The 57,671-nt window shown below is 63.5% G+C and carries 50 protein-coding genes and 2 tRNA genes (2 of these 52 running past the window's edge); 40 read left to right on the plus strand and 12 right to left on the minus strand.

Annotated elements, in window-relative coordinates; all coding sequences use genetic code 11:
• The 8 genes from G452_RS0103895 to fliW form a co-directional block, all read left to right on the plus strand.
• Positions 1–130, plus strand: partial view of a flagellar basal body L-ring protein FlgH gene (locus G452_RS0103895; RefSeq protein ID WP_022660949.1) — the 3' end only. Its footprint begins 584 nt before the window's first position; 130 of the gene's 714 nt are visible here — the last part of the coding sequence; the start codon falls outside the window, past its left edge; it ends in the stop codon at positions 128–130.
• Positions 131–158: 28 nt separating this feature from the next.
• Entirely contained in the window at positions 159–1,304 is a 1,146-nt protein-coding gene (locus G452_RS0103900) for a flagellar basal body P-ring protein FlgI (RefSeq protein WP_022660950.1), read from the plus strand.
• A 1-nt stretch (position 1,305) separates the two neighbouring features.
• Positions 1,306–2,004, plus strand: coding sequence for a rod-binding protein (locus G452_RS20380; RefSeq protein WP_022660951.1), 699 nt, complete (start codon positions 1,306–1,308; stop codon positions 2,002–2,004).
• Positions 2,005–2,080: 76 nt separating this feature from the next.
• Positions 2,081–2,563, plus strand: coding sequence for a flagellar export chaperone FlgN (gene flgN / locus G452_RS0103910; protein WP_022660952.1), 483 nt, complete (start codon positions 2,081–2,083; stop codon positions 2,561–2,563).
• Complete coding sequence (gene flgK / locus G452_RS0103915) at positions 2,563–4,689, plus strand: flagellar hook-associated protein FlgK (protein WP_022660953.1); 2,127 nt, start codon at positions 2,563–2,565, stop codon at positions 4,687–4,689. Before flgN ends, flgK begins: the two co-directional genes overlap by 1 nt.
• Positions 4,690–4,702: 13 nt before the next feature.
• The gene (gene flgL / locus G452_RS0103920; protein WP_022660954.1) at positions 4,703–6,373 is read left to right on the plus strand and encodes a flagellar hook-associated protein FlgL; all 1,671 of its coding nucleotides are present in this window, start codon (positions 4,703–4,705) and stop codon (positions 6,371–6,373) included.
• A gap of 108 nt (positions 6,374–6,481) precedes the next feature.
• Positions 6,482–6,721, plus strand: a complete 240-nt coding sequence (gene csrA / locus G452_RS0103925) for a carbon storage regulator CsrA (RefSeq protein ID WP_022660955.1) — start codon at positions 6,482–6,484, stop codon at positions 6,719–6,721.
• On the plus strand, positions 6,697–7,143 hold the full coding sequence (fliW, locus tag G452_RS0103930; RefSeq protein ID WP_027188996.1) for a flagellar assembly protein FliW: 447 nt from the start codon (positions 6,697–6,699) through the stop codon (positions 7,141–7,143). Before csrA ends, fliW begins: the two co-directional genes overlap by 25 nt.
• Before the next feature lie 231 nt (positions 7,144–7,374).
• Here fliW and flgM read toward each other — a convergent pair whose 3' ends face one another.
• Both flgM and G452_RS0103940 read right to left on the minus strand, forming a co-directional pair.
• On the minus strand, positions 7,375–7,677 hold the full coding sequence (gene flgM / locus G452_RS0103935) for a flagellar biosynthesis anti-sigma factor FlgM (RefSeq protein ID WP_022660957.1): 303 nt from the start codon (positions 7,675–7,677) through the stop codon (positions 7,375–7,377).
• A 20-nt stretch (positions 7,678–7,697) separates the two neighbouring features.
• Complete coding sequence (locus tag G452_RS0103940; RefSeq protein ID WP_022660958.1) at positions 7,698–8,114, minus strand: DVU0524 family FlgM-associated protein; 417 nt, start codon at positions 8,112–8,114, stop codon at positions 7,698–7,700.
• Between the two features lie 173 nt (positions 8,115–8,287).
• Here G452_RS0103940 and G452_RS0103945 point away from each other — a divergent pair, with 173 nt between their 5' ends.
• From G452_RS0103945 to G452_RS21345, 13 genes are all read left to right on the plus strand, one after another.
• Positions 8,288–9,148, plus strand: a complete 861-nt coding sequence (locus tag G452_RS0103945) for an NAD(+)/NADH kinase (protein WP_022660959.1) — start codon at positions 8,288–8,290, stop codon at positions 9,146–9,148.
• A gap of 1 nt (position 9,149) precedes the next feature.
• A complete protein-coding gene (locus G452_RS0103950) occupies positions 9,150–10,919 on the plus strand; it encodes an ARMT1-like domain-containing protein (RefSeq protein WP_022660960.1) in 1,770 nt (589 codons plus the stop codon).
• Complete coding sequence (locus G452_RS0103955) at positions 10,916–12,193, plus strand: MltA domain-containing protein (RefSeq protein WP_081650463.1); 1,278 nt, start codon at positions 10,916–10,918, stop codon at positions 12,191–12,193. Before G452_RS0103950 ends, G452_RS0103955 begins: the two co-directional genes overlap by 4 nt.
• A gap of 59 nt (positions 12,194–12,252) precedes the next feature.
• Positions 12,253–13,686, plus strand: a complete 1,434-nt coding sequence (gene gatB, locus G452_RS0103960) for an Asp-tRNA(Asn)/Glu-tRNA(Gln) amidotransferase subunit GatB (RefSeq protein WP_022660962.1) — start codon at positions 12,253–12,255, stop codon at positions 13,684–13,686.
• A 467-nt stretch (positions 13,687–14,153) separates the two neighbouring features.
• Entirely contained in the window at positions 14,154–15,194 is a 1,041-nt protein-coding gene (gene mtnA, locus G452_RS0103970) for an S-methyl-5-thioribose-1-phosphate isomerase (protein WP_022660964.1), read from the plus strand.
• Positions 15,195–15,410: 216 nt separating this feature from the next.
• The gene (gene der / locus G452_RS17905) at positions 15,411–16,946 is read left to right on the plus strand and encodes a ribosome biogenesis GTPase Der (RefSeq protein ID WP_022660965.1); all 1,536 of its coding nucleotides are present in this window, start codon (positions 15,411–15,413) and stop codon (positions 16,944–16,946) included.
• Positions 16,947–17,032: 86 nt separating this feature from the next.
• A tRNA-Ser gene (locus G452_RS0103980) sits at positions 17,033–17,127 on the plus strand.
• Between the two features lie 165 nt (positions 17,128–17,292).
• On the plus strand, positions 17,293–20,475 hold the full coding sequence (locus tag G452_RS20385) for a PAS domain S-box protein (RefSeq protein ID WP_022660966.1): 3,183 nt from the start codon (positions 17,293–17,295) through the stop codon (positions 20,473–20,475).
• Between the two features lie 25 nt (positions 20,476–20,500).
• A complete protein-coding gene (locus G452_RS0103990; RefSeq protein ID WP_022660967.1) occupies positions 20,501–20,866 on the plus strand; it encodes a response regulator in 366 nt (121 codons plus the stop codon).
• On the plus strand, positions 20,863–22,353 hold the full coding sequence (locus G452_RS0103995) for a sensor histidine kinase (protein WP_022660968.1): 1,491 nt from the start codon (positions 20,863–20,865) through the stop codon (positions 22,351–22,353). Before G452_RS0103990 ends, G452_RS0103995 begins: the two co-directional genes overlap by 4 nt.
• A complete protein-coding gene (locus G452_RS17915) occupies positions 22,350–23,462 on the plus strand; it encodes an HD domain-containing phosphohydrolase (protein ID WP_022660969.1) in 1,113 nt (370 codons plus the stop codon). Before G452_RS0103995 ends, G452_RS17915 begins: the two co-directional genes overlap by 4 nt.
• Positions 23,463–23,683: 221 nt before the next feature.
• Complete coding sequence (locus G452_RS0104005) at positions 23,684–25,192, plus strand: sodium-dependent transporter (protein ID WP_022660970.1); 1,509 nt, start codon at positions 23,684–23,686, stop codon at positions 25,190–25,192.
• A gap of 3 nt (positions 25,193–25,195) precedes the next feature.
• Positions 25,196–25,297, plus strand: coding sequence for a MetS family NSS transporter small subunit (locus G452_RS21345; RefSeq protein WP_022660971.1), 102 nt, complete (start codon positions 25,196–25,198; stop codon positions 25,295–25,297).
• Between the two features lie 92 nt (positions 25,298–25,389).
• Here G452_RS21345 and G452_RS0104015 read toward each other — a convergent pair whose 3' ends face one another.
• A complete protein-coding gene (locus G452_RS0104015) occupies positions 25,390–26,154 on the minus strand; it encodes a DUF4197 domain-containing protein (RefSeq protein WP_022660972.1) in 765 nt (254 codons plus the stop codon).
• 172 nt (positions 26,155–26,326) lie between these two features.
• Here G452_RS0104015 and G452_RS20390 point away from each other — a divergent pair, with 172 nt between their 5' ends.
• A complete protein-coding gene (locus tag G452_RS20390) occupies positions 26,327–27,364 on the plus strand; it encodes a sensor domain-containing diguanylate cyclase (RefSeq protein ID WP_022660973.1) in 1,038 nt (345 codons plus the stop codon).
• A 72-nt stretch (positions 27,365–27,436) separates the two neighbouring features.
• On the opposite strand, the gene G452_RS0104025 is transcribed toward G452_RS20390, so the two are convergent.
• The gene (locus G452_RS0104025; protein ID WP_022660974.1) at positions 27,437–28,990 is read right to left on the minus strand and encodes a TolB family protein; all 1,554 of its coding nucleotides are present in this window, start codon (positions 28,988–28,990) and stop codon (positions 27,437–27,439) included.
• Between the two features lie 157 nt (positions 28,991–29,147).
• Between G452_RS0104025 and G452_RS20395 the strand changes: the two genes are divergently transcribed.
• Genes G452_RS20395 through G452_RS0104045 form a run of 4 tightly spaced genes read left to right on the plus strand, consistent with a single transcriptional unit; the run spans position 29,148 to position 36,495 of the window.
• Positions 29,148–31,040 (plus strand): cache domain-containing protein, encoded by a 1,893-nt coding sequence (locus tag G452_RS20395; RefSeq protein WP_155887519.1) that lies wholly within the window; start codon positions 29,148–29,150, stop codon positions 31,038–31,040.
• Positions 31,033–34,119: a PAS domain S-box protein gene (locus tag G452_RS20400; RefSeq protein WP_022660976.1), complete on the plus strand. Its 3,087-nt coding sequence runs from the start codon at positions 31,033–31,035 to the stop codon at positions 34,117–34,119. Before G452_RS20395 ends, G452_RS20400 begins: the two co-directional genes overlap by 8 nt.
• Positions 34,120–34,121: 2 nt before the next feature.
• Positions 34,122–35,342: a response regulator gene (locus tag G452_RS0104040; RefSeq protein WP_051141974.1), complete on the plus strand. Its 1,221-nt coding sequence runs from the start codon at positions 34,122–34,124 to the stop codon at positions 35,340–35,342.
• A complete protein-coding gene (locus G452_RS0104045) occupies positions 35,317–36,495 on the plus strand; it encodes an HD domain-containing phosphohydrolase (RefSeq protein WP_022660978.1) in 1,179 nt (392 codons plus the stop codon). The genes G452_RS0104040 and G452_RS0104045 overlap by 26 nt, the downstream gene beginning before the upstream one ends.
• Here G452_RS0104045 and G452_RS21350 read toward each other — a convergent pair.
• The 3 genes from G452_RS21350 to G452_RS0104060 are packed head-to-tail and all read right to left on the minus strand — an operon-like array spanning position 36,486 to position 40,877.
• Positions 36,486–37,670 carry a hypothetical protein gene (locus G452_RS21350; protein ID WP_022660979.1) on the minus strand — a complete coding sequence of 395 codons (1,185 nt, stop codon included), beginning with the start codon at positions 37,668–37,670 and terminating at the stop codon, positions 36,486–36,488. The genes G452_RS0104045 and G452_RS21350 overlap by 10 nt on opposite strands.
• 1 nt (position 37,671) lies before the next feature.
• The gene (locus G452_RS0104055) at positions 37,672–39,621 is read right to left on the minus strand and encodes a molybdopterin biosynthesis protein (protein WP_022660980.1); all 1,950 of its coding nucleotides are present in this window, start codon (positions 39,619–39,621) and stop codon (positions 37,672–37,674) included.
• A 26-nt stretch (positions 39,622–39,647) separates the two neighbouring features.
• Positions 39,648–40,877, minus strand: coding sequence for a molybdopterin molybdotransferase MoeA (locus G452_RS0104060; RefSeq protein ID WP_022660981.1), 1,230 nt, complete (start codon positions 40,875–40,877; stop codon positions 39,648–39,650).
• A 120-nt stretch (positions 40,878–40,997) separates the two neighbouring features.
• On the opposite strand from G452_RS0104060, the gene moaC reads away from it, so the two are divergent.
• From moaC to G452_RS0104080, 4 genes are all read left to right on the plus strand, one after another.
• Positions 40,998–41,510 carry a cyclic pyranopterin monophosphate synthase MoaC gene (gene moaC, locus G452_RS0104065; protein WP_022660982.1) on the plus strand — a complete coding sequence of 171 codons (513 nt, stop codon included), beginning with the start codon at positions 40,998–41,000 and terminating at the stop codon, positions 41,508–41,510.
• Between the two features lie 98 nt (positions 41,511–41,608).
• Positions 41,609–42,583, plus strand: a complete 975-nt coding sequence (gene wtpA / locus G452_RS0104070) for a tungstate ABC transporter substrate-binding protein WtpA (RefSeq protein WP_027188998.1) — start codon at positions 41,609–41,611, stop codon at positions 42,581–42,583.
• Between the two features lie 7 nt (positions 42,584–42,590).
• Positions 42,591–43,436 carry an ABC transporter permease gene (locus G452_RS0104075; RefSeq protein ID WP_022660984.1) on the plus strand — a complete coding sequence of 282 codons (846 nt, stop codon included), beginning with the start codon at positions 42,591–42,593 and terminating at the stop codon, positions 43,434–43,436.
• On the plus strand, positions 43,423–44,451 hold the full coding sequence (locus G452_RS0104080) for an ABC transporter ATP-binding protein (RefSeq protein ID WP_022660985.1): 1,029 nt from the start codon (positions 43,423–43,425) through the stop codon (positions 44,449–44,451). Before G452_RS0104075 ends, G452_RS0104080 begins: the two co-directional genes overlap by 14 nt.
• A 24-nt stretch (positions 44,452–44,475) precedes the next feature.
• Here G452_RS0104080 and G452_RS0104085 read toward each other — a convergent pair whose 3' ends face one another.
• The 3 genes from G452_RS0104085 to G452_RS0104095 all read right to left on the minus strand — a co-directional run bounded on the left by G452_RS0104085 (position 44,476) and on the right by G452_RS0104095 (position 47,382).
• Positions 44,476–45,303, minus strand: a complete 828-nt coding sequence (locus tag G452_RS0104085) for a HesA/MoeB/ThiF family protein (RefSeq protein WP_022660986.1) — start codon at positions 45,301–45,303, stop codon at positions 44,476–44,478.
• Positions 45,303–45,530 carry a MoaD/ThiS family protein gene (locus tag G452_RS0104090; RefSeq protein ID WP_022660987.1) on the minus strand — a complete coding sequence of 76 codons (228 nt, stop codon included), beginning with the start codon at positions 45,528–45,530 and terminating at the stop codon, positions 45,303–45,305. The genes G452_RS0104085 and G452_RS0104090 overlap by 1 nt, the downstream gene beginning before the upstream one ends.
• Positions 45,531–45,663: 133 nt before the next feature.
• The gene (locus G452_RS0104095; protein WP_022660988.1) at positions 45,664–47,382 is read right to left on the minus strand and encodes an aldehyde ferredoxin oxidoreductase family protein; all 1,719 of its coding nucleotides are present in this window, start codon (positions 47,380–47,382) and stop codon (positions 45,664–45,666) included.
• 180 nt (positions 47,383–47,562) lie between these two features.
• Between G452_RS0104095 and G452_RS17940 the strand changes: the two genes are divergently transcribed.
• On the plus strand, positions 47,563–48,147 hold the full coding sequence (locus G452_RS17940; RefSeq protein WP_022660989.1) for a hypothetical protein: 585 nt from the start codon (positions 47,563–47,565) through the stop codon (positions 48,145–48,147).
• 149 nt (positions 48,148–48,296) lie between these two features.
• On the opposite strand, the gene G452_RS0104105 is transcribed toward G452_RS17940, so the two are convergent.
• The gene (locus G452_RS0104105; protein ID WP_022660990.1) at positions 48,297–48,938 is read right to left on the minus strand and encodes a peroxiredoxin; all 642 of its coding nucleotides are present in this window, start codon (positions 48,936–48,938) and stop codon (positions 48,297–48,299) included.
• A 173-nt stretch (positions 48,939–49,111) separates the two neighbouring features.
• Between G452_RS0104105 and G452_RS17945 the strand changes: the two genes are divergently transcribed.
• The 7 genes from G452_RS17945 (at position 49,112) to G452_RS0104140 (ending at position 55,507) form a co-directional block, all read left to right on the plus strand.
• Positions 49,112–50,371, plus strand: a complete 1,260-nt coding sequence (locus G452_RS17945; RefSeq protein WP_022660991.1) for an EAL and HDOD domain-containing protein — start codon at positions 49,112–49,114, stop codon at positions 50,369–50,371.
• A gap of 19 nt (positions 50,372–50,390) precedes the next feature.
• On the plus strand, positions 50,391–50,726 hold the full coding sequence (locus G452_RS0104115; protein WP_022660992.1) for an MTH1187 family thiamine-binding protein: 336 nt from the start codon (positions 50,391–50,393) through the stop codon (positions 50,724–50,726).
• A gap of 2 nt (positions 50,727–50,728) precedes the next feature.
• The gene (gene thiM, locus G452_RS0104120) at positions 50,729–51,532 is read left to right on the plus strand and encodes a hydroxyethylthiazole kinase (protein ID WP_022660993.1); all 804 of its coding nucleotides are present in this window, start codon (positions 50,729–50,731) and stop codon (positions 51,530–51,532) included.
• Complete coding sequence (thiE, locus tag G452_RS0104125; protein WP_022660994.1) at positions 51,532–52,170, plus strand: thiamine phosphate synthase; 639 nt, start codon at positions 51,532–51,534, stop codon at positions 52,168–52,170. Before thiM ends, thiE begins: the two co-directional genes overlap by 1 nt.
• A 415-nt stretch (positions 52,171–52,585) precedes the next feature.
• On the plus strand, positions 52,586–53,239 hold the full coding sequence (locus G452_RS0104130; RefSeq protein ID WP_022660995.1) for a response regulator: 654 nt from the start codon (positions 52,586–52,588) through the stop codon (positions 53,237–53,239).
• Between the two features lie 117 nt (positions 53,240–53,356).
• Complete coding sequence (locus tag G452_RS0104135) at positions 53,357–54,316, plus strand: DUF368 domain-containing protein (protein ID WP_022660996.1); 960 nt, start codon at positions 53,357–53,359, stop codon at positions 54,314–54,316.
• Positions 54,317–54,472: 156 nt separating this feature from the next.
• On the plus strand, positions 54,473–55,507 hold the full coding sequence (locus G452_RS0104140) for a PilZ domain-containing protein (protein WP_022660997.1): 1,035 nt from the start codon (positions 54,473–54,475) through the stop codon (positions 55,505–55,507).
• Positions 55,508–55,561: 54 nt separating this feature from the next.
• Here the strand turns inward: G452_RS0104140 and G452_RS0104145 are convergent, their stop codons facing one another.
• On the minus strand, positions 55,562–55,999 hold the full coding sequence (locus G452_RS0104145) for a Fur family transcriptional regulator (RefSeq protein WP_022660998.1): 438 nt from the start codon (positions 55,997–55,999) through the stop codon (positions 55,562–55,564).
• Positions 56,000–56,144: 145 nt separating this feature from the next.
• On the opposite strand from G452_RS0104145, the gene G452_RS0104150 reads away from it, so the two are divergent.
• Positions 56,145–56,234 (plus strand) — tRNA-Ser (locus tag G452_RS0104150).
• Positions 56,235–56,651: 417 nt separating this feature from the next.
• Positions 56,652–57,671, plus strand: partial view of a CheR family methyltransferase gene (locus G452_RS20405; protein ID WP_162141269.1) — the 5' end (the start) only. Its footprint extends 4,176 nt past the window's final position; only the first 1,020 of its 5,196 coding nucleotides appear in the window; its start codon is at positions 56,652–56,654; its stop codon lies beyond the right edge, outside the window.

A 57,671-nucleotide genomic window follows, 5' to 3' on the forward strand; every position in this document is an offset into this window, starting at 1 on the left:
GTCGGACAACTCGGTGCCGTCGAGTTCCCTGGCCGAAGCCCAGATCGAGCTCTACGGCGAGGGCGTGCTGGCGGACAAGCAGCGTCCCGGCTGGCTGACCCGTATTCTCGACAACGTGTGGCCTTTCTAGGTTTTTTCGCGCAAGGAGGCGCAATCTCATGATCAGCGAACGCTACCACCGCAAGCCGCCTTTCCAGGCCTGGGACAAGGTCGTCTCCGCCGCCATCGCGGCCCTGATTCTGCTGGTGGTGCTGGCAGAAGCCGCCTCGGCGGTGAGGCTCAAGGACATTTCCTCCATCAGCGGCATGCGCGACAACGAACTGGTGGGCTACGGCCTCGTGGTCGGCCTTTCCGGCACGGGCGACGGAACCAACTCCAATTTCACCATCACCTCCATGCGCAACATGCTCGACAAGATGGGGGTCGAGGTCAACGCGGACAACCTGCGGCCCAAGAACGTGGCCGCGGTCATGGTCACGGCCAAGATGCCCGTCACGGCCCGTCCCGGCTCCCCCCTGGACGTGACCGTCTCCTCCATCGGCGACTCCAAGAGCCTGCTCGGCGGCATGCTGCTGATCACCCCGCTCAAGGGACTGGACGGCAAGGTCTATGCCGTGGCCCAGGGATCGCTGACGCTCGGCGGATACACCGTTTCCGGCAACGCGGCCACGGCCCAGCAGAACATCGCCACAGTGGGCCGCATTCCCAGCGGGGCCATCGTGGAGCGCGAGGTTCCCTTCCGCTTCAACGAGCAGACCTCCCTGACCATCAATCTCTCGGTCCAGGATTTCGGCACGGCCATGCAGGTGGTCAACCGCATCAACGCGTCCCTGGGCGGACCTTTCGCCAGCGCACGCGACGCCTCCACCGTGCACCTGGAGGTTCCGCAGAAGTACCAGGGCAACATGGTCCCGCTGATGGCCTCCCTGGAAAATCTGGACATTTCCCCGGACAGCAAGGCCCGCGTCGTGGTGGACGAGAAGACCGGCACCATAGTGCTCGGCAACGACGTGCGCCTCTCCCGCGTGGCCGTGGCCCACGGCAACCTGCAAATCGTGATCTCGGAATCCCAGCAGGTCAGCCAGCCCGGCCCCTTTGCGGAAAACGCGCAGACCGTGGTCACCCCCCAGACAGACATCGGCATCACTTCGCAGAACAACCGCCTGATGCTCATGGAGGGCGCGACCCTTCAGGAGCTGGTGGACGGGCTGAACGCCATCGGCGCCTCCCCGCGCGACCTGATCTCCATCATCAGGACGCTCAAGGCCGCGGGCGCGCTCTACGCGGACCTGGAGGTCATCTAACATGACGGGCATCGGAGACATCGCGGCCATGGACGTGCAGATGGCCAACGCAAAGGCCAGCGACCAGGAACTCATCCGCTACAAGCAGCGCATGGACAGCCTCAAGCAGCGGCTTCAGGGCGCTCCGGACAAGGAACAGCAGCTCCAGAAGGCCTGCCGCGACTTCGAGGCCGTGTTCATCGGCAAGCTCTGGGAGCAGATGCGCAAGACCGTGCCCAAGGGAGAAATGCACTCGCAGCAGGAAGACATGTATCTCTCCATGTTCGACCGGGCCTTTTCGGAACAAATGGCGGATTCCGGCGGCATCGGCCTCTCCAAGATGCTTTACGACCAGCTCGCTGCCCGGCTCAAGACGACGAGCGGAGAGACGCTGCCCGGCAACGCCGAGATCAAGCCTCTGGCGCGCAACGGCAAGCCCGACATCAAGACCCTGGAAGAGGCCGCCCTCGACACGCGCCTCGACCGCGGGCCGGAACCGGCCACGCCTCCCGAAACATCGGCCCCCCTGGAAGCGGGGGAAATGTCCGTGGGCGGCGGCGAAGCCCCTGCGGACGCGGGCGTCAAGCAAGGCGAAACCTCCGCTGCCGGCCTGGGCTCCCTGAGCCAGGCCGAGGTCGATTCGCGGCTCGACCGCCTGGCGCGGGACATCGGCATGCGCCGGACTGCGAATCCTGGCCGGATACTTGCACATTACAAGTGAAGCTCCCTCCGGCCGCTTGTGCGGTTGGGTGAAATAAGCTTTTACGACAGTATGTTAAAAAGGTTCGGGGAAAATCATGTTGCATCGGCTTAAGGAAAATTTAGCCCGCCAGGGAAAGGCCATGCTCCTTCTGCACGTTCTGCTGGAGGAAGAATTTTCCCGTCTCCAGGACCGTGATTCGCGCGGCGTCTCCCCGCTGGAATTGTCCATCCAGGAACTCATGCGCCAGCTCATGCGCGAGCGTGAGGATCTTTCCCGCACGGTGGGAATCCTCTCGGAAGGCAAGGCCCGGAAGGTTCGTGAACTCCTGCCGCTGCTCGCGGCGGAAGATCGGGCCGGGATCGAGGCGCAGCTCAAGACCCTGGACGACGACGAGCAGCGCTGCGCCAGACAGGCCTCCCGCAACCAGCAGCTCGCCCTGGCCCTTTTCGAGCAGAGCAGCAAGCTGCTCAACTACATGCACTCCAAGCTCAAGCCTACGCGCGTCGAGGGTTACTCCGCGAGAGGGCGCTATGCCTCCAAGCCCGGTGAATCGCGACTGGTGCGGGGGACGCTGTAATGTTCGGAGCCAATTCCATTCTGGACATGGGCCGTTGGGCCTTGTTCGCCTCGCAGGCGCAGCTCCAGGTTTCCGGCGAGAACATCGCCAACGTGAACACCGTGGGCTACTCCCGCCGCAGCGTGCGTTTGGAAGAAGGCATCAGCATCGATTACAGGCCGGGGCAGATGGGCACGGGCGTCCGCGCCGCCGAGGTCGTGCGCCACTTCGACAAGTTCGTGGAGACGCAGTACCTGGAGCAGGCCACCATGCGCGACCGCTGGGGCACGCTCCATTCCTCCCTCCAGACCGTCGAGACGCTCTTCAACGAGGCCAACGGCGTGGGCATCAGCGACTCCATTTCCGGGTTCTTCAATTCCTGGAACGACCTTTCCCAGCGGGCCGACGACTACGGCACCAGAAGCGACCTTTTGGAGAAGTCCCTGACCCTGACCTCGACCCTGCATACCGCGAACAGCAACCTCGAGCAGATGCAGCAGCGGATCGAGGAACTCATCACCAACGATGTGACCAACGCGAACACGATCATCCAGAAGATCGCGGATACGAACAGGAACATCAACATCCACGAGAACCTCGGCCAGAACGCGCCCAACAGCCTCTACGACGAGCGCGCCCAGCTCGTGCGCGATCTCAGCGGCATCATCGACGTCTACACCCTGGACAAGGGCAGCGGGGATTTCGCCGTGCTGACCAAGGGCGGCCAGACCCTGGTGGACGGCTACGAACATTTCGCTCTCGAATTCGGCGCGCCCCAGACCGTCAAGCAGGTCCAGGAAGGCTCCAATTTCGACGGCACGGCCTATTTCACGGGCAACGACAATTACGAGTACACGCTCGAAGTGCTCTCGGACGGCGTGGTGGGCAGCGCGGCAACGCCCAACGTGGCCACGTTCCGCGTCTCCCTGGACGGCGGGGCCACCTGGCTCCAGGACGAGGACGGCTCGACCAAGATTTTCGAGGCCAGGCCATACGGCCAGGAAGTGGCGGCCAACGACCTGGGCATCTATTTCGGCGCCACGAGCAACGCGCGGACCATGCCCGTCAACCAGATGAAGACGGGCGACACCTTCACGATCATCCCGCAGCGGGGACTCTACTGGGTGCAGAACACCTCCCACAAGGAGAACATCACCCCGATCATCCGCTTTACGGGCATGGACGAGGAGCAGCGCACCACGGGCGGCAGCCTCGCGGCCTACTTCAACTTCCGCGACGCCTACGTGGGCAAGTATCGCGACAAGCTCGACGCGTTCGCCGAAGCCACGATCTGGGAGGTCAACCGCAGGCACAGCCAGGGAGCCGGGCTGGAAAAGTTCACCTACGTGGACGGCACCTACGCCGTGGACGATCCGAACCGCGCCCTGGGCAGCGACTCCTCCGGCCTCTACTTCGGCAGCAAGCTCGAATCCGGCAGCGTGATGGTCTACGTCTACAACAAGGACACCGGGCTTCTGGCTTCCAGCGCGGCCCTGGACTTCTCCGACGCTCCGGGCCAGCAGAATTTCGATCCCGACACGCACAGCCTCAACGACGTGGCCGACGCCTACAACCGCAGTTTCGGCGACCATCTCACGGCCAGCGTGGTCAACAACCGCCTGCGCATCGAGGCCAAGGACGGCAAGGAATTTCTCTTCGGCGCGGACACGGCCGGATTGAACGCGGCCCTGGGCGTGAACACCTTCTTTACCGGAACCGATGCCGGGAACATGGAGGTCAACGTCAGGGTCGCCGGGGACCAGGATTTCCTCTGCGCCGGGCACGTCAACGGAGCCGGCGAGATGAACGCCGGGGACAACTCCACGGCCATGGCCATGGTGGCCCTCCAAGACACGGACGTCAGCATCTATACGGTGCAGGAAGGCCGCACCAGCCAGTCCCTGCTCGACTACTACAACGGCATCGTGGGCGGCGTGGGCGCGGACGTGAACACTGCCAAGTTCAACAGCACTTATCATTCGACCATGGCCGGCGATCTCAACGACCGGCAGCAGGAAGTCTCCGGCGTGAACCTGGACGAGGAAATGGCGAACCTGATCCGTTATCAGCACTCGTACACGGCGGCGGCCAAGTTGATCACCACGGCGGACCAGATGCTGCAAACCGTCTTGTCCATGAAGCCGTAGGGGGAGGAGCGAGATGCGAGTTTCCCAGCAGATGCTCTACGCGCACTACGTCACGAACATGAACGCTTCGTTGACGAACCTGATGGACCTGAACGTCAAGGCCCAGAGCCAGAAGCGCATCATCCGTCCCTCGGACGACCCCGTGGGCATGGAGCGCGTGCTCGACCACCGCGACGCCATCCGCACGCTGGGCCAGTACAAGGAAAACATCAGCACGGCCAAGGGCTGGCTCGGTCGCTCGGATTCCACCCTGACCCAGGTTTCCGCGCTGATCACCCGCGCCAAGACCCTTGCGGAGCAGGGAGCCACGGGCACCTACGACGAGCAGAACCGCGAGCAGATCAGCTACGAGCTGCGCTCCATCTTCGATCAGCTCGTGGAGATGTCCAACATGGAGTTCGAGGACAAGAGCATCTATGCCGGGCACAAGACCGATTCCAACGCCTTCGAGAAGGTGCTCTGGATGACGACCAACGATCCGGACCTGAACGCGGACACGACCTTCAGCGTCGAGGGCAATTCGGACCGCACCGTGCTCGTGCAATATTTCGACACCACCGGGGCCACGGCGGTGGGCGACACGGTTTCCTTCGATTCCGGCAATGTGGGCGTTCGCTATTCCATCGACGGCGGCAAGACGTTCCTTACGGACGGAACCGTGAGCAACGTCGTGGGCGGCCAGGTCCGGGTGAACCTGCCCCAGAGCGGAGCCTCCGTCGTCTATTCCGGCGTGGACGCGGGCGAGGGGGTCAAGGCCAACCACCTCACCGACACCAGCGATGCCAGCGGAACCTGGGCCTGGCTGCGCCCCTCCGCGCTCTATCTCGGCGACGACATGGACGCCATCCGCGTGGACAGCATGGGCGAGGGCGTGCAGAACATCACGGCCACCGCGGCAGGCTCCTTCAACGCGAACAACACGGTCGTGCGCATCGACAACGACACGGCCGTGGGCATGGACGAGGTCATCGAGTATTCCTACAGCCTGGACGGCGGCGCGAGCTGGGTCACGGGCAACACCACCTCGGCGGATCTGACCTCGAACCAGGCCTTGATCACCATTCCTCCGGGAGGCATGCTGACCCTGGCTTCCAACGGCGGCAACCAACTCCAGCCCGGCGCGCAGTTCGTGATCACCCCGCGCGCCGCCTCGGTGAACGTGAACATCTCCGTGAGCGAGACCGTGCGGCTCAACGACGTGGGCAAGGACATCTTCGGCGGACTTTATCAGGATCCCGACCTTGTCAGGGCCAACGGCGGCAGCAAGCTTTCCGTGAACAGCGCGAACACGAGCGTGGTCTTCGACAACGGCTCGGGCGCAAGCACGCTGAACACCTCCAACGCCGGGTACACCAAGAACCTTTTCGAGACGGTCGGCAACCTCGTGGCTTTCCTGGAGACCAACAACCAGAGCGGCGTGCAGCGCTGCCTGGAGAGCCTGGACCGCTCGCAGCAGCAGATCCTCACTGCCGCGGCCAGCGTGGGCGGGCGGGAAAACAGGCTCACCGTGGCCGAAGGCCTCGTGGACAACCTCAAGCTGAACGAGCAGGCGCGCATGTCCAGCATCGAGGATGCGGACGTGGCCGAGCTGATGACCCAGATATCCCAGGGACAGATCGTGTACGAATCCGTTCTGCGGTCCACCTCGCTGATCATGAACATGAACCTCATGAAGTTCATCTGACGCTTCCGACCGGGCGTCATGCCTGGACTTTCTGCGGGGGCTGGGGTAGACGGTTCCATCCGGGCCTGAGCCCGGCGGAATCCTTGCAACAAGGAAACGGAAGAAACGATGCTGATTCTGACCCGGCGGCCCGGAGAAAGTCTCTACCTGGGCGACAACATCAAGCTCAAGGTTCTCAGCGTTCAAGGCAAGCAGATCAAGCTCGGCCTGGAACTGCCTGAGGAAATGACCGTGTACCGGGAAGAAGTCTATTTGCGGATCAAGGAACAAAACCGGCAGGCCCTGGAATGCACAGACCAGGACCTCCTTCAGGCGGCGACGTTATGGCAGCGCAAGGAAAGCGAGTGATCCGGACGCGCCTCGGCGAACGGGAAATCGCCGAGGATTCCATCGTCCGCTTCCCGCACGGTTTGATCGGCTTCGAGGACAAGCGGGAGTTCGTACTCCTCCAGGTCAACGACAGCTCGCCGTTCCTGCTGCTCCAGTCCCTCGAGGATCCGGGGCTGGGCTTGCTCGTGGCCGATCCGATGGCCTTCATCGAGGACTTCGGCGTGCGGCTGGACGGAGCGGAGAAGAAAATCCTCGGCATCACCGGCGACGAGGAGCTGGCCGTGCTGACCACGGTGAGCATTCCCCGCAACGAGCCGGAAAAGACCACCCTGAACCTTTCCGGGCCAATCGTGATCAATACGGCGGCCCGTGTGGGAATCCAGTCTCCCCAGACCGATTCCAGCTATCCTCCCCATGTGTATCTGGCCGGGGGCCGCTGACGAGGCCCGCTTCGCGGCGGAGTTCGCATGCAACACGAAGGGCGCTTCTCCTTGGAGAAGCGCCCTTCGTGTTGCATGCCGGGGATGAAAACCATCCAGCCCCTCCGAACCGCAGGGGCAGGAGGGGCTGGATGGTTCCAGAAACAGTTGGAACATGCCGTATATAAAGAGCTTTTTATTCTACTATGGACGCAGTGCCAGACCCGGTCGTCAGGCTGTCTTTCCGGTTGTTCAGAGCAGCAGGCTCAGGTCGTCCCGGATGAGGTTCGCCGCAGCCTTCTTGATGTCGGGCTGGTAGGTTCCGTTGCGGACCTGCTCCTTGAGTTCCCGTACCCGGTCCGCGCGCACGTCGGAGGCGCGACCGGCTTCGGAAAGCGCCGTCCCGCGCAGGCGGGCCTCGGAAGAAAGCTGCACGGAGTCGCCAGTCTCGGAGGACTTGGAGTCCGAGGAGCTCGCGTTCTTGGCGCGCTTGGCTTCCTGTACCTTTTGCTTCGTGTAGGGATTCAGTTCCCCGACGATGTTGTTGATATCCATATTGGCCTCCCTGAGCCTGGTCAAAGCATGGTGTCGTCCACCTTGGCCAGGGTGATCTCCCACAACCGCTTCAGGATGCGGTTCTTTTCGTCTCCAGTCAACTCACGCGGACCGGCCTTGGTTTCCAATAGCAGCCGAACGTCCCCTCCGTCGAGGGGGTAGTCGAGCATGACCCGACTTCCGGCTTCCGTCTCCAGCTGATCGAGGATCTCGCCTATGACCGGTGAATGCGAGCCGTTTACGATCAGGTTTTCAATGATTTCCTGCGAGATGCGCTGTACGAGTTCGCGCCTTCTCGCCTCCCGCGAAATATTTATCCGGTCCTGGTCCCCGGAGGGCATCATGGCCCTGCGGAAACGGGCAAGCCGCTTTGCGCTGGTCAGCTGCCTCCCGTAAGTGTGCAGCATTCTGCGGACTTCTGCCGGACTGGTGCTCACAATAAAAGTTCCCTCCTGATGTATGTATCGACTCGGCCCAAAAAAACTTTAGGGGTCCGCAGGGAAAAAAATAAAAAAACATGCATCGCAGACATTGGCGCGGTGCCCGGATTTCGGCGGGCAGCTGACATTGCAGTGGCGTTTCAGCGTGAAAAAGACTATGGGGTTAGGGCATGTCCAAGGCCATTCAAAGCGTACTTCTCGTCATCAAGGAAGAAAATTCCGAGGCTCGCGACCTGGCTTCCGAGATCACGTCGTTTCTCGCGGAGCAGGGCTGCGCCGCGGACTGCTGCGAGCATCGCACGGACGCCTCCGGCGACCCCGCCGATGCGGAGTCCAGCCCGTTCGGCCTGATCCTCGTGCTCGGCGGGGACGGCACCCTCATCAGCGCGGCCCGGAGGCTCTACCGTCTCGGCGTGCCGCTGATCGGGCTGAACCTGGGGCAGGTCGGCTTCCTGGCCGAGCTTTCCCGCGAAAACTGGCGCCGACGTCTGGAACGGGTTCTGCGCGGCCAGAGCCGGGTATCGCGCCGCATGCTGCTGTCCTATCGCGTGCTCCGGGACGGCAAGGAGGCCGCGCAAGGCGTTGCCGTGAACGACATCGTCATCAGCCGGGGATCCCTGGCCAGGCTGATCCGCCTGGGCATGTATTTCGACGGCGAACCCGTGACGAGCATGCGTTCGGACGGCGTGATCATCTCCACGCCCACGGGTTCCACTGCCTACAGCGTTTCCGCGGGGGGGCCGCTGCTCTACCCGGAAACCGACGCCTACAGCGTAACCCCCATCTGTCCTTTTCTGAACGGCTTCAAACCCCTGGTCCTGCCGGCGGACAAGCCTCTTTCCGTGGAAGTCGAGTGCGACGCCAAGCGTTCGGACGTCTACCTCACCGAGGACGGGCAGGAAGTCGTTCCGCTTTCCTCCGGCGACCTCGTCATGTTCGAACGCTGCGCCCGGGAGCTGTTGCTCGTCCAGACGGGCGGCGGTACTTTTTTCTCGAGGCTGATCGGCAAGGGTTTCCTGCAAGGAGGTTGATGTGACCCCGCTTCGCAACTACAGTTCCATTCTCGATATCCGCCGGGGCGAAGACCCGGCCATGGATGCGCTGCTCCTGCATTTCATGACCGAGAACGGTCTGGAATACAGCATCGATCCGCTCAAGAACGCCTCGCCGGAGCAGGTCCGCTTCATGCTCGCCTGCAAGAGCGATACGTTTTACGCGCCCTGTTCCGACTGGATGCTTCTGCAATTGCTCCAGTCGCGCATGTCGCCGGAATTGCGGGAGATGTATCTTGAGCAATGGCGCAGCCTGATTCGCCTGGTGCGCGCCTCCTGCCACGATCCCTACCAGCGCCGCAAGATTCTGAACCTCGCGCGCTACAAATTCCAGATGGCCATGGATTCCTGCATCGCCATCCCCTCGCGGGTGATGAAGCGGATGATAACCATTTTTCTTTCCCAGAGCGGCATTGACGACCCCCACCGGGAGCGCAAGCAGCTCGCCAACGAGGCCGCGCAGAAGATCGTCGAAAGCACGGAGTGGGATCGTTTCGTGAACCGCTGCCCGGACGCCTTCCGCAGCTGCATGCGCATGGACGACCTGCGCTTCGAGATGGATTTCCTGGAGATGAAGCGGTTGATCTGCGCTTCCACGCTCCAGAATTTCGCCCATTGGGGCGAGTTTTTCCAGTCCTGCGGCGATGTGGAAAAGGAAATCGAGGAAAACGGCGAAGTCTTCCGCGAACTGCACCAGCTCTTCTCTCCGGAAAAGCCGGGCCCGCTCAAGATTCTCTTCATGCCCTACAACAGCGGCGGCCTGATCTTCGACCTGGAATTGATCCGGGCCATGCTCCGGCGGGGGCACCGGGTCGTGCTGGCGCTCAAGGAAGGATTCTATTTCGACGCGCCGACCTTCTGGGACATGGAAAACGATCCCGTGCTGGCCGAGCGCTTCAAGGGCGCCCGGCTGCTGACCAACGTGCGCGTCAGCAAGAACGAGCTGCTGCGCGAGATGCGCGAGCATCCCTTCGTGGTCATCTCCGACGGCACGCGCGAGCGGCTGAACCCCTACCGCATGAGCGTGGCCCTGGCCCGCGTCTGGAAGGAGGCGGACCTGGTCATCGTCAAGGGCCAGGAAAACTACCGCCGCACCATCATGACCAGCCATTCCTTCACGCGGGACATCTTCAGCTATTTCCGGGACGACAAGGGCAAGCTCGTGCTCAATTTCAAGCCCAAGGCTCCCTGGGCGCGCAAGTTCCGCGAGTCCGATATCCTGGCCAAGGCCGAACGGATCATCGGCGACATGCGCCGCGCCTCGGCCGCCGGAAACACCGTGATGTTCTATTCCGGCATCATCGGCTCCATTCCCGGCCAGACCAGCACGGCCATCGAGGTCATGAACGTGTTCATCCGCAATCTGCGCACGCGCCTGGACGGCGTCTACATCATCAACCCGGCCGAGCACTTCGAGGAAGGCATGGACGCGGACGACCTGATGTACATGTGGGAGAAGGTCCAGCGCAGCGGCTACCTGGACATCTGGCGCTTCCAGTCCGTGCAGGACATCGACCGCAGCTTCGAACTGATGAACCGCAAGGTGCCGCCGGTCTGGGCAGGCAAGGACGCGACCTATTCCACGGGCTGCACCAAGGAAATGAACATCGCCCTGGACGTGCAGCGCCAGCAGCGCGAGCTTCAAATCATCGGACCGAGCCCGGAAAAGTTTTTCCGCCGCCGCGAATACGGGGTCGGAAAGTTCTGCGATGTGGCCATCGAAGACTGCAACGAAACCAACACGATATGACCTCAAGTCGATACGCTTTTCCGCTCGCGCGGCCGCGTTTGGGCCGGGGGGCGGTTCGCTTCCCGCGCCTTGCCGCCGCGCTGCTCGCCCTGTTCCTGCTCGCGCTGGCCGGCTGCGCGGGCAAGACGCCGCTGCCTTCCGCGCCGCAGCCGGTGCAGCCTTCCCTGACCGACGCGGCCCGGTTTTGCTCCTTCAACCACGGCCGCACGGCCGAGGAAAGCCGGACGCTGGATTTGCGCAGCCAAGGACTGCATTCGTGGATGGAGCTGGACGCGGGCCTGCGCTACAGCCTGGACTACGTGCGCGGCAAGCCCCAGTCCGCGGTGGCCATGTCCCGCCACGGCCTGAACGTCACCTGGGGCCAGATCAGCCGGAGCCTCACGGAGATGATCCGGCTCCTGCCGTACCTGGATCGGCGGCCCGAACTCCTGGCCGAGAATTTCCAGTGGTTTGCGCTGACGCCGCAGCCGCTCATGACCGGGTATTACACCCCGGAGATCGAAGCCAGCCTGACCCAGCGGCCCGGCTACCAGTATCCCATCTATGGCGTGCCGCCGGACCTGCGCACGCGCAAGAGCGGCCAGTCCGGCGTGCCCTCGGTCTACCGTGTTGAAAACGGGCAGGTCTTGCCGTACCATACCCGCGCCGATGTGGACCTGGGCAAGGTGCTCGCGGGCAGGGGCCTGGAAATCGCCTGGGCCAAGGATCCCGTGGACGTATTCTACCTTCAGGTCGAAGGGCAGGGCAGTCTGCGGCTGCCGGACGGCACCATTCGCCACGTGGTCTACGCTGCGCGAAATGGGCATGATTTCGAAGGCCTGGGCAATATCCTCTATCACAACGGATATCTGCCCAAGGAACGGCGCGGCCAGCGGTTCGTGCGCGACTTCTGCGCCCGATACCCGGAAAAGGCCGCCAAGCTCATGGCCGAGAACAAGAGCTACGTGTTCTTCCGGTTCGACGGTCAGCCCTCCCTGGGAGCCATCAACAGGCCGCTGACGCCCATGGTCAGCGTGGCCGTGGATCCCAAGCTGCTGCCGCTCGGTTCCATGCTCGTGCTCGACGCGGACATTCCCGGACCGGACGGCACGGGGTCGCGGCGGGTGCACGGTCTGGCCCTGGCCCAGGATACGGGCGCGGCCATCAAGGGCGCACGGCTCGACTACTTCATCGGCGTGGGGCCGAGAATCGAGGAAGTGGCCTGCCATGTCTACAGCAGGGCCACGGTCTATCTGCTCCTGAGCAGGAAGGCCCTCGCCGGATCCGGAAACTGAACGGATTCCGGCTCGTTGAGAATGATTCTGGACAATATCTTACGATACAGGAGCGAGAAATGGCCCAGTACGAGGTGGTGATCGGGCTCGAAGTGCATGCCCAGCTCAAGACCAAATCGAAACTCTTCTGCGCCTGTTCCACCGAGTTCGGCAACGAGCCCAACGAGAACGTCTGTCCGGTCTGCTCCGGCATGCCCGGCGTGCTTCCGGTGATGAACGAAAAGGTGCTTGAATACGCCGTCAAGCTGGGCCAGGCCGTGCACTGCGAGATCAACCGCAAATCGGTCTTCGCCCGCAAGAACTATTTCTACCCGGACCTGCCCAAGGGCTACCAGACCTCCCAGTTCGACCTGCCCATCTGCGAGCACGGCCGCATCGAGATCGACACGCCGAAAGGACGCAAGACCATCGGCGTGACGCGCATCCACATGGAGGAAGACGCGGGCAAGTCCATCCACTCCGCCTCGGAGAACGTCAGCTTCGTGGATCTCAACCGCGCCTGCGTCCCCCTGCTGGAGATCGTCTCCGAACCGGACATGCGTTCCGCGGAGGAGGCCGTGGCCTACCTCAAGTCGCTGCATTCCATCCTGCGCTACCTGGACATCTGCGACGGCAACATGGAGCAGGGCTCCTTCCGCTGCGACGCCAACGTGTCCATCCGCCCGAAGGGCCAGGAAACCCTGGGGACGCGCGCCGAGCTGAAGAACATGAACTCCTTCCGGCACGTGCAGAAGGCCATCGAATACGAGGTCCAACGCCAGATCGACCTCGTGGAGGACGGCGAAGCGGTCGTCCAGGAAACCCGGCTCTACAATGCGGACAAGGGCACGACCCACTCCATGCGCGGCAAGGAGGAGGCCCACGACTATCGCTATTTCCCCTGTCCGGACCTGGTGCCCATGGTGCTTGAAGAGGCCTGGATCGAAAAGTGGGCCTCGGAGCTTCCCGAGCTGCCCGAAGCGCGCCGCGCCCGGTTCGTCGGGCAGTACGATTTGCCGGAAGAGGCCGCGGACCAGCTCACCGCCGAGCGCGAGACAGCGGACTTTTTCGAGGCCGCAGCGAACGCCTTTGACGGCGAGGCCAAAAAGATCGCCAACTGGCTGATGGTGGACGTGGCCCGGCTGCTCAACGACACCGGACTGACCCTGGCCGCCTGCAAGGGCGCTCCGGAAGACCTGGCCGCGCTCGTGGCCCTGGTGGAAGGGAGCACGGTCAGCGCCCGCTCGGCCAAGGACATCCTTGCGGACGTGCTGCGCGACGGCGCGGATCCCAAGGCGCTGGTCAAGGAGAAGGGCCTCGCCCAGGAGTCGGACAGCGGCGCTCTGGAGGCCGTGGTGGACGAGGTCATCGCCGAGAACCCCGCCGAAGCCGAGCGCGTGCGCGGCGGCGACAAAAAGGTCGTCGGCTTCCTCATGGGCCAGATCATGAAGAAGACCCAGGGCAAGGCCAACCCCGGCGTGGTCGGCAAGATGCTGGCCCAGAAGCTTTCGTAGCGGGCGTGCGTTCGTCGCGCGTTCGTGGTGGCGGGCCGGAGCTGGAGAGGGCAAGAATAAGCTTGGCGGGCTGTTGCGGACCGAGGAGGGAAGAATGCCTCCGGCGAGCTGGGGCGGACGGAGGGAGGAAGAATGCCTCCGGCGGCCTGGGCGGACGGTGAGCAGGAATGCCTCCGGCGGCTCAAGGGGGCAATGCCCCTTGAGACTCCCACTCGGCGTCGAAACACGGTGCTGCGCACCCGCGTTTCAACGCGGGAGCTGAGGCGGGAAGGCTTTGCGTTGGAGGCTTCATGGCGGAGCCTCAAGACGGGCATCAGCCGGGGCATCAGTCGAAGCCTCGAAACAGGCAGCAAGACGGGCATCCGTCGGGGCCACAAGGCGGGGAGCCGCAATCCCTTTTGTTTTTGGCCGTTCCTTGTGCCGCTTGCGTTTTGCGCGGCGGGAAATGTTTTTTCAGGAGAGTTCGAGTGACCGACCACATTCAGTTTTCGCCGGAAAAGGATTGCCTCGTGTTGCTGGATCAGCGCTATCTTCCCAATCGGGAGGATTGGTTCGACTGCACCACAACCGACGAGATTTACTACGCTTTGATTACGATGGTCGTGCGCGGGGCACCCGCCATCGGCGTGACAGCGGCCTATGGCTGCTATGTGGCCGCCCGCGAGGTGCAGAAGAGCGGCGTTGCCGACTGGAAGTCCGCGCTGGCGACCAAGCTGGACCAGATCGAGAAGGCGCGGCCCACCGCCGTGAACCTGCGCTGGGCCGTGCGCGAGATGCGCCGGGTCTGGCAGGAGGCCGGGGACGTGTCCCTTGAGGAGCTTTGCGGCGTCTGGCTGGCCCGCGCCAAGGAAATCCACGCGGGCGACATCGAGATGTGCGAGCTGATCGGCAAGTTCGGCGGCGCGCTCATCGACGAGGGCGACACGGTCATGACCCACTGCAACGCGGGCGCGCTGGCCACCGCCGGGTACGGCACGGCCCTCGGCGTGATTCGCGGGGCCGTGGACCAGGGCAAGAAGATCAGCGTCATCGCCAACGAGACGCGTCCGTTTCTTCAGGGCGCGCGGCTCACGGCCTACGAACTGCACAAGGACGGCATCCCCGTGAAGGTCGCCTGCGACAACGCCTGCGCCCTGCTGATGAAGAAGGGACTCGTGCAGAAGGTGGTTGTCGGCGCGGACCGCATCGCGGCCAACGGCGACGCCGTGAACAAGATCGGCACCTTCGGCGTGGCGCTGCTGGCCAAGCATTTCGGCATTCCTTTCTATGTCGCGGCCCCGGTCTACACCATCGACCCGGAAACGCCCACGGGCGACGACGTGCCCATCGAGGACCGCACCCCGCGCGAGGTCACGCACATCGGCGACCACCAGATCACCCCGGAGGGCGTGCAGGTCTACAACCTGGCCTTCGATCCGACCCCGAACGAGCTGATTACCGGCATCGTCACGGAAAAGGGCGTGATCTATCCGCCTTACAAAGAAAACATCGCCAAGCTGTTCGCCTAGCGTCGGAAACCGTCACGGCGACGCACCGCCCCGGCAGGCAGGGAATTCCTTGCATGCCGGGGCGCGTTCATGTATGGCTGCTGCCCCGCTTCGGGTTGCGCTTCCCTGCCGGGTCCATTAGTATTGACGATTCCGTAGCCGGGCGAGGCCCGCAACGGTGTGCGTAACGGGGAGCGGCCTTCCCCGCATCTCCCCAGCAACATACAGAGAAACGATATGCCAGCGACCTTTGCACTTATAGGACGCCCCAACGTGGGCAAGTCCACGCTGTTCAACCGACTCCTGCGCAAGAGCGTGGCCATCGCCCACGACACGCCCGGCGTCACCCGCGACCGCATCTACGGCGAAGGCGTCATGCGCGGCGTGCCCTTCGGCCTCATCGACACGGGCGGCATGGTCCTGGGCATGGAGTCCGAGCCGGGCCAGGGCGTCACGGGCCAGGGCTTCGAGCGCGAGATCGTGGAGCAGGCCCTGGAAGGCATGGCCGAATCCCAGGCCGTGCTTTTCGTCGTGGACGGACGCGAGGGCCTCACGCACCTGGACGAGGAAGCCGCGCGCCTGGCCCGGCAGAGCGGCAAGCCCGTCCTGCTCGTCGTGAACAAGGTGGACGGCGCCGAGCTGGAAGACCGCGCCCAGAGCGAATTCCACGTCCTGGGCTTCGAGATGCTCTCCGTGTCCGGCTCCCACGGCTACAATCTTCAGGAGCTGCGCGACCGCGTCGCGGACATGGCCGAGCAGTTTGCCGTTGAGGAGCCCGCGGACGACGTGGAGCGGGGTCTGCGCATCGCCATGCTCGGCCGCCCCAATGCGGGCAAATCCTCGACCATCAACTCCCTCATCGGCCAGGACCGGCTCATCGTCAGCGACGTGGCCGGCACCACGCGCGACAGCGTGGACGTGACCTTCGAGAAGAACGGCAAGCGCTTCACCTTCGTGGATACCGCCGGAGTGCGCCGCCGCACCAACATCGTGGAGCGCCTGGAGCGCTTCACCGTGGTCCGCGCGCTCAAGAGTAGCAAAAAGGCGGACGTGACCGTCATGGTCGTGGACCCCATGGAGGGCCTGACCCGGCAGGACAAGCGGCTGCTCGAATTTCTGGTCAAGGAAAAGACGCCTTTTCTCGTGGCCGTGAACAAGACCGACCTCGTGCCCTCGAACCTGCTCAACGATCTCAAGAAGGCCTTCGAGCATGAGCTGCGCTTCGCGCCGCACGTCCCCGTGCTCTACATTTCCGCGCTCAAGGGCAAGGGCATCGGCCGCATTCTGCCGCTCGCGCAGCAAATCCACAAGGAATGCAGCGTCCGCGTGACCACCGGCGTGCTCAACCGCTCCATGACCGAGGCCCTGGAACGCCACCAGCCCCCGGTCATCAAGCGCCGGCGGCCCAAGTTCTACTATCTGGCCCAGGCCGACGAGGACGTGCCCACCTTCGTGTTCTTCATGAACGACCACACCCTGCTCAAGGACGCCTACAAGCGCTATCTTGAAAACCAGCTGCGCAAGCTGTTCGGCATCGAGTACGCGCCCATGAACCTCGTCTTCCGCTCCACGCACGAGAAGCGGGAAAAAGAGATCAAGCGCGGCATTTCCGCCAAGGGCAAAGCCGGACCGGGCCGCAAGGTCGAGGAGCATCTTCCCCGCGAGCGGGAGGAGGAGAACGCCGAGTCCGCTCCCATCCAGCGCCGGGCGGGCAAGGCCGTGGCCAAGGCCGATTGGCGGTTCAAAAAGAACCGCAGCCAGAAGCAGCGCTGACAGGCAACCGCCTGACTTGACAGACGGACCTGGAGAGGGTAGAAGCCTCCCTCTGTTCATTGCTTTTGCGCGTAGCGCACCATTACGGAGAGGTGGCCGAGCAAGGCTGAAGGCGCTCGCCTGCTAAGCGGGTATGGGGCTAATAACTCTATCGAGGGTTCAAATCCCTCCCTCTCCGCCACGATTCGCCAGCGGCGTCCCTGAAAGGGGGCGCCGCTTTTTTTTGCGCGCAAGGTCCGCGCGGCCTCGCTGCAAATGGACCCAAATAACGCATGCGGGTATTTCTATATTCCTCGCGTTTTGCTAAGCTAAGGGACGGCATGGTCAATCACTTTTGGAGATTTTTATGATCTTGAAATCGTTGGGTATCCGCTGGCGGCTCGTGGCCCTTACCGTCCTGACGCTGATTCCCGTCTTTGCCGCCGGTCTTGGGCTGACGACGTATTTCGTCTATCGCGGTCAGGATCTGGAAATGCGCAAGAGCGAGGAAGCTCTCGTGCAGGCGGCCCAGGCCTATTTGCAGGGACGCATGGAAATGGCCCGGCTGGACACGATTTTTCTCGCGAACTCGCCGTACGTGCAGACCTTGTTCGAGAAACACGCCTGGGGGGGCGGAACGGGCGAGACGGAGAGTCTGGACGCGCTCCTTTCCGGCTTTATGGAGTCCAAGCGGATTTACGCGCAGCTCCGGATACTCGACGCCACGGGGTGGGAGCGCTATCGGCTCGACTACAAGAACGGCCGTGTGGAGCGGCTTCCGCAGGATCGACTTCAGTTCAAGCGGAACCGGTATTATTTTCAGGAGGCCATGCTCACGCCTCCGGGCAGCGTGTACGTCTCGCGTCTCGATCTCAACCGCGAGCAGGGCAAGGTAGAGCTTCCGGCCACTTCCATGCTTCGTTTCATCGCTCCTGTGCAGCGCCCGACAGGCGAAACAGGCGGGTTGTTCGTCCTCAACTATACGGGGGACTGGCTGCTTTCCGACCTCGTGCAGTCCATGCCGCACCGCAGCGGATTCTGGGTCGTCGTCAAGGATGACGGGAGCTACGTGTACCACGACCGCGATCCGGGCCGGAACTGGGGCGGACCGGACAGTCTCGATACGGGGATGAGCCTGTTCCGCGATTTTCCGGAAGAGGCTTCGCTCCTGCTGCGGGGCGAGACGGCGACCGTCCGGTTCAACGAGGGCGAGTGGCTGGCCACGCCTTTGAACGTATCCTTGGGGCGGCCCGACGAAACGCTCACCCTGGTTCACATCTCGGAACGGCCCTCGCCGGCGGCCGCCTTTCGAAACATCTCCTGGCTGGTCTTCCTCGTGCCCGTGGGAGCCTTTCTCGGCGGGCTGACCATCGCCCTGTACGGCGGAGCCGCGGTGAGCCGCCCGCTGCTGAGTCTCAAGAAGGCCATGTCCGGCTTTGCGTCGGGAAACCGCAAGCTCCGTTCGAACGTTCGCAGCAGCGACGAGATCGGGGTGCTGTCGGACATCTTCAACGACATGGCCGAACGCCTGGAGATGCTCTACGAGAATTTGGAGGATCAGGTTCGCAGCCGCACCGAAGAGCTGGAATGGACCAATTCCCGTCTGGCCCGCAGCGAGGCCGTGAACGCGGCCATCATCGACAACACGCTCGAAGGCATCATCAGCGCCGACCTGCAAGGGCGCATCATCGGCTTCAACAAGGCGGCGGAACGCATCTTCGGCTACTCCGCCGGCGAAGCCATCGGGCAGCCCCTTTCCATCCTTCAGCCTTCTCCGCACAGCGAAGAACACGCCAAATACATCGAACGCTATCTGCGCACGGGGGGGCCGCACATCATCGGCAAGGGCCGTGAGCTGATCGGAATGCACAAGGACGGCTCGACCTTCCCCGTTCAGCTGGGCATCAGCGACGTGACCGTGGGCGATCAGCGCTTCTTCACGGCGGTGCTGCGGGACATGACCGAAATCAGGAACACGCAGCAGGAACTGGTCTGGAGCGAGATGCGCTTCCGGGCCACCTTCGAGCAGGCCGCGGTGGGCATAGCCCATGTGGGCCTCGACGGTTCCTGGCTGCTTTTCAACGACCGCCTTTGCAGCATCGTCGGCTATTCGCGCGAAGAGCTCATGGGGCGCACGTTCCAGGACATCACCCACCCGGACGACCTTGAAAAGGATCTGGAGCTTGTCGGCAAAGTCCTTTCCGGAGAGATCGACAACTACAGCATGGAAAAGCGCTATGTCGGCAAGCAGGGGGAGATCGTCTGGGTCAATCTGACGGTATCCTTGCTGCGCGACGATGACGGCAAGCCTGTTCATTTCATCTCCGTGCTGGAAGACATCAGCGAACGCAAGCGCATGGACGAGACGCTCCGGCGCACGCGCCTGTCCATCGACCGTTCCGGCGAGGGCATCTACTGGGTGCGGCCGGACGGCACCTTCTTCGACGTCAACGAGGGCGCGGCCCGCCTGTTGGGCATTCCCCGGGAAGAACTGCTCCGCATGGGGCTTTGGGATCTTGATCCGGACTTCAACCTCCAGAGCTGGCCGGAGCGTTTTCAGGAGCACCGCAGCCTGGGCGGAATGCGTTTCGAGGCGCGGCACCGGCGCGCGGGCGGAACGCTCATTCCCGTGGAGGTGGTCACGTATTACCAGGAGTTCGACGGCGAGCCGTTTCTCTGCTGCTTCGTCTCGGACATAGGCCAACGCAAGGATGCCGAGCAGAAGCTCATCCGCGCCAAGGACGAGGCGGAACAGGCGCGGCAGACGGCCGAGGCCGCAAGCCAGGCCAAATCCAACTTCCTGGCCTCCATGAGCCACGAGCTGCGCACGCCCCTGAACGCCATCATCGGCTTCGCGGAGGTCATGCAGGACAAATACTTCGGGCCGCTGACCGCGAAACAGGAGGAATACGTCGGCGACATCCTGCAAAGCGGGCACCACCTGCTTTCGCTGATCAACGACATCCTGGAGCTGTCCAAGATCGAAGCGGGCAAGATGGAGCTGCTGCCCTCCCGGTTCGACCTGGACATGCTGCTGAGCACGAGCCTGATCTACATCCGGGAAAAGGCCTCCCGGCACGGCATCGACCTGCGGCTCGACCTCCGGCCGGACCTGGGATTGATCAACGCGGACGAGCGCAAGATCAAGCAGGTGGTCTTCAACCTGCTCTCCAACGCGTCCAAGTTCACCCCGGACGGCGGCAGCATCGTGCTCTCCGCCCGACGTCTGAGCGCGGATGAAGCGAAGGGAATGGTCCCGGAGCCTCTGCGCGGCGGCCTTTCCGACGATGACGGCGACTGGCTGGAGGTCGCCGTGACGGATTCCGGCATCGGGCTCAAGGAGCCGGACTTGCGGAAAGTGTTCGAGGAGTTTTATCAAGTGAGTGCGGGCCGGACCGGAAAAACTCCGGGCACCGGGCTGGGCCTGCCCCTGTCCGCCCAGCTCCTGGCGCTGCATGGCGGTGCCATCTGGGCCGAGAGCCGGGGCGAGGGTCAGGGCAGCCGGTTTACGTTCGTGCTCCCTGCGGACGCATGGCAGGGCAAAGGGTAACATGCAGGAAACGAGGAGTGGCGGCATGCCGAAAAGCGTGCTTATCGTAGAGGATGATCCGCGCAGCCGCAGGCTGGTCAAGGATTTGGTGGAAGCCAAGGGGTATCAGGCGCTGGAGGCGGTCAACGGCCGCGAGGGCGTGGACCTCGCCCGGAAGAGCGCTCCGGATTTGATTCTCATGGATATCCAGATGCCCGTCATGGACGGTCTGGAGGCGATCCGTCATATTCGCGAAACGCCGGGTCTGGACAAGACGCCCATCGTGGTGCTCACGGCCTTTTCCATGCCCACCGAGGAGGAAGAGATCCGGGCCTCCGGCTGCGACGAATACATGAGCAAACCCATCGACACGCGCAGGCTGGTGAAGATGTTTCAGGACTACCTCGCATGACAACGGGTTTCAGGCCGGAGGCGGGCGGGCGGGCGGAACGCCCCAAGCTGAGCAGGTTTCGACTGCGCTTGTCGTTCTTCTTCTGGGCCGGGCTCGCTGTCGCCCTCGCCTTGACGATTTTCGGAATCCATCTCGTCCAGGACATGGAAGAGCGCTACCGCATGCATGTCGGCATGGAGAGCGAGCTCATGCGCATCCTTGACCGCCTGCGTCTTGGCGAAGAGGGCGCCGTGTCCTCTCTGCTGGAGTCCACCCTTCCCGAGAGCATTCTCTTTTATGGAGGGGACTTCGAGCAGATCCAGGAAAACATGGATCGGCTCATGCGCAGGACGGAAGAACTCTCCCAGGCGCTGGGAGTGCCGGCTTCGACGATGTTCCGCGCGCAGTGGGCCTCCCTCGCCGAGCAGGAGCGGCGCATTTTCGAGCTGGCCTCCGCTGGGAAAGAAGCAGAGGCGCAGGCTTTGCTCGGCTCCGAGCCCTTCCGGCAGGCGCGGTCCGATTTTACCGGGGCGTTGGACGCGGCGGACGCGCTGATAGCGCAGCGCCACGCCGCGGACATGAAAACCCAGTTTGAAAGGGGGAAAAGCTCATTGGTGGCCGGCGCCGCCATGATCCTTCTCCTGCTCTCGCTCTGGGGCGGAGTATTTTATCAGTATCGGCGGTATCTGCGCCAGCTCTCGGAAAGCCGCTCCGAGCTGGCCTCGGCCAAGGCCGAGGCCGAGGGCGCGAACCAGGCCAAATCGCTTTTTCTCGCCAGCGTCAGCCACGAGCTGCGCACGCCGTTGAATGCGGTCATGGGGTTTTCCCAAATGCTCCAGGACGAGTACTACGGCCCCCTGAACGAGAAGCAGGCCGAATACGTCAACGACATCGTGCAGGGAGCGTTTCAGCTCAACATGCTGATCGGCGAGGTGCTCGACCTGGCCCGGGTGGACATGAGCAGCGGCGTATTGTCGATCAGTCCGGTGCGTCCAGGCGACCTGGTGGAACGCACCCTGACCCTGGCGCGCGACAGGGCGCTGCAATGCGGGGTTCAAGTGGAATCCGAAGTGGAGGAGCTGCCCACGGTGGCCCTTGATCGGAACAAGATCCGGCAGGCGCTGCTGAGCATGGTCGACAACGGTCTTCGGCTTTTCGGGGCGGGCGGGCGAATCGTGCTCCGGGCGCGGCGTGCGGACGCCGAGGAAGCAAGGCGTGCCGGACTCGTCGACGGGCCTGTGCTGCTGTATGTGGTCGAGGGCAGGGGCGGCGGCCTGAACAGCCAGGAGTGCCGCGACGTGTTCAAGCCGTTTTTCAAACTGCCGCGGGAAGCGGCGGACGGCTGGGCCGGAGTGGGATCAGGGTTGGCCTTGGTGCGGAAATACGCGGAGCTGCATGGCGGTGCGGCCTGGATCGAGAGCGAGGGCCCCGGCAAGGGAGCCGGCATCGTGCTGGCCCTGCCCATGAATGGCGGGATGATGCCTGGTCCCGAGGAGAATGCGAGATGAAAGTGGAAACCGTTCGCCGACCCGTCATCCTGGTCGTGGATGACGATGATCGCAACCGCAGGCTGCTTGAGGCGTTGCTGATCCCGGCGGGGTACGAGGTGATCATGGCCGCCGACGGCGGCGACGCCGTGGAAAGGGCCCTTGCCGACTGTCCGGATGTGATCCTCATGGACGTGATGATGCCGAGGATGAACGGCTTCGAGGCGACCCGCAGAATCAAGATGGACCCGGACGCCCGGATCGTTCCCGTGGTCATGGTCACCAGCCTGGACGCCGTTTCGGACCGCGTGCAGGCCATGGAGTCCGGCGCGGACGACTTCCTGACCAAGCCCGTGGACAAGAGCGAGCTGCTGGCCCGCGTGCGCACGCTGGTCAAGGTCAAGGCCTATTCGGACCACCTGCGCAATTATCAGCGCGAGCTGGAGGCGGAGGTCGAGCGCAAGACAAGGCAGCTTTCAAACGCCCTGTCCAATCTCAAGTCCTCTTCATTGAACACCATTTTTCGGCTTTCGCGCACGGCGGAATTCAAGGACGAGGACACCGGAGCGCACATCCAACGCATGAGCCATTCCTCGGCGGCCATGGCCAGAGGCCTCGGCCTGCCGGAAACCGTGGTGGACCGTATTCTTTACGCGGCTCCGCTGCACGACATCGGCAAGGTCGGCATACCCGACAGGATTCTGCTCAAGCCGGGCAAGCTCGACCCCGACGAATGGGAAATCATGAAGCGGCACACGATCATCGGCGCGCGCATCCTTGAAGGCGACAGCTCCGGCATCCTGCGCCTGGGAGAAGTCATCGCCCTGAACCACCATGAACGCTGGGACGGCAAGGGCTACCCCAACGGCAAGGCCGGACGGAGCATCCCGCTCGCGGCGCGCATCGTGTCCGTTGCGGACGTGTTCGACGCCCTGCTTTCCCGCAGACCGTACAAAGAGCCGTTTTCAGTGGATAAATCTCTTGAGATCATTCGGGAATGGCGCGGCCTGAATTTCGATCCCGCGGTCGTGGACGTCTTCTTTTCCGTTCTTGACGAGATCATGGACATCCGCGATTCGTTCCGGGACGAGGAGTGCCACGGTCTTTCATGCGTGGACGACGCGGGGTGATCCGCGCGGGATCGCGTCCCCGAAGCCGTTTTGCGCGTGGGAAAGGCCCGAAAGGGCCTTTTTTCATGCGGAAATTCCGACTTGGACAAATGCGCGATTCTCGTATAAGTTCCCTCTCCTTTGGCGTAATGGTATAATTTCAATATTGAATTTGACGTTTTTCGCAGAATGGGAAGGCGTTTTTTTTCTTCTGCGAAAATAAGAGGCAAGCGAGAAGACACATGAGCAAACGTGAGACCTGGAGTTCCCGCACCGGCTTCATCCTGGCTGCTGTCGGGTCCGCCATCGGGCTGGGAAACATCTGGCGCTTTCCCTACATGGTGTATGAGAACGGCGGGGGAGCCTTCCTGATACCCTACTTTGTGGCCATGCTGGCTGCGGGCATCCCCTTCATCATCCTGGAGTTCGGCCTGGGGCACCGCTTTCGCGGTTCCGCGCCCAAGATCTTCGCCTCCATATCCCGCCGCATGGAATGGCTAGGCTGGTGGCAGGTGCTTGTGGCCGCTGTCATCTCCACGTATTACGTCGTGGTCATTTCCTGGGCCGTCAACTACTTCCTGCTTTCCTTCAGCCTCGGCTGGGGCGATGCGCCCAAGGACTTTTTCTTCGGCAATTTCCTCGGATTGACGGACTCGCCCTTGACCATGGGCGGGGTGAACCTGCCGGTGTTCTGGGGGGTTGTCGGAGCCTGGCTGGTGACCTACGTGGCCGTGTTCACGGGAGTGCGCGGCGGGGTGGAGCGGGCCAACAAGATCTTCATGCCGGTGCTCTTCGTGCTCGTGCTGGTCTTCATCGCGCGCGGGCTGATGCTGCCCGGAGCGGGCGAGGGGCTGGAATGGCTCTTCCGTCCGGATTTTTCGGCGCTGTTGGATTATTCTGTCTGGGCCGACGCCTTCGGACAGATCTTCTACAGCCTGTCCATCGGCTTCGCCATCATGCTGGCCTATTCCAGCTATCTGCCTTCGCGTTCGGACATCGCCAACAACGGCTGCATGACCGTGTTCATCAACTGCGGCTTCTCCATGCTTGCCGGTCTGATGATCTTCAGCGTGCTCGGCTACATGGCCCACCAGCAGGGCGTTCCCGTGAGCGAAGTGGCCGGCTCCGGCGTGGGCCTCGCTTTCGTGACGCTGCCCACGGCCGTGAACCTGATGCCCATGCCCGTGTTCTTCGGCGCGCTGTTCTTTCTGGCGCTGGTCGTGGCCGGGCTTTCGTCCCAGATCTCCATTGCCGAGGCCGTGGTCTCGGCGGTCATGGACAAGCTCGACCTTTCCCGCCGTGTCGCGGCCACGCTCTTCTGCCTTGGGGGACTCCTGGTCAGCATGGCCTTCACCACGGGCGGCGGTCTCTACCTGCTCGACATCGTGGACCACTTCATCAACAACTACGGCGTGCTGCTGGGCGGTCTCGTGGAAATCGTGTTCATCGCCTGGTTTTGCGACCTGGACAGCCTGCGCAAGCACATCAACAATCTCTCGGAGTTTTCCGTGGGCGGTCTTTGGACCCTCTGCCTGCGGTTGATCGTGCCGCTGATGCTCGGCGCCATTTGCGTGAGCAACTTCGTGGGCGACCTGAGCGTGAACTACGAGGGCTACGCGACCAAGGCCATCGTGCTTTTCGGTTGGCTGGTGCTGGCGGCCTGCGCCCTGCTCGCGGTGATTCTGCCGCTGGGCAAGGGCGCTTTCGGTGTGGGAGCCGCCCGGAACGCGAACTTCATGCGGAGGAGGTAGACCATGTCTTTCGGAGCCATCGCCATGATGATCTTCGGGCTCGGCGTGACCTGGGGCGGAGCCGTGCTCTGCCTGCGGCGGGCCATGCGCGGCGCGCGAAAGTAGTGCCGCGGGCCGCTTGCGGAGCAGCGGCCGAAAACGAGGCTTGAACGGACGGGCCGGACGCCATTGAGGGTGTCCGGCCCGTTTTCTATTCGCTAGTTCACAGCTCCGAAGACCTTCTTGAGCAGATCCGTTGTCCGTGCTGCGGGATTCTCGCGGATTTTGGCCTCTTCCTCGGCCATGACCTTGAAGAGCCCGGCCACGGTCTTTTCCGTGACGTAGCCGTCCAGGTCGAACCAGTCCTTGCCCATCATGGCGCCGATGGAGGACACGCCCGAGGTCAGCTCCTTGTAGCGCTGGGTGACGCCCACGGTTTCCATGGCCGAGGAAACCAGCGGGCGGATGCGTTCGGTAAGGTCCGTCGTGCTCGTGCGCTTGAAATAGCTGGTGGCGGCGTCGTCCGGCCCTTCGAGAATCCCCTTGGCGTCTTCGATGCTCATGGCCTTGATGGCTTTGGTGAACACGTCCACGGTTTCGGGCACCGCCTTTTCCGCCGCGTTGTTCATGGATTCGACAAAGGCGGTGGCGAGTTCGCCTTTGCCTGCGGCCTCGGCGATCTGTTGCGCCTTGCTCAGGGAGCCGGGCAAGGGGATGCGCACTTCCGGGTTGTCCAGGAAGCCGCCCGGCTTGCCGAGGAAGGCCACGGATTCGTCCACGGCCTTGTTCAGGGCCTCCTTGAGACCCGCCACGATGTCCGAGTTCGTAAGCGAAGAAGTTCCGCTGCCGGAATCGGCGGGGGAGAGCGCCTTGTTCGCGGTGTCGAGCACGCCTTCCAGCGAAATGGCTCCCGACGAAGCGGGCAACAGCAGCAATGCGGAAAGCAGCAACAGCGCCGCGCCGCGTAATCCTTTCTTGTTCATGGCTTTGCTCCGGTTGGGGTGATGGTCTTTGGAAACATAGCAGCCTTTTCCAGAAAGAACCATTGCCGGAACGCCAAGGGGCACTGTCGGTATGGAACTTCGAATCCGGGAAAGACGCTGGAAATTCGTTCCGCAAGTTGTATTGCTTCCCGTTGTGCCGTATCCTGGGAGCATGAAGAGAGTCTCCTCGCGACTGCTGCTGCTGGTGCTGCTCCATTTGCTGCTCGTTCTCGTGGACGGGGCGTACTTTTATCATCAGATGACCTCAACCAGAGATGATGCGCAGATCATCAATTATGCCGGAGTGCTGCGCGGGTCCATGCAGCGACTGGCAAAACTGGCGGCGCTGGGGCAGTCGGACGAAAGACTGGTGCGGAACGTCGATGAACTTATGGGCGAATTCGAGCGTGCCGACGAAGGCTATGCCATCGGCATGGAATCCGATCGCTTCAAGGCCAGAATCGACGCCGTGCGGACCGCTTGGGACGACTTGCGTCTGACCGTGCAGAGGTACGGCAGCCATCCGGGACCGGAAACCCGCAGGGACTTGCTCCTGGCCAGCGAGGTCGCCTGGGACAAGGCCGACCAGGCCGTGTTCACGGCCCAGGCAATCGCCGAGCAGAAATGGAGCCGCAACATGTTCGGAATGGGCCTGCTGGTGCTCAATCTTCCCCTGCTGGCGGCCATCTTCTGGATCGTGCGCAGCATCGTGCGCGGCAGGCTGGAATACGGCGCTGCGCATGATGAGCTGACCGGCGCCTACAATCGTTTCATCTTCAACGACATGATCAAGGCGCTTCTGAACGAGGCGAACCGGTACGGCCGTCCGTTTTCCTACCTGGTTTTGGATCTGGACCACTTCAAGCGCATCAACGACAACTACGGGCACGGCGAGGGCGACAGCGTGCTCCGCAAGGTGGTGCAGGCCGTGAACGACGTCCTCAGGGGCAGCGATATGCTTTTTCGCATCGGCGGAGAGGAGTTCATTGTGCTCCTGCCGGAAGCCGAATTGGCACAGGCCGCCGTCGTTGCCGAGAAGATCCGCGCCCTGGTGGAACGCACGAAAATGGACTGCGGGGAGATCGTGACGGTGAGTCTCGGCGTTACGGAATTTCGTTCGGGCGACGGACCTGAGAGTCTCTTCAACCGTGCGGACAAGCTCCTGTTTTTAGCCAAGAAGGAAGGGCGCAACCGTTTTCGCCAGGGCTGAGCATTGGTGCGCTGGCGGGCGCATCTGCGGCGGCGACCCCGACCTGGGTCGCCGCTTTTTTGTGCGGTTCGGTCAGGGGCGCGCCAGCTCGATGCCTTGGATACGCAGGATGGATTTGTCGGCGGCTTCCGGAATGATCGACGCCAGGCGCGGATGGCCCAGCCTGTCGAGCAGCACGGGCCGCGAGGCGTGCCCGTTTTCGTCCAGATGCGCGGCGAAGATTTCCGTATAGGGCGTGTTCTGCTTGGACGAGAAGACGATCCAGCGTCCGTTGGGCGAAAAGCTGTGCCAGGAATTGAGCAGGTCGGTGTTGCATTCCAGGCGGCGCGCTTCTCCTCCTTCGGCCGGCACGATCCAGAGCTCGCTCGACGGCTGGAGCACGAGTCCGGTCTCGGCGCGGCAGAACACGATCCAGCGTCCGTCCGGCGAGAATCGGGGGAAATAGTTGCTCATGCCGTTGCCGGACGCCCCTGCCAGAGGACGGGCGTTCCCGCCGCGTCCGTCGTTGAAGTCCAGGACGTGGAGATCGAAGCGGTAGGGGTAGCGGGCGTTGAAGTCCTCGATGCGGTCCTCGCCCGGAGGCAGAAAGGTGCGTTCGCCCATGGCTTCCACGAGCTGCGGATCAACGGGGGCGCGCGCAAAGACGATGCGCTTTCCGTCCGGGCTCCAGGCCGGGCTGGTCTGGACGAAATCCGTGCTGTCCGCGCCGGGCAGCGGGCGGATCGTGCCGTCGGCGCGCGAGTACACGGCCAGATGGCCCTGGATGGGAAAAAAGAACTGGCAGAATTCCACGTCGTCCAGAGGCGAAAACATGGATTTTTCCTGGACCGTGCTGACGGCCCGGGAGCCGTCCGGGGAAATCTTGGTGAACAGGCCCATGCTGACCCTGCCCTGTTCCGGGCGGTACTGGTTCCAGGAAAACATCTGCGCCGCGCCCACGGTCATATGTTCGGCCACGGGCATGAACACGTAGCCTCCCTTGTCCTTGTCGTAGTCGATGTCCATGCCGAAGGTGGCGGCGTCCCCGGAGAAGGTGTGGCAGTTGCCGCAGTGGCGCATGCCCCCGAAGACCACGCGCGGCGGCTCCGGAGAGGACGGGTCCGCCACGAGCCAGCGGGACTGTTCCGGGTGGTCCTGCGCGGCGAGGAACGGCAGCGGAATCTGCTGGTAGAAGACGGCCGCGTCGAACGGATCGGGGGAAACGCCGAATGCGGCGGTTCCGCGGGCAAGGGCTGCGCCGCGCTCGTCCAGCCGCGTGATCGTGATCCGGCACTCCCGGCCCTGGGCCCGCATTTTGACGGCTTCCCAGGCAGCGGGGTCCGGCGTCCATTCCGGGGCCGTGGTAAGGGCGCAGGCCGCGCCGCCGTCCGGCAGGTCGATGCGCGCCAGCCAGCGGCCCGCGCCCCCCTCGGCTTCCCAGAGGATGCGGGGCGGTGCCGCGTCGCGGGGGTACACGCCGTGGGGCAGGGGATTGAAAACGTCGAGCCGTGCCAGGGGCGGGGGCGGAACCTGCCCCTCCCTCTCCGGTCCGGCGTGGAGGGGCGTCCATGAAGCGAGCGCGATCAGGGCGGCTATGCAGAACCAGCACGCCGCGTCGGTTTTTTTGTGCTGAACGGATCGAACCATGGGGAATCTCCCTGGCGTTGCCGGATGGCTTCACATTGTAAAATTGGCGAACGGCACACCGATGTCAAGGCATTGCGGCAGGAATCTTGACGCGGGCACGTTGCCGCACTGGCTATGGAATTCGCTCTGTGCTAATGCATAAGGTAGGCATTCAGGCTTGTTCAACAGCGAGGTTCCTGTGGGCTATCGTCGCAACAGCGGGAATACGTTCAGGTTGGTCTGGGTCCGGGTGGCGGTTCCGGTCATCGGCACGGTCTGCCTGTTCCTGGCGGCGGCGTTTTTCTATTACCTGCCCGCTGTCCGCGAATCCCTTATGCAGCAGAAACGGGAAACGATCCGCGAGCTGACGCAAAACGCCTGGGGAGTGCTCGAAGCCCATCACGACATGGAGATTTCCGGCGAGCTGACGGGCGACGAAGCCCGCAAACGAGCGGCGGCGGTCGTTTCCCGAATGCGCTTCGGGCCGGAAAACAAGGACTATTTCTGGATCAACGACCTGCACCCCCGCATGATCATGCACCCCTACCGCCCGGATCTCGACGGCACCGACCTGACCTATTATGCCGACTGCGCCGGCACCCGCCTCTTTGTCGCCTTCGTGGAAGCCTCCCGCAGGACCGGCGAAGGCTTCGTGCAATATTACTGGCAGTGGAAGGACGACCCGGATCGGGTCGTTCCCAAGCTCTCCTTCGTGAAGCGTTTCGAGCCCTGGGGCTGGATCGTGGGCACCGGGGTCTACATCGACGATGTCGAGGCCGAGGCCGCGTCCCAGGCGGAGAAGCTGGTCCGGGCCGGGTTCGTGGTCTTTCTCCTGGCGTCCCTGCTGGCGATGGTTTCCATCCTTCAGGGCAGGCAGGCCGACATCCGCTTGCGCCGCAGCCGCGACAAGATGCGCGCCGTATTCGACCAAAGCTTCCAGTTCATGGTGCTGTTGGACATTGAAGGCCGGGTGCTCGAGGTCAACGCCACCGCGCTGGAGCCGTACGGCCTGCGCGAGCGCGACGTGAAGGGGCGCGACTTCTGGAAGACGCCCTGGTGGGCGCATTCCCCCGAAGCCAGGAAACTGTTGCGCGACGCGGTGCGCGAGGCCGCCGGGGGGCGCGGCGTCTGCTGGCAGACCAGCCACCCCGACGGCAAGGGGGGCATGCTCGACATGCATTTTTCCGTCAAACCCGCCATGGACAGCGAAGGGAGGCTGTTCGGGCTCATCGCCGAGGGGCACGACGTCACCGAGCAGGTGCAGGCGCGGAGGGAGCGCGAGCGCTCCATGGCCGAGCTGGAAGCGCGCAATGTGGAGCTGGAACGCGTCGCCTACGTCGTCTCCCATGATTTGCGCAATCCGCTGGTGACCATCAAGGGCTTCATCGGCGTCTTGCAGGAGGCTCTTTCCAGAAACGACATCGAGCGTGCGGAACTGGCCCTGCGGCGCATTGACCTTGCCGGAGATCGCATCGGCGGGCTGTTGCGCGACCTGACCACCCTGTTCCGGCTGGGCGCGCTGGACGGATTCCACGAGCAGGTGGATCTCGGAGAATTGCTCCGGGAGGTCGTCGTGGATCTCGACTCCGCCCTCAAGGCCCGCGACGGGGAGGTGCGGAGCGTTTCGCCGTTGCCCGTGGTGAGCGGCGACCGGGATCGACTCCGCGAGGTGCTGCACAATCTTCTGGAAAACTGCACGCTTTTCGCGCGGCCCGATGTGCCGCTCGTTGTGGAAGTGGGCGCGCTGGACGACGCCGAAGGCTATGAAATCTTCGTGCGCGACAATGGCGTGGGCATCCGCCCGGCATACCTGGACAAGGTTTTCGGCCTGTTCGAGCAGCTTACTCCGAATGGGAGGGGCACCGGGGTCGGGCTGACCCTGGTGCGGCGCATCGTGGAGCAGCACGGGGGCCGGGTCTGGGCCGAATCCGATGGCGAGAACTGCGGCACCGTGATCCGGTTCACCCTGCCGCGAACGGAAGGCGAAGACGATCTGGACGGGACGGCCGGGATCGAGCCGGACGCAGCGGAGCGGGAAGGCCGGACAGGGGAGGATGAGGTCGATGCATGAGCTTGTCGTGCTGCTGCGCGCCGCGGAAGAAGCCCTGATGGGCAGGATTCTGGCGTTTGCCGAACGACACGGATACACGAAATACACTTCGAGCAGGAAGGAGGACTGGCGGCTGTCCGTGCGCGGGCTGACCGGGGCGCTTGAAAAAGCGCTGGACCGGGGAGGGCTCTCGGTGCTTTCCGCCGATGCGCAATACAGGGAAGACCCTGTGGCGGCTTTCGGCGTGGAAGAGGCGCGTCTGCACAGGGCGCGCGGCGTCAGTCTGTCCATGTTTCAGGGCTTGTTCAAATACTACCGCAATGCGTACCTGGATGAATTGCGGGAAAAATTCCCCTCGCGCAGCGACTGGACGGATGCGCTGTCCCTGTTTTTCGACAGGTTGGAAATAGCTGTTTGCTCCTCCTGGGTCGAACTCGGCCAGGAGGAGAGATACCGCGAATTGCAGGAGGCCAACCGCCGACTGACCAACAGCAAGAACATGTACATGACGCTCGTGGAGAGCTTTTCCCAGCCCATGGCCATCTACAGCGAGACGCGGGGCCTGCAATACTCGAATCCGGCGTTTTCTCGGCTCCTCGGACGGCTGGTGGAACATGACGATCTTGAAAGCGTGGACCTTCTGAAAGTGATGCCCTGGCTGGGCAAGGCCCTGGAAGAGCAACGCCGGACCGGGGAAGCGATTCGGCGCTTCGAGCAGCCGCTGACGATCGGTGGGGAACAACGCTATTTCGACTTGTCCCTCTCCCACGCGATCGACATGAGCGGGGTTTTTTCGGGGTCGACGATCCTGCTCGACGAGGTGACCACGGAACGCCGCGCCCGGCTGGCCTTTGAACAGGGGCGGCGGGAACGGATCGGGATGTTGGACGCCATGCCTGTTCCCGTGGTCATCACCCGGATCGGCGACGGCATCATCCGCTATGCCAACGTCATGGCCGCGAACTTGATCAGGGTGTCCAGGGACGACATGGTCGGGCATTACGCACCGGATTTTTACGAGAACCCCCAGGACCGCGCCCGGATGTTGCAGCTGCTCGAAAGCCAGGGCTCTCTCCGGGCTCACGAGATTCGCCTCAAGCGCGGCGAGGAAGGGCTTCCCTGCCTGATGTCCGCAGTGCGCGTGTCCCATTTCGACGAGGCCTGCTACCTCTTCACCCTGCTGGACATCAGCGGGTTCAAGCGCATCGAGGAAGAGGTCGCCAAACTGTCCCAGGCCCTTCAGCAAAGTCCCATCGCCGTGTTCGTGACGGACAGGGAGGGGCGCATCGAATATGTGAACAGCACCTTCGAAGCGCTGACAGGCCTCTTGCCGAATGACGTTCTGGGCGCGACGCCGGATATTCTCAAGGGCGCGCAGCAGAATAACGAGCTTCTCGACAAGCTGTGGAAATCTTTGCGGCACGGTCGGCCCTGGCGCGGGGAAATGAGCATCGAACGCAAGAACGGGGGCTACTGCTGGGTCATGGTCCACCTTTCCCCCCTGACCGACGCTGATGGCAGCCCCGCGCACTTCGTCGCCTTCATGGAAGACATCACCAAGCGCAAGATGGCCGAGGGCGTGCTCCAGGATCGGCTCCAGTTCATCCAGACCCTCATGGACGCCGTGCCCACCCCGATATTCTACAAGAACATCGAAGGGGTCTACCAGGGCTGTAATCGGGCTTTCGAGCAATATTTCGGGATCATGCGGCCTTTCCTGATCGGCAAGACCGCAGCGGAAATCTCAACGGAAAAGCTGGCCCACGTCTATCACGACAAGGACATCCAGCTCGCCCGCCGGGGAGGGGTCCAGATCTACGAGAGCCACGCCCGGCGCAAGGACGGCGAGATCCGCGACGTGATTTTCCACAAGGCCACCTACAAGGATTCCAAGGGAAACCCCGCGGGCATCGTCGGCAGCGTCACGGACATCACCGAACGCAAACGGGCGGAACGCGAATCGCGCGACAACGAGGCCACCCTGCGGCAGGCGCTGACGGGAATCCGCGCGGGCATCCTGGTGGTGGATCCGGACAGGAAGATCATCGAGGACGTCAACGAGCGGGCTTTGGAACTGCTGGGGGGAGACCGCGCCGACTATCGCGGAAAGTCCAGCGAGGTTCTCGCCTGGCAGACGGTGCTCGGCAAACCGGTTCCTCCTTCGAGGATCATGGAGCCGCAAAGCGACAAGGAATACCGCCTGCTGCGTTCCGGGGGCAGCGTGCTCCCCGTGGCCCTGAGCGTTCTGGCTTCGACCATACGCGGCAAGCCGCGCATGCTCCTGATTCTTTTCGACCTGTCGGAGCGCAAGAACCTGGAGCGGCAGCTCAACCTCGCGCAGAAACTGGAATCCGTGGGACAGCTCGCAGCGGGCATCGCGCACGAGATCAATACGCCCATCCAGTACGTCAGCAGCAACCTTTCCTTTCTGGGGGAGGCATTCGCGCGGATCCGCGAAGATTTCGAACAGGCAGGCTGCGAACTGAGCCCTCTTTCGCTCGGCGACCTGGAAGAGATTCCAGGTGCGGTCAGGGACGCCCAGGAAGGAGTGTCGCGGGTGGGCTCCATCGTCCAGGCCATGCGCAAGTTTTCGCATCCCGGATCCGAGGAGCAGACCCCGGTGGACGTCAACGAGGCGATCCGCAATACCGTGACCATCGCCCGCAACGAGTGGAAATACCATGCCGAGGTGATCTTCGACCTGGACGAAACCTTGCCCAGCGTGCTCTGCGTGCCCGGCGACTTCAACCAGGTGGTGCTCAACGTTCTCGTCAACGCGGCCCACGCCGTTGCCGAGAAAATGGGCGTCAGCGGGGACAAGGGGGAAATCCGGATCAAGACCTCGCGGGTCGGGGCATATGTGGAGATCGCCGTCAGCGACACCGGGGGCGGCATTCCCGAAGAGAACCGCGACAAGATCTTCGATCCCTTTTTCACCACGAAGGAGGTGGGCAAGGGCACGGGACAGGGTTTGGCCATCACCCACGCCATCGTGGAGCGGCATCACGGAGAGATCGAGCTGCGCTCCGAAGTGGGCAAAGGGACCACGTTTTTGATCCGTTTTCCACTGGAAGGCCTGAATGGGGAGGCAAGGCGATGACCATGCGCGTATTGTTCGTGGACGACGAGGAGATGATCCTGCGCGGCATCCGCAGAATGCTTCATGGACATGTGGACTGGGACATTTCCTATGCGCTGGGCGGCGCCGAGGGGCTGGAGCATCTGAAAAGCAAGCCCGTGGACGTGCTCGTGGCCGACATGCGCATGCCCGGCATGGATGGAGCCCAGCTGCTCACCAAGGCGCAGACCGTCGCGCCGGGAGCCGTGCGCATCGTGCTTTCCGGCCATTCCGATCAGCAGGCCGTGCTGCATACGGTCAAGCCCGCGCATCAGTTCCTGAGCAAGCCGTGCGACCTGGATACGCTCGTTTCCACGCTGGAGCGCGTGCACGCCCTGCGCAAAATCTTCATCAACGAACGCCTTCGCAAGGTGATCACCCGCATCGACGCCCTGCCCGTGCTTCCCGCAGTGTACCACCAGCTGGTGGGCGAGCTTGAAAGCAGGGACGCCTCCCTCGCAAGGGTCGGACGAATTCTTTCCAGGGACGTGGGGCTGAGCGCCGGAATCCTCAAGACGGTAAACTCTTCCTTCTTCGGGCTGCCGAACAGGGTCTCCACTCCGGAACAGGCGGCGGCCATGCTCGGCCTCGACGTGCTCAAGGGCTTGATCATCACCGAGGCGATGTTCAGCATCTTCAAGGAGCGTGACGGGTTGAACTTCTCGCTGAAGAACCTCTGGGAGCACAGCATGCGCGTGGCCGGTTTCGGGCGTGTGCTCTGCGGATTGCAGGGCTGCCGGCGTCAGGACGTGGAGGAGGCTTTTCTCTGCGGTCTTCTGCATGACCTGGGCAAGCTGGTCCTGGCGGACCGGCTTCCCGGAGAGTACCGGGAGATACTGCTGCTGACCAACCAGGAAAACATACCGATCCGCGAGGCGGAACTGGAAGTGCTGAACACGGATCATGCGGAGTTGGGAGCCTACCTTTTGGGGCTTTGGGGGTTCCCGGAACAATTGGTCAAGGCCGTGGCTTCGCACCATGCCCCTTCAAGCATGATCTCGGAGCCGGCGCTGATGGTGACGACGACTCATTTTGCTAATTATATAGATCATTTATTGGTAGTATTCAACAAGGGGTATGCGGAGCATCCCCTGGACCTGACCTATTCGCTCCGCACGGGGCTGGTGGAAAAGCTTCCCGGTTGGGTCGAGGCTTGTCACAACATACTGGAAGGCGCCGATGCAGAAAACGATCTTGTTCGTTGACGACGACGAGCTGCTTCTCAAAGCCGTTCGCCGTTCTCTGACCAGCCGTTATGATCTGGAAACGGCTCTCGGGCCGGAAGAGGCCCTGAAGCGAATTCAGGAAGACGGTCCATTCGCTGTGGTCGTCTCGGATTTGAAAATGCCCGGCAAGGACGGCATAAGCCTTCTTGAGGAAATCCGTGCTCTCAGTCCGGACACCATTCGTGTCGTCTTGACGGGATACGCGGACCTCAACTCCGCTGTGGAAGCCGTGAACCGCGGGCACGTGTTCCGTTTTTTGACCAAGCCCTGCGAGGACGAGACCCTGGCCGCCGTGCTCGACGACTGCCTGCGGCAGTTCGCGCTGGTGACGGCGGAGCGCGAATTGCTGGAAAAGACGCTCAAGGGGTGCGTGTCCGTGCTGACGGAAACCTTGTCCCTGGTGAATCCCGAAGCCTTTGGACGGGCCAACCGCATCGACAGGTTCGCCAAGGCCATCGCGCAGCAGGCGGGAATCGGGGAGATCTGGAAGTACGAGATGGCGGCCATGCTGTCGCAGATAGGCTGCGTTGTCCTGCCGGAGCAGACCCTGCAGAAGATCGCCAAAGGGATCCATCTGAATTCCGAGGAAAAGCAGCTTTACGACATGCACCCCCTCATCGGGCGCAACCTCCTGGCGCGCATTCCCCGTCTGGAGGACGTTGCGGAAATGGTCGCCTACCAGGAAAAGAACTACGACGGCAGCGGCATTCCGCCGGACGGCATCAGCGGGGACGACATCCCTCAGGGAGCGCGCATCCTCAAGGTCGCCATCGATTTCGATCTGGCCTTCAGCCGGGAAAACAGTTTCGCCAAGGCCTTCCATCACTTGGAAGAGCACATCGAGCGCTACGATCCCGTGATGCTCTATTACCTGGAAGGCTGCCTGGGCAAGGAGGCGCACTTCGAATCAGCGGCGCTGAAGGTCAAGGAGCTGCGCCATGGAATGCTCGTGGATCAGGCGGTGATGACCAAGACCGGCCTGCACCTCTTGCGCAAGGGGCGGGAGCTGAATTCCGTGCTCATCCAGAAGCTGCGCACCGTGCACAAGCGTCTGGGCGTGGTCGAACCGATCAACGTGCTCATCCCCGTGAACGAAAGCAAGCGGGACGAGTCGGACATCCGTCAGGACTGATCGTTTCCCCCGGCGCAGGCTCGTTTCAGCTGGTCCGGCACCGCGACGCCCGCTTCGGAAAGGGCCGCGAGCAACATGCCTGCGTTTTTGAGGCTGTTGAACATCAGGCGCAGCCGTTCAGCTCCGACCAGTCGCAGCTCCAGCCCCCATTCCACGTTGCGGGAAATCAGCAGGGCCATGCCCATGGTCTGGGGCATGCCGCCGCCGAAAATCAGCAGCAGCCGCGCGAGCAGCCGGGCTCGTTCCGCGCCGTCATAGGCCCGGGTTTCCTCGATTTCCTCGAATCCGATCCGGCGTTTCCGCCAGAGCGTCCGCAGGATCAGCCCTTCCTTCAGCGCATAGGCCTGGAAGCAAGCGTAGCGCGCCGCCGTGGCGGGCAGCGCGGCGGTCAGCAGCGCAAGGCTCCAGAAGCTCAACGTGAGCACGGCCCAGCCGTTGTCCAAGGACAGCAGCTCGGAAGGGGACGTGGTCGAACCGACGATCAGCAGCGGCAGGGAAAAGAAGAAAAGCGTCAGGGAGATGCCCAGCAGGTCGGGCACAATCACGGCGCTAGCGATGCCGTAGCGTGCCGCGCCGGAATGTCGGGACGGCCTGGGCGGCAGCGCGTAGGCCGCCAGCGCCGCGAGCAGGAGCCAGGGAGCCGCGGCCCTGCCGGGGTGGCGGAGCCGCTCCGGCGCGGCCTGGGCGTGGCGCGCTTCCACGAAGGCGGCTCCCAGAGGACGGGCCTGGGGCGCGTCCTTGGGAAGCAGATATCGGAATTCGTTCTTCGGCAGGTCCAGGGAACGCGCCAGGGGGGAGTCTTCCGCGAACCAGAAGTCTTTTCCGCCATCCCCCTGATTCCCCGCGAGGCTCTCCGGGAGGTTGCCCGCGCCGGTCGGCGTCTCGCCCGGAGACTGGAGCGCGGAGGCCATCACGGCCCACTCAGGCCCGGACACGGCCAGGGTGCGCCCCTGCAGGGCGTGTTCCAGCCAGTCTCCGAAACCGGGAGCGTCCTCGCCGTGCAGGGCGGCGTCGCGTTCGTACTTCGCGCGCAGGTCCGGCAGGCTGACGCGCAACAGCCGCTCGGCCGGCGTCAGGAAAAGCCAGGCTCCCAGCAGCAACAGGCCCAGGCAGGCCGCGCGGCGAAAAATTTCCACCAGCCCCTGGAGCCACGGGGGAAGCGCGTTCCCGGCCATGTCAGTCGCGCCTCGCGCCGAGACCCATTCCCGGCTGCATTTCCTGGCCCGTCAGGTCCGTCTCGTATCCTCCCTGCGCCTTGATCTTGTTCTGGAAGGCAGTGGTTTCAATCAGCCTGAGCATGGCCTGCAACCTGGGGTCGGACTCGTTCTCCACGGGGAAGATGAGGTCGTAGCGTTCGCGGGCCAGGGGCACGAAGTCCAGATCCAGCGCCTTGGCCGCCGCGTGAATGCCCAGGCCGCAGTCCGCGGCCCCGGTGAGCACGTTGACGGCCACGGCCATGTGCGTGAACTCCTCGCGGTCGTATCCCAGGACATCGTCCGTGGAGATTCCGGCCTGGCGGAGATGATGGTCCAGAAGGATGCGGGTTCCCGCGCCGCGCTGGCGGTTGAGAAAGCGCACGTCGCTCCTGGCGAGGTCGCTCACGCCCCGGATGCCCTTGGGATTGCCCCTGGCCACGATCAGGCCCTGATGACGGATGGCGAAGTTCACTACCTTGACCCGCACGTCGGGCAGATAGCGCTTCAGGAAGGGGAAGTTGAAATCGTCGCTTTCCGGATCGAAGAGATGCACCCCCGCGAAAAGCGCGGTGCGGTTCTTGAGGGCCGTAAGCCCGCCCATGCTGCCCACGTGGCTTGAGGTCAGGTGCAGCGGAACCGGAAGCCCCATGAGCTCGTTGGCGAGCAGGTCCAGGGTGTTGTCGTGGCTGCCCACATGGACGAGCACCCGGGAGAGCTCATTTTCCGAAACCAGCAGCTCTGCCATGACGCTCTCCCCGGCCTCCACTCCGTCCCTGCTCGGCGCGATGCGCGTCACGGCCTGCGCCTTGGTCAGCGTGGTGATCATGCCCGCTCCGCGCGCCAGGGGGGCGGCGAGGTAGCGGTCGTTCACGAGTCCCACGGCGAGGCGGACGACTTCCTCCTGGCCCAGCCGGGAAGGCGTGCGCCGGATGAGCTTCACGGGCAGCCTGCGGCGCTCGGGGAGAGCGCGTCTTCCAAGCCAGGCCACGATGGGGGCGAGCACGTCCTCGAAGCAGACCACGGCGCTGACGGGATAGCCCGGCGCGCCCACCAGCAGCTTGCCTTGCGCTTCGGCCAGCAGGGTCGGCTTGCCGGGCATGACGTTGATGCCATGGCAGAGCAGGGTTCCGAGCTTGTCGAAGATCGTCTTGGTGAAGTCCTTGCTGCCGGCGGAGGAACCCGCGCCCACGACCACGATATGCGCGTCGGAACGCAGGGCGTCCCGCACGGCCTTGGTCAGGGCCTCCTCGTTGTCGGGCACGGGCGCGGCCCTGCGGGGCGCGGCCCCCCAGGAGCGGGCCAGAGCCGCGAACACCTGGGAGTTGCTTTCGATGACTTGTCCCGGCTTGGGATCGGGCCGATCCAGGAAATCGAGCACTTCGTCGCCGGTGGGCAGAAATGCGAGCCGCACCCGCTCGAAGACCTCCACTTCCCAGATGCCTGCGGAAAGCAGCGCGCCGAGGTCGTAGGGGGTGAGAGTGCGTCCCTGGGGCAAGAGCAGTTCCGTGGCCACGATGTCCTCGCCGATGCGCCGCACGTTGCTCCAGGGGAAGGCCGGAGCCTCGATGCGGATGGTGGAGGAGTCCACCTGGACCACGTTTTCGATCATGATTACGGCGTCGCGGCCTTCGGGCATGGGATTGCCGGTGTTCAGCGGCAGGTAGCCCTCGCCGAGACGCAGCTCCAGGGGAGCGTCCTCGCGGGCGGAAAAGGTGTCCGAGGCGCGCACGGCAACGCCGTCCATGGCGGCCGAGTGGAAGGTCGGCGAGGAGCAGCGGGAGTGGACGGGACCGGCCAGGGTACGCCCGGCGGCGTCCTGCGTGGGGATGGTCTCGATGCCGATCAGTTCGCGTCGGTCCAGCACGGAGCGGGCGCGTTCCACGGCTTCAGCGGGAGAAATCAGGTCGAGGTAGACGTTGCGTTGCTTCATGGCGTTCTCGTTGGTTGCGCTGTTGGTCAGTACGGCAGGACGTCGATGTCCTCCCCGGCGTAAAGGCCCTCGCTGGTCGCGGGGACGGCCGCCAGTCCGTGGCTCTGGATCAGGGTGCGCATCAATCCTGAGCGTCCGGGCACGGGGTGGGCCAGGGGCGTGGCTCCGGGGCGGGGTTCCAGGCGGACGCGGATGAAATCCTCCCGCCCCTGGCGGGAGGCTATGTTGCGGGCCAGCTCCGCCCGCAGCCGGGGCCGGGAGGCTTCGTCAAAGGCGGCGGCGTCCCCTTCCAGGCCGCGCAGAAGAGGCAGCCCGAGCACGAGCATGACCACGTGGGCCGAGGCGGTCTGCCCGGGCAGGCCGAGCACGGGCCGCGATCCCTGGCGGGCCAGGATGGTCGGCTTGCCGGGGCTCATGGCTACTCCGTGGGCCAGCACGCTCGTTTCCGGAAGGGCCTCCAGCGCGTCCACGGTCAGGTCGCGGGTGCCGATGGAGCTGCCGCCGGAAAGAAACACGGCGTCGTACTCTGCCAGCGCCCGCTCCAGAGCCTCGCGCAGCGCCTGGGCGTTGTCCGGGACGATGCCCAGGAAGCTTGCTTCGCTTCCTGCGGCGCGGGCCAGGGCGCGCACGGTGAAGGAATTCACGTCGCGGACCTGCCCCGGCCGGGGCACGGCGTCCACGTCCACGATTTCGTTGCCCGTGGAGAGCACGGCCAGGCGGGGACGCCTGCGCACCTGGACCGAGTCGAAGCCCAGGGCCGCGAGCAGACCCGCATCCTGGACCCGCAAGCGGGTTCCGGCCGGGAAGACCGTCTTGCCCGGCTCCGCGTCCTCGCCCTTGCGCATGACGTTGTCGCCGGGGGCCGCGCTTTTGCGGATTTCAATGGTTCCGCCCATGTCGTGGGTATGCTCGATCATGATCACGGCGTCCGCTCCCTCCGGGAGGCAGCCGCCCGTGGGGATGCGCGCGCAGTGGCCCGCTTCGAGCCGGAACTGCGGAAAAACGTCGATTTCTATTTCCGCCTGGAGTTCCAGATAGGAAGGATTGGACTCGCCGGAGCCGAACACGTCCCTGGACCGCACCGCGTATCCGTCCATGCAGGAGCGGGCGGTCAGGGGCAGATACTCCCCGGAGCGGACGTCCTCGGCGAGCACCCGGCCCGTGGCGCTTTCCAGGGGCGCTGTTTCCTGGGGCAGGGCGGGGAACGTGGCGCAGAGACGGAGGAATTCCGCACGGGATACGACGTCGAAAAACATGGATACTCCCTGAATCCCCGTTTCGGGGTGAATTCGCGGGGCTTGCGCAGCCCCGCACTTGCCGTATAAATGAACTCGTCTTTGATTGAAAGGATTTATCATTTCTGCAGGAGTTGACACATGAGCGAGAAGAAAGGCGCGGCCGGGGAACAGCTCAGCCACGTGGACGAGAGCGGCAATTTGCGGATGGTGGACGTGAGCGGCAAGGACGAGACGGACCGCCGGGCCCTGGCCCGGACCGAGGTGCTTCTGGCGCCGGCGACCATGGACCTGCTCGTGCGGCAGGCCCTGCCCAAGGGCGACGTGCTCGCCGTGGCCAAGGTGGCGGGAATCCTCGCAGCCAAGCGCACGCATGAGCTGATCCCGCTCTGCCATCCGCTGATGCTCAGCTACGTGGATGTGAGCTTTGAGATCGACCAGGAGGGCTGCCGCGTGGTCATCTTCGCCGAGGCCCACACTTCGGGGCGCACCGGACTGGAAATGGAGGCGCTCATGGCGGCCCAGGTCGCGGCGCTGACCATTTACGACATGTGCAAGGCCGTGCAGAAGAATATCGTCATCGCGGACTGCCGTTTGCTGCGCAAGAGCGGCGGCAAGAGCGGCCTCTACGAGGCTCCGGAGTTGAAAGGCTAAACCCCACTCGAAAGATCGGAATAATCCCGGAGGGTTGACAGGAAGGCATCGTCTGGCGCATTGATTATGCTTATAGGAGCATAGCCAAAGGAGTTGCCATGCGTAATGGACTTTCCGTTTGCCTGATGGTGTTGATCTGCTGCCTCGCGGCCCCGCCGCAGGCCCTCGCCGAGCTGAAGGGCGACGTCGTCATCTTTCATGCAGGCTCGCTGACGGTGCCTCTGGCCGAGATGGAGAAGCGCTTCGAGGCGCTGCACCCCGGCGTGGACATCAAACGCGAGGCCGGGGGCAGCACCAAGATGGCCCGGATGATCTCGGAGGTGGGCAAGCCCGCGGACATCATGGCCTCCGCCGACTACAAGGTCATCGACAACAATCTCGTGCCCGACTTCGCGGACATCAACATCCGCTTCGCCACCAACCAGCTCGTGCTCTGCTATACCGACCAGAGCCGTTTCGCCGGGGAGATCAACGCGGACAACTGGTATGAGATCCTGCAACGCGACGGAGTCGTCTGGGGCCATTCCGACCCGAATCTGGACCCCTGCGGCTACCGCAGCGTCATGGTCCTCCAGCTCGCCGAGAAATTCTACAAGCAGCCCGGCCTGTTCGACAAGCTCATCGCCGCGCGCAAGCCGGAATGGGTCCGGCCGAAGTCCGTGGAGCTGGTCTCCATGCTCAAGACCGGGAACATGGACTACGCCTGGGAATACCTTTCCGTGGCCGTGCAGCACGGGCTCAAGTATCTGACCCTGGACCCGCACATCAACCTGGGCGACTACCGCTATGACGATTTCTACGCCCAGGCCGCAGTGGAGGTTTCAGGGAAGGAGCCGGGCAGCATGATCACCAAGAAGGGCCAGTCCGTGACCTACGGCGTCACCCTGCTGCGCGACGCGCCCAACCGCGAGGCCGCCGTGGCCTTCCTGCGGTTCCTGCTCGACCCGGAACAGGGCCTCAAGATTCTCAACGACATGGGCCAGCCGCCTTTCGTGCCCGCGCGCGTGCCGGACAAGGCCATGCTGGAAAAGGTGCCGGCGGAGCTTCTCCCGCTGGTGGAAGCTGGCGAGTAGCCCGCGCATGAGCAAGGCAACCGGGGCGGTCTTCGGGCCGTCCCGTTCCGCATCCGCCCGGCGCGGCGTCGATCCCTTCTTCTGGCTCAGCGTGGCTGCCGGGGCCATGATCATGGCCTACATCCTTCTTCCGCTGGGGCAGATGCTCTTCGCCCCGACGCTGGAGAGCATGGTCCAGGCCGCTTCCGACGCGGACGTGCGCAACGCCGTCGGCCTGAGTCTGGCCGCTGCGGGCATCGCCGCGCTGATCTCCCTGATTTTCGGAACCCCGCTTGCCTACCTCCTGGCGCGGCGGGAGTTTCCCGGCAGGAAGATCGTCGAAAGCCTCATCGACCTGCCGATCATGATTCCCCATCCCGTGGTGGGCATCGCCATCCTGGGCCTGACCGGGCGCAACCACTGGCTCGGACGGACCATGCAGGAACTGGGCATTCGGATCATGGGCACGGTCACGGGCATCGTCGTGGTCCTGGTCTTCGTGGGGCTGCCGTTCTACGTGAACGCGGCCAAGGCAGGCTTCCAGGCCGTGCCCGTTCGGCTGGAAAAGGCGGCGCGCACCCTGGGCTGCTCGAGCGGTCTGGCCTTCCTGCGGGTGACGCTTCCCCTGGCCTGGCGCAGCATCGTCACGGGCGTGATCATGTGCATGGCCCGCGCCATCAGCGAATTCGGCGCGGTGATCATCGTGGCCTACCATCCCATGGTCGCCCCCGTGATGATCTACGAGCGCTTCACGGCCTACGGGCTGAAGTATTCCCAGCCCGTGGCGGTCTGGCTGATCTGCGTCTCCCTGGCGTTGTTTCTCCTGCTGCGGCTGGTTTCCCGGGGTGAGGAGGGAGCCCTTGATCGTACTTGAAAACCTCGACGTGGAACTGCCCGGATTCGCGCTGCGCGGCGTGAGCCTGAGCGTTGCGGAGCGGGAGTTTTTCGCCCTGCTCGGGCCTACGGGCGCGGGCAAGTCCGTGCTGCTGGAAACCGTGGCCGGGCTGCTGCCCGTGCGCCGGGGCCGCGTCCGGCTCGACGGCCGGGACATCACCCGGCTGCCGCCGGAGCGCCGGGGGCTCGGCATGGTCTACCAGGACAATGCCCTCTTTCCGCATCTGAGCGTGCGCCGGAACATCGCCTTCGGTCTGCGCCATCATCGCGGCGCAAGGCCAGAACGGGTAGGGGAGCTGGCCGAGCTGCTCGGCATAGCGCACCTGCTGCCGCGCAGCCTGCACGGCCTATCCGGAGGAGAGCGCCAGCGCGTGGCCCTTGCGCGGGCTCTGGCCGTGGAGCCGCGCGTGCTCTTGCTGGACGAGCCGCTTTCGGCCCTGGATCCCAATTCGCGGCACGGAGTCAAGCGGATGCTCAAGGATCTGCACCGGGAAACCGGCATCACCTTCATGATGGTCACGCACGATTTCGACGAGGCGCTCTTCCTCGCCGACCGGGCCGCCGTGATTCGCGGCGGGCGCGTCGTGCAGCAGGGCGCGGTGCAGGACATCTTCCACCGCCCTGCGGATGCGGGCGTGGCCGAGTTCGTGGGCATGCGCAACGTGCTGGCGGCCCGCATGGAAGGGCGGCGCGCCTGTGTGGGGAGGCTGAAGCTGGATTTGCCCGCCGAGGCGGAGCCGGGTTCCAGCCGAGTGGCGTTTCGCCCGGAGGACGCGGTTCTCGGCGGCGAAGAGCTGGCCGGGCGCTATGCGAACTGCTTTCCCGTGACGATCTCTTCGCTCGTGCCCGAAGGATTTCAGGTTTCCCTGGAGGTGCGCGCCGGAGATTTGGAATTGTCCTGCTGCGTGACCAGGCGGCGCTGCCTGGAATTGGAATTCCGCCCCGGTTCGAGAGCCTGGCTTGCGCTGCCCGAAGCCGCGCTGCACGTCTTCTAGCGCTTCCCGCCGGCTGGCGCCGGGCTACAGGGTCACCGTCTCGAAACTCATGGCCTTCAGGTCCACCACGATCATCCGGCCGTCCAGAGTGGGGCGGTTCAGGAGCAGGTTCACGGCTTCGGCCGCCATGAGCGAGGCGATCAGCGCCACGGTGGGGGCCGGGCAGCCGAGTTTCTTTTCAGCGGAATCGTCGCCGCCCATGAACTCCACGGGATGCGCGCCGCCGGGCCGCACCAGGGCGACGTAGCCGCTCCAGCCCGCCAGGGCTCCCGCCACCAGCGGCACTCCCTCGTCGCGGCAGGCCCGGGCCAGGCTGCGCCGGGAGTGCAGGTCGCCCAGCGCGTCCAGGGCGAGGTCCGCGCCTCGGACCATCTCGCTCATGCCGAAGCCGTCGAGGAAGTCCGAAGTGGTGGCGAAGCGCACGGCGGGATTGACGAGCTTGCAGCGTTCGCGGGCGGCGTCGGCCTTGCCGCGTCCCACGGTGGCCGTGGTGGCCAGAAGCTGGCGGTTGAGGTTGGACGGCTCGAACACGTCGCCGTCCGCCGCGCGGATTCGCCCCACCCCGGCGCGGGCCAGGGATTCCAGCACATGGCCGCCCAGGCCGCCCAGCCCGACAAGCGCCGCGTCCGATCGCAGCAGCGCGAGCTGCTCCGCAGCCGTGATTGCGTCCATGCCGCGCGAATAATGCTCCGGGACGATTCCCGCCTCAAGGGCTGTCTGTTCCACTTCGAGCAGGTCCACGCCCTGCGCGCGGGCCAGGCGCTGCGCGTCCGCGAAGCGCAGCAGGCGCAGGCGCCCTCCGGACGGGGAGGCGGCATCCTGAGCGAGGTCCGCGATGCGCCGCGAGAGCATCAGCCGCCGCCCACCGCCGGGAACAGCCCGACCCGGTCGCCGTTTTTCAGGACGCTGTCCGGCTCGCGCTTGACCCCGTTGACGAAGATGATCCGGACCTCTTCGGCGGGCATGTTCAGCGCGGCCATCACGTCGGCCACGGTGGAGCCGTCGGGCATGGGAAAGGCGTCCGCGTTCTCCGGAAGATAGACGCCGAGGGTGGCGAAACACTTCAGTTCGATGTTCATGCTTCCAGCCTATCCAAGATTGGCGGTCCGGGTCAATGCGCCCAGGGCCGAAAGACCGGGCGCGGGTCGCCGGAGCTGCAAAAAAGGCCCGGCGTGAAGCCGGGCCTTTGCGAATCGTCGATGTCCCAGACGCTTACTTGACCTTGGCGGCCTGGAGTTCCTCCACGGTGAAGTCCCAGAGGGTGCCGTGCGGCTCCAGGGGCTCCTCGGAGAAGAAGGCGGGCAGCTGGTCGTCTTCCTTGGTGAATCCGGCGGCATTGTTGAAGTCGATCTCGTCTTCAAGGACGCTCACGCCGAGCTTGACCACGTCGTCCACGGTGAAGGGCTGGCCGATGTGGGCGGAAACCATGTCCGCGATGGTGGACACGCCGTCCGGGGAATCGAGCACGGCGAAGGCCACGAAGATGCAGAGACCAGCGGCGTCCAGGGCGGCGGTGGCCACCTGGAGGTTCTTGGAGATCTCGATCTGGCCCATCTTGTCCAGGGGGTTCACGTCGCCGCCGACCTTGAGGATGTTCTGGCAAACGGCGTACCCGGCGGTGTGGTCCGCGCCCATGGGCGTCGTGGCGTAGGTCACGCCCACGCCCTTGACAGCGCGCGGGTCGTAGGCGGGCAGGGACTGGCCCTTGACCACGGGGATGTGCTTCACGCCGAGCTTTTTGCCGATGGCGGCGGTGCCGTCCGCGATGGTCGCGGCGATCTCGTCGTCCGTGGCGGCCTTGCGCAGCATCTCGACGCAGGCCGGGCCGTCGCCCCAGGCGATGGCTCCGCCGTCCATGGCCACGCCCAGGGCGCCGCCCATGTCGATGGTGTCCAGGCCCATGTCGTCGCAGGTGCGGTCCAGGGTGGCGATGATGTCGATGTCCTTGATGAGCGTGTTCGCGCCGAAGCCCCAGACGGTTTCATACTCGAAGCCGGAGGTCAGGTATTTGCCCGCGGCGTCCACGTATTCCTGGGAACACTGGATCACGCAGCCGGGGTGGCAGCCGTGCTTGGTCTTGCCGCCGCGCTTCTTGATGGTCTCGGCAATGGCTTCGCCGGAGATGTCCGCGGCGAATTCGAAGCGGCCTCCGCTGAAGTTCTTGGTGGGCAGCGCGCCCGCTTCGTTGATGATGTTCACGAGAATGGCCGTGCCGAACGCGGGCAGGCCCTCGGAGGTCACGGGGTGGCCCTTGAGGATCTCGATCCAGCGCTTGTTGGCAGCCTTGAACTTTTCGGGATCGGCGGACTTGACCATGCCGCAGCCCTTGTCGTCGAGGACGATGGCCTTGACCTTCTTGGAGCCCATGACCGCGCCCAGACCGCCGCGGCCGGCGGCGCGGGCCGGACGGCCCTCGGGGTCGGAGAACTGGATGGAGGCGGCGCGGCGCAGCTTCTCCCCGGCGGGGCCGATGAGCATGCCGCAGGCTTTCTCGCCGTAGCGGGCGCGGACTTCGTCCATGGCCGCGTAGGTGCCCAGGCCGACCATGCTTCCGGCATCCTCGATCTGCACGCCGTCCTTGGTGATGTGGATGTTGATCCAGGAATCGCTCTGCTCTTCGAGAACCAGGCCGATGATGCCGAGCTTGGCCAGCTTCTGGGCGAAGGAGCCGCCGGAGTTGGATTCCTTGATGGTTCCGGTCAGCGGGGACTTCGCGCCCACGGAAACGCGGCCGGAGTTGGCGGCGGCGGTGCCGGTGAGCACGCCTGCGGCGGCAACGAGCTTGTTCTCTGCGGAAAGCGCGTCGCATTTGGCCGGAACTTCTCCCTTGACCAGTCGGGAAGTCAGCGCGCGGCCGCCGAGTCCGGCGTACTTTCCGGGTTCTTCAAAGGCGTACTGCTTGGTGCGGGTGTTGATGCGCAGGATTTTCATGGTACATCTCCTGTTTTGTATTGTATCCGCGAAATGCTGCGGATTCGAATCTGCATACCTTTCAGAATGACACCTTCTTCGCATCGATATGTCAATAATTTTATATTATGCATGAGTAGGCATGATATTGACGTTGTTGGATAATATGTTCATGGTGGAGCAGAATTGGAGGTGCGTAATATGCACTATGCGATAAATGTGAACGTGTCGGTGCAGCCGGAGGACATCATCCATTGGCTCTCTCCTTTCCGGAAAGGCGCGCGGGTGCGTTGCCGGACAGGGGAAAAACTGTCGGACATTCTTTTGCGCCAGTTCGGAATGAAGCCGGATTACGTCGAAAAAAGAGTTCGCACCGTGTTCATCAACGGCTGCCCCGTGGACGATCTTGATGCCGCCGTGGTCGCGGACGGGGACGAGGTTGCCCTGGCGGGTGCCCTGCCCGGCCTCGTGGGCATCTGCATGGGACGAAACAGCCCGGTGGCCGGTTTTCGGCGGGACATCACCTTCCATAGCGGCGAAGCGGTCCGCGGGCAGGGCGTGGTGGTGCTGAAGCTCTTCAATACCGTGGGGCAGGAGGCGGGGCCGCTGCTGCTTTCGCGCGGAATCCTGCTAACCGGCGCGGAACTGGGCGCACTGGCGGGCCGTGCCATGGCCGAGGGCCACAAGCCCCTTGCCGTGACCCTGGAGGGAAAGCCGGTGGGACTCGACGCGCTCTGCGGGTTGAAGCCGCAGGACGAGACGGAGCTGCGCGTGGCCGTCTCCTGAGGCGCCGCGTTTTTCACTGGGCTGCGGATGGACTGCCGGGGCGGATGGACTGCCGGGCGGACCGAGGCGCGTCTTTGTCCGGCCCGCGTGCTGGAAATGGAAAAGGGAGGGTCGCCCCTCCCTTTTGGTTGGTTGAATTGGCGCGTGTTCTAGAGGTCCCGGTAGCAGAACCACCAATCGTAGCCTTCGTGTTCGCTGAGGCGCGTTTTGGCTGCCGTGGTGTCCTTGGCGGGCGGAATGATGACCTTGCCGCCGATGAGTTCGTTGTTGGGCCAGCCCGCGGGAATGGCGACCCCGTTGTTGTCCGAGGTCTGGAGCGCCTTGAGCGCGCGCAGGATTTCATCCATGTTGCGTCCGACTTCCTGGGGATAGTAGAGCATCAGCCGCAGAAGGCCCTGGGGATCGACGATGAACACGGCGCGGACCGTGTTGCTGCCCTTGCCGGGATGGATCATGCCCAGCTTCTGGGCGACTTCGCCGCGGTCGTCCGCGATGACCGGGAATTTGATCTCCACGCCCAGCTTTTCCTCGATCCATTCAATCCATTTGATGTGCGAAAAGACCTGGTCGATGGACAGGCCGATGAGCTTGGCGCCGAGTTTTTCGAACTCGTCGAATCGTTTCTGGAAGGCCACGAATTCCGTGGTGCAGACAGGGGTGAAGTCCGCCGGGTGGCTGAAGAGAACGAACCATTTGCCTTTCATGTCGCCGGGCAGGTTCATTTCTCCATGCGTGGTGGTGACCTTGAGTTCCGGCATGGGCTGTCCAAGCAGCGGCAGCGAAGTTTCCATGATTTCTCCTTGGTTATAGATATTGAGGATGACGTTCATGATGAGAGTGATTACTATTAGCGTGGAAGCCTGTCAAGGGGGGTATCGAGAAATACGACTCCCGCCTGGGTTGTCATTGTGTTGCGTTCGGGTAATACTTTCTCGCACACTGCCGCACAGATGAAGGGGGGGCGTTGAAGAAGGCAAAGATCGCGACCGGTTATGAAGACATCTTCGTGGCCAGGCAGCCGATATTCTCGCGCAAGCGCAGTATCGTCGGCTACGAGCTGCTTTTCCGAAACAGCGGGACAGCGGGCAGGGCGTCCTTTCCCGACGAGGACGTGGCCTCATCCAAGGTCTTGGTGGACGGCATGGTGCTTGCCTCTGCCAATCTGCCGGACGACAAGCGGTTTTTCATTAATTTCACGAGGAACATGCTTCTCAACGATACCGCTCTGACCTTGCCGCCCAAGCGCTGCGTCGTCGAGATTCTGGAACACGTCCGGCCCGACGAGGACGTTCTGGAAGCCTGCAAGCGTCTGCGCAAGCTCGGCTACACGCTGGCCCTGGACGATTACGCGGGCAATCCCGAAAGGGACGCCTTTCTCGGCATCGCGGACATCGTCAAGGTGGATGTGCGCCAGCTCGACAGGGAGATGTGGGGACAGGTGCTCGACAGGCTCAAGGACTTCGGCTCCAAGGTGGTGGCCGAGAAGGTCGAGGCCTGGAGCGAGTTCGAGCAGTTGATGTCGCTGGGGTATGATTATTTCCAGGGGTTTTTTTTCAGCAGGCCGGAGATGCTGCCGGGCCGAAGGCTCTCTTCCGGCATGCTGGCCAAGGTGCGGCTGCTCAAGGTGCTCGGCGACCCCAACGCCAGGCCGCAGGAGATTCCGGACGTGATTGCTTCGGATCCGGGGCTGACGCTGCGGCTGCTCAAGTTCATCAACTCGGCGGCGTTCGGCTTCCGGTCCCAGATCACCTCCATTCAGCACGCCGTGACGCTGTTGGGAGTCCAGCCTTTGCGCCGCTGGGCCATGATCGTGGTCATCTCGGACATGGACGACAGCTTCAAGGGCGAGGAACTGACCTACATCAGCCTGCAACGGGCACGCTTCCTGGAGTGCCTTGCCGAGGCCGCGCCGGCCCCCCCGCTGACTCCGGGCGGACTCTTCCTGCTCGGCCTGCTCTCCCGCGTGGACGCCATGCTCGGCCTGCCCATGCAGGAGGTCTTGGGCGATCTCGTGCTGGAGGACGAGCTGACCCAGGCGCTGAAGGGATTGGATTGCCCCGCAAAGCATTGGCTGGGCATGATCGAGGCCCTGGAACGCGGGGACTGGCGTTCCGCATCCGCCTCCGTGGCCGGTTGGGGACTGAGCGGCAGCCAGGCGGCCCGTTGCCATCTCGCGTCGTCCTCCTGGGCCAGCGAGAAGATCTGGGCCCTTCGTCACCATTAGCAGCAAGGAGCCGCTCCGTATGAGCGTCATCGCCAATCTCGCCATCTTTCCCCTGGACAAGGGAGTGGAGCTTTCCGCGCATGTGGGGCGGGTGCTTCGCGTCATCCGCGCCTGCGGACTTCCGCATCAGCTCGGCCCCATGGGCACCTGCATCGAAGGGGAGTACGACGAGGTCATGGCCGTTGTCCGCGACTGCTTCGAGGAGCTTCGCCGGGACTGCGACCGGGTCTACCTGACCGTGAGCCTGGATTACCGGGCCGGGGCCGGGGGGCGAATGCAGGGCAAGGTCCGTTCCGTGGAGCGGTTTTTGGAAAGCGCCGACGCCGGGCGCGATAATACTACAAGCAAGGATTGAACATGCCGTTTTTCAAAACGCTCATGGAAGGGCTGGAGCGGATGCGCGCCGCCCGCCCCCTGGTGCTCAACGTCACCAACTACGTCGTGGCCAACACCAACGCCAATGCGCTCCTGGCTCTCGGCGCTTCCCCGGCCATGACGCATCATCCCGCCGACCTGGAAGAGCTGACGCGCTTCGCCGGAGCCCTGGTGGTCAACATCGGCACGCCGGGCCGCGAGTTTCTGGAAGGCTTGTTCACGGCCGGGGAGGTGGCGCGCCGCTCCGGCATTCCGGCCGTGCTCGATCCCGTGGCTGCGGGCGCGACCTCGGTCCGCACCGAAGCCGCCTATCGCTTCCTGAAGGAATGCTCCCCCGCCGTCGTGCGCGGCAACGCGTCCGAGATCATGGCCCTGGCAGGTGCCGAGGCCACCTCCAAGGGAGCTGATTCCACCCGAGGCGCGGACGAGGCCGTGGACGGCGCGCAGGAGTTGGCCCGGCTGTTCGGCTGCGTGGTCAGCGTCAGCGGCGACACGGACTACATTACGGACGGCCAGCGCACCATGGCGGTGCATGGCGGGCATGCGATGATGCCGCTGGTCACGGGACTTGGCTGCACGGCCAGCGCCCTTACCGGCGCATTCCTTTGCGTGGCGGAAGATGCCTTGCAGGGCGCGGCCCAGGCCATGGCCGTGATGGCCGCCGCGGGCCGGATGGCTGCGGACAAGGCGGAAGGCCCCGGCACGCTGCAACTCTATTTTTATGATGCCTTGTACAACCTGCGCCTGGAGGATTTGCGGAAGCTGGTCCAGGTGGAGGTGGTCTGATGCGTCGCGATTACGGCGTCTATCTGGTCACGGATCAGGGGCTTTGCCTCGGACGCGGCCTGCTGGAAGTGGTCGCGGAGGCTGTTCGGGGCGGCGCGAGCATGGTCCAGCTGCGCGAGAAGAAATGCGACACGCGCGATTTCGTGGCCCTGGCCCGGCGGCTGAAGGCCCTGCTCGGTCCTCTCGGCGTGCCGCTGTTGATCAACGACCGCGTGGACGTTGCCCTGGCTGCGGGAGCGGACGGAGTCCATGTGGGCCAGAGCGATATGCATCCCGCGGACGTGCGCGGCCTGATCGGCCCGGAGGCCATCGTGGGCCTTTCCGTGGAGTGCATGGAGCACGTGCTGCAAGCCGATGCCCTGGGAGTGGATTACCTGGGGGTCGGTCCCGTCTATGCGACGGCGACCAAGCCGGACCACAGCGAGCCGTGGGGGCTCGAGGGCCTTCGCAGGGTGCGTGCGGCCTCCCGCCTGCCCATGGTGGCCATCGGTTCCGTCAACGCCGAAAACGCCGCGCAGGTCATGGAAACGGGCATGGACGGGCTGGCCGTGGTATCGGCCATCTGTTCCGCCCCCTCGCCGGAGCAGGCCGCCGGAGCACTCCGCGATATCGTAAACAACGCCTTGCGAGCGCGTTGAGGATCGCTTTCTCATATGGCTCGGCATGTCCGTCCCCGCGTTTCGTTTCCTCCGCGTTGCCGGGGAAGTCGGGGCGTTCTTCACGTTGCGATTACTCTCTGTTTTCATTAGAATAATGAAGTAAGTCAAGGATGCGGCGGTTTCATGTCGCGAAACGGATGAAATGGACCCTGCAAATAGACTATTCTATTTTTCTGTTCGGTACATCAGGCTGAAATACATGGATTCTGAAGTCCCCGAATCCCCGGCTCGCGAAGGTTCTTGAGCCGGACTTGAAATCCGGAGACATTTCCACAGGTCTGATTACCCTTCCCAAGGTACGAAAAAGTAGGGTTTTACATACTCTGCCGCTATGCTAGATAATCTCCAATCCTGTGCCTGGAACTGAAACCGCAACCATACACAATGTGCAGAAATGGAAGAGGAATTCGGAGTAATCATAGCTGACGGACATCCGCTGCTCCGAGCGGGCGTCAAGTCTGTTCTTCAAAATCTCGAGGGCTTCAAGGTGCTCGGAGAGGCTTCCGACTGGCGAGAGGCCATGACCCTGATGAAGGAGGTCAAGCCCGACGTGGTCGTGCTGGACCTTTCCCTTCCCCAGGGCGGCGGAGTGCGCAGTATTCGAGAGATGCAGCGCGCTTTCCCCGGAGTGGTGTCCATCGTGCTCAGTTCGCACAGCAACGAGGAGCATGTGCTCGCGTCGCTTGACGCGGGCGCCAAGGGATACGTGCTCAAGGAAGACCCGCTGCTGGAAGTCTGCAAGGCTTTGCAAAGCGCCTGTCACGGCCAAACCTATCTCAGCGCCAACACCGCGCACGAGCTTGCCACGGGCTATCTTTCCGCGCGCAGGGCGGGCAAGGTGCCCACGGTTCTGGAGGCGCTCACGGCCCGCGAACGCGAGGTCTTCCATCTCGTGGGCGGCGGAAAGAAGAACCGCGAAGTGGCCGAGCATCTCTTCATCAGCATCAAGACCGTGGAGAAGCACCGGGCCAACATCATGCGCAAGCTCCAGCTCAATTCCGCCCACGACCTTCGCCTTCTTTGGCGCAAGCTGGGCTTCGGTTCCTGATCCGGATCGAACGGCGTCACGATTTCGCCTGTCCCGGCTTTACAAGCCAGGACCCGCGGTTTATGGGTTGCCGGGCCGCTCTTCGGCGGCCAGCAACCTCGACCACGGACGGATTCCATGAAGCTCAAAGACGCCTGGTACGCGACCCCCGGACCTGAAAACGCTCGCCAAGCCGCCATGTTGGCCGCCAAAGGGTTCTGCATGGGCGTCGCCGACATCATTCCCGGCGTCTCCGGCGGAACCATCGCCTTCATTACCAATATCTACGACCAGCTCATGGACGCGATTCGCTCGTTCGGGGCCGAGGCTCTGGGCCGTCTGATCCGGCTGGACGCGTCCGGGTTCGTCGCCCGCGTGCATCTGCGCTTCCTTTTGCCTCTGCTGGCCGGGTTGCTTCTGGCTCTGGCGGGCATGGCCAGGATCATGCACACGTTGCTGACCGATTATCCCGTGCAGGTCTGGGCGCTTTTCTTCGGGCTCATCGCCGCGTCGATCCTGGTTGTGGGCCGCCGCGTCGGCCGCCTCACCTGGCGGACCGCTCTTGCCGGCATTTTGGGAGCCGCGGGAAGCTATCTGCTGGTGGGCATGATCCCGGTCTCGACCCCGGAAACGCCGCTTTTCCTGTTTTTCTGCGGCGCGCTGGCCATCTGCGCCATGATTTTGCCCGGCATCAGCGGAGCCTACATCCTGCTGCTGCTCGGAAAGTACGAATACATGACCGGCGCGCTCAAGGCTCCGTTCAGCGACGGCAACCCGCTGATCATCCTGGTTTTCGCCTGCGGCGCGCTCCTGGGGTTGATGAGCTTCTCCCGCATTCTGCACTGGTTCCTGACGCGCCACCACGCGATCGCCGTGAGCCTGCTCACGGGCTTCATGGCCGGGGCCATGCGCAAGGTCTGGCCCTGGAAGGAAGTATTGGAGTCGCGTCTCGTGGGCGCTCGCGAAATCGTCATCCGGGAGCAGAACGTGCTGCCCGGCACGCTGGATGGCGGCTTCTGGTTTGCCGTGGCGCTGATCCTCGTGGGCTTCCTCCTCGTTCTCGTTCTCGAGCGGCTTTCCGGAAGCGAAGCCTCATGAACCCCTCACCCGCTCGCCGAGTTCTTCTTTCAATCCTCCGCGGTTGGCAGGGGGGAGATTTTCAAGTACGAACGAAGCGAGGGGAGTGCTCCGGGGCCATGCCGTCGGCGATGGCGGGGCTGCGAACCGGAATGGTCGATTGAGGAGGGGGGCGTCATGCAGGAGCCCTGGATTCAGGAATGGTTTTTCAGGGAAATTCAACGCGCCTTTCGTGACGGCGTCTCTCCTGACGTCCTGTTCAGCATCCTCTCGAAATATATCGCCATCTCTTTTCTTATAGTGGCCTCGTTCGCTGTCTGGCGCAACTGGACGCTGATCCGTTTCCATTTCCGCCGCTTGGCCAACTCGCGCTTCCATGCCGATGTTCGCGGAAAGATAGCGGAATTTCTCCAGGAACGCCGGGTCGTCATCGGCGTCTACCTCGCAGGCCCGCGCTCGCGGCAATATCTCGGAACGGCCCTGCTCAAGCAATACGGCGATTCGGACCTTGTCTTGCGCATGACCAGCGACGTGCCGTCATCCCTGAGACGTGTCCTTCAGGGGCGCATGATCATCTGCTTCGTCAAGCCGTTTCGGGTCGCAGGCAGGCGGGTCAACTCCTTTTCCACCTACGTTCGTTCCGCCGAAAGCGCCGAGGGATTGGTCCGCACCATACGAGCCTTCGTCCCCGACGATTTCACCGCCATTCCCAGGCGCAGGCACGTACGGCTGCGCATTCGCCGGACAGGGGGAGTGCGGATCAAGGTCTGGTCCGAGGAGAAGAAGTCCAGGATCCTCGTGACCTCGCCTGATTTCGAGACGCTGGCCGAAGGTGATCAAAACGCGGCCTGGAAGGCTTCCGCGGAACCGCTGGACATTTCTCCGGGAGGCATGAAGATCCAGCTGCGGCCGCAACGAGGAAGCCCGACCCTGCGCGTTTCCGACGAAGTCATCCTGGAGCTGCAAATTCTTGAGCCGTCGCGCAAGGTCTTCCACAGCTTTTTGCTGCTGGCCGTCGTGCGCAACATCATGCGTCCCGGCGGCGGGTTCATTGCCGCAGGCGTGCAGTTCCGTGCGCTGGGCGAGCGGGTGGCCAGCCGGTCCGTGACTTGGCACCCCGTGGGCTACGAGGTCGAACCGCTCCAGGATTTGTTGGACACCATGCGTGGCCGCAAGAAGGCCACGGCAAAGGAAGGGGAGCCGAAAGGCTGATTCGTCGGGCTGGGAAAGGCGCGGCCGGAAGCGGGGCGCTATTGATTCTTCCCTCTATTGATTCTTGCCTCGGCACTCCTTGCAGAGGCCGAAAAGATACATCTTGTGGCGGCGAAGCACGAAATCGTACCTCCGGGCCAGCTCTTCCTGGAGCCGTTCGATGTCCGGGTCCACGATTTCTATGTTTCGTCCGCACTCGTCGCAGATCAAATGGTCGTGGTGGTCCTGCCCGTAGCGCAGTTCATAGCGCAGGAGCCCGTCTCCGAAGTCCACGGCCTCGGCGATGCCCGAATCGGCGAAGAGCTTGAGCGTCCTGTAGACCGTGGCCTGGCCGACGGAGGGATCCTTGCTCTTGACCTGGGTGTAGAGCTCTTCGGACGAGAGGTGGCCGTCGGCCTGGATGAAAGTCTCCAGGATCAGACGGCGCTGGGGCGTCATCTTCAGATTCCTGGAAGCGAGGTATTCGCTGAATGCTTTTTCTGGCGGCTTCATATCTGTCTGCACTATTGTTGTTCGGTTCAATCTTCACTAGGTAAATCCGCGCAAGCTGTCAATTGTTCTACCAAACTGGTGGGTATCAGGGTTGACAGGCGGGCGCTTCTGGGCAAAGTAGAGCCACCCGCTGCTTACGGTACGTGGAGAGGTGTCCGAGCGGTTGAAGGAGGCGGTCTTGAAAACCGCTGACGGGGTGACTCGTCCGGGGGTTCGAATCCCTCCCTCTCCGCCACGTCCGACCATTCCCGCGGCGTTCGCTTTCCCGTCGCGGCGTCCGCTTTCTCCGGTTCTTCTTTTCCCCGCTATTTCAAATCGACTCGGTTCCCGTCCGCTGCGTTGTCCCGCTGCCGCGGGCAGTGCCGTCGCATCCTCGGATCTTCGCCGGGGTCTCGGTTATAACACGCCAGTATCAATGAATACGTAGTGTTGCGGAGTGTTCCGGATTGCGGGGCTGGAATAGCCGTTTTCAATTCGATTTCCTGTTGTGGCGAGAGGTGAATTGTGGGAAAAAGGATGTTCAGGAGTGTCAATATTAACTTGGCGATAGGGGCTCTTGCTTGATCGCTTGACCGCTTGCCGTGAGATGGACATGTGCGCACGCCGTTCTCCCCGATCCAATCCGGCTGATTCGGATTCCGATCAGAAAACCGTGGGATCCGCTCTCCCGGTTCCATTCCCGGTCGTGGCGCTGGGCGCTTCCGCAGGCGGCATAGAAACGCTTCGTGAATTGCTCCGCCATATCACGGAGATTCCAGAAGCCGCCCTCGTGGTCATCACCCACCTCCCTTCGGACAAGAAGAGCCGGATGGCCGAAATTCTCGCCGGGTTCACCTCCATCCCGGTGCGCGAGGCCGAGGATGTCACGCCCTTGGCGTCCGGCGTCCTTTATACCATTCCGGCAGGGCGGGAGGTCATCGTGGAGGGCGGCGTTCTCAAGCTCGTGCCGCCGGGAAACAATCTTTCCTATCGCATCATCGACCGTTTTCTGGACAGCCTGGCCAGTGACCAGGGAGCCAACGCCGCCTGCGTGATCCTCTCCGGTTCCGGCTCCGACGGCACGAACGGGGCCATGCGTCTGGCCAAGGCGGGCGGCCTCGTGCTGGTGCAGGATCCCGCCGAAGCCATGCACTCGGGGATGCCGCGCAGCGCGATGGAGTCCGGCGCGGCCGACGCGATCCTTTCACTGGAGGAGCTGGGAAGCAAGATCACCCTGCTTTCTGCTTCGCGGAACAAGGAAAAGCCGCCGGAAGGGAAACTGATCGAAAAAATACTGGGGCTGCTGCAGTCGCAGACGGGCCAGGATCTCAGCGGCTATCGTCCCAGCACCATTGCCCGGCGCATCAGCAAGCGCAGATTCTTGACCGGCCATGACCAGCTCGAAGGTTATGCGAAGGAACTGGAAGGGAACTCCGAAGAACTCCTGTTGCTTTTCAAGTCGCTGTTCATTGGGGTCACTTCCTTTTTCCGCGACCCGGACGCTTTCGACGTGTTGCGGGAACAAGCCCTGCCCAGGCTTTTTGCCGACCGCGGCGAAGACGAACCTGTCCGGGTCTGGATAGCTGGCTGCTCCACGGGCGAGGAGGCTTATTCCGTCGCCATGCTCATGGACGAATACCTGGAGCGGACCGGTCAGCGTTGCGGAATGAAGATTTTCGCCACGGACATCGAC

It is taken from the genome of Paucidesulfovibrio longus DSM 6739 (genome assembly GCF_000420485.1).
Classification (GTDB): Bacteria; Desulfobacterota; Desulfovibrionia; order Desulfovibrionales; family Desulfovibrionaceae; genus Paucidesulfovibrio; species Paucidesulfovibrio longus.

Coding starts and splice junctions, on each gene's coding strand:
- G452_RS20380 (WP_022660951.1), top strand. CDS start 1,306: ATGACGGGCATCGGAGACATCGCGGCCATGGACGTGCAGATGGCCAAC.
- G452_RS0103955 (WP_081650463.1), top strand. CDS start 10,916: ATGACCTCAAGTCGATACGCTTTTCCGCTCGCGCGGCCGCGTTTGGGC.
- G452_RS20385 (WP_022660966.1), top strand. CDS start 17,293: ATGATCTTGAAATCGTTGGGTATCCGCTGGCGGCTCGTGGCCCTTACC.
- flgM (WP_022660957.1), bottom strand. CDS start 7,677: ATGGATATCAACAACATCGTCGGGGAACTGAATCCCTACACGAAGCAA.
- G452_RS0104140 (WP_022660997.1), top strand. CDS start 54,473: ATGCAGGAGCCCTGGATTCAGGAATGGTTTTTCAGGGAAATTCAACGC.
- G452_RS0104060 (WP_022660981.1), bottom strand. CDS start 40,877: ATGTTTTTCGACGTCGTATCCCGTGCGGAATTCCTCCGTCTCTGCGCC.
- csrA (WP_022660955.1), top strand. CDS start 6,482: ATGCTGATTCTGACCCGGCGGCCCGGAGAAAGTCTCTACCTGGGCGAC.
- flgN (WP_022660952.1), top strand. CDS start 2,081: ATGTTGCATCGGCTTAAGGAAAATTTAGCCCGCCAGGGAAAGGCCATG.
- flgK (WP_022660953.1), top strand. CDS start 2,563: ATGTTCGGAGCCAATTCCATTCTGGACATGGGCCGTTGGGCCTTGTTC.
- G452_RS0103945 (WP_022660959.1), top strand. CDS start 8,288: ATGTCCAAGGCCATTCAAAGCGTACTTCTCGTCATCAAGGAAGAAAAT.
- G452_RS0104135 (WP_022660996.1), top strand. CDS start 53,357: ATGAAGCTCAAAGACGCCTGGTACGCGACCCCCGGACCTGAAAACGCT.
- G452_RS0104040 (WP_051141974.1), top strand. CDS start 34,122: ATGCGCGTATTGTTCGTGGACGACGAGGAGATGATCCTGCGCGGCATC.
- G452_RS21350 (WP_022660979.1), bottom strand. CDS start 37,670: ATGGCCGGGAACGCGCTTCCCCCGTGGCTCCAGGGGCTGGTGGAAATT.
- G452_RS0103900 (WP_022660950.1), top strand. CDS start 159: ATGATCAGCGAACGCTACCACCGCAAGCCGCCTTTCCAGGCCTGGGAC.
- G452_RS0104095 (WP_022660988.1), bottom strand. CDS start 47,382: ATGAAAATCCTGCGCATCAACACCCGCACCAAGCAGTACGCCTTTGAA.
- thiM (WP_022660993.1), top strand. CDS start 50,729: ATGCCGTTTTTCAAAACGCTCATGGAAGGGCTGGAGCGGATGCGCGCC.
- G452_RS17915 (WP_022660969.1), top strand. CDS start 22,350: ATGAAAGTGGAAACCGTTCGCCGACCCGTCATCCTGGTCGTGGATGAC.
- thiE (WP_022660994.1), top strand. CDS start 51,532: ATGCGTCGCGATTACGGCGTCTATCTGGTCACGGATCAGGGGCTTTGC.
- G452_RS0104045 (WP_022660978.1), top strand. CDS start 35,317: ATGCAGAAAACGATCTTGTTCGTTGACGACGACGAGCTGCTTCTCAAA.
- wtpA (WP_027188998.1), top strand. CDS start 41,609: ATGCGTAATGGACTTTCCGTTTGCCTGATGGTGTTGATCTGCTGCCTC.
- G452_RS0104025 (WP_022660974.1), bottom strand. CDS start 28,990: ATGGTTCGATCCGTTCAGCACAAAAAAACCGACGCGGCGTGCTGGTTC.
- G452_RS0104015 (WP_022660972.1), bottom strand. CDS start 26,154: ATGAACAAGAAAGGATTACGCGGCGCGGCGCTGTTGCTGCTTTCCGCA.
- G452_RS0104130 (WP_022660995.1), top strand. CDS start 52,586: ATGGAAGAGGAATTCGGAGTAATCATAGCTGACGGACATCCGCTGCTC.
- der (WP_022660965.1), top strand. CDS start 15,411: ATGCCAGCGACCTTTGCACTTATAGGACGCCCCAACGTGGGCAAGTCC.
- G452_RS0104075 (WP_022660984.1), top strand. CDS start 42,591: ATGAGCAAGGCAACCGGGGCGGTCTTCGGGCCGTCCCGTTCCGCATCC.
- moaC (WP_022660982.1), top strand. CDS start 40,998: ATGAGCGAGAAGAAAGGCGCGGCCGGGGAACAGCTCAGCCACGTGGAC.
- G452_RS20390 (WP_022660973.1), top strand. CDS start 26,327: ATGAAGAGAGTCTCCTCGCGACTGCTGCTGCTGGTGCTGCTCCATTTG.
- fliW (WP_027188996.1), top strand. CDS start 6,697: ATGGCAGCGCAAGGAAAGCGAGTGATCCGGACGCGCCTCGGCGAACGG.
- G452_RS0103995 (WP_022660968.1), top strand. CDS start 20,863: ATGACAACGGGTTTCAGGCCGGAGGCGGGCGGGCGGGCGGAACGCCCC.
- G452_RS0104090 (WP_022660987.1), bottom strand. CDS start 45,530: ATGAACATCGAACTGAAGTGTTTCGCCACCCTCGGCGTCTATCTTCCG.
- gatB (WP_022660962.1), top strand. CDS start 12,253: ATGGCCCAGTACGAGGTGGTGATCGGGCTCGAAGTGCATGCCCAGCTC.
- G452_RS0104105 (WP_022660990.1), bottom strand. CDS start 48,938: ATGGAAACTTCGCTGCCGCTGCTTGGACAGCCCATGCCGGAACTCAAG.
- G452_RS20400 (WP_022660976.1), top strand. CDS start 31,033: ATGCATGAGCTTGTCGTGCTGCTGCGCGCCGCGGAAGAAGCCCTGATG.
- G452_RS0103990 (WP_022660967.1), top strand. CDS start 20,501: ATGCCGAAAAGCGTGCTTATCGTAGAGGATGATCCGCGCAGCCGCAGG.
- G452_RS0104145 (WP_022660998.1), bottom strand. CDS start 55,999: ATGAAGCCGCCAGAAAAAGCATTCAGCGAATACCTCGCTTCCAGGAAT.
- G452_RS0104085 (WP_022660986.1), bottom strand. CDS start 45,303: ATGCTCTCGCGGCGCATCGCGGACCTCGCTCAGGATGCCGCCTCCCCG.
- G452_RS0104055 (WP_022660980.1), bottom strand. CDS start 39,621: ATGAAGCAACGCAACGTCTACCTCGACCTGATTTCTCCCGCTGAAGCC.
- G452_RS0104005 (WP_022660970.1), top strand. CDS start 23,684: ATGAGCAAACGTGAGACCTGGAGTTCCCGCACCGGCTTCATCCTGGCT.
- flgL (WP_022660954.1), top strand. CDS start 4,703: ATGCGAGTTTCCCAGCAGATGCTCTACGCGCACTACGTCACGAACATG.
- G452_RS17940 (WP_022660989.1), top strand. CDS start 47,563: ATGCACTATGCGATAAATGTGAACGTGTCGGTGCAGCCGGAGGACATC.
- G452_RS0104115 (WP_022660992.1), top strand. CDS start 50,391: ATGAGCGTCATCGCCAATCTCGCCATCTTTCCCCTGGACAAGGGAGTG.
- G452_RS21345 (WP_022660971.1), top strand. CDS start 25,196: ATGTCTTTCGGAGCCATCGCCATGATGATCTTCGGGCTCGGCGTGACC.